Below are 44,970 nucleotides of genomic sequence, written 5' to 3' on the forward strand. Positions count from 1 at the left end.
CCGCCGTACACGGGGGATCGCCGTCAGCAGCGCGATGAGCAGGACCGCGAACACGATCGCCGTCACGAACCCGAACAGCACGTTCCAGCCGGTGATGGGGCCGCCGCTGCGGCGGTTGGCGGCCGCCCAGTAGCCGTAGACCAGTGCCAGCAGGACCGGCACCACGATCCGGCCGACCCGGTGGGTGCGCGTGTCGAAGACGTCGGGCGGACGCTGGGCGATGGCCGGGACCGCGCCGGCGGCGCCGGGTGTGCGGCCGGTGCGGCCGGTGCGGGGCGTGCCGCCGGGTGCGGGTGCCGCATGAGCCATGGGAGCACTCCTCTCTCTCCTCGTCTCTCCTCGCCCCCGCCTTCCAGGGCACACCTGGGGGGTCGGCCCGGCAACTCGGCCGGGGCGGGGGTGCGTGCCCCGATACGGCGCGTGCCCGCCCCCGATGCGGCGCGGGTGCCCGGATGCCCGGATGCGGCGCGTGTGCCCGCGTGTTTCGCTGAGAGGCATGGAGGGCTGCCCGCCGTGACGCAGATGGAGTACCGGCACCGGCGGCAGGTGTTGAGGGTGCGCGGTCACAGCGTGGCCTGGGTCCCGCCGCTCGTGCTGCTCATGGGCATCGTGCTGGTGGACCTCGAGACGGGCGAGGGATTCCGGATCGTCTCCTGGATCGTCCTGGTCCCCGGTATCGCCGCCGCGCTCTGCGGCGTGTGGACGACCACCGGGTTCGCCCTGCTGTCCCTGGTGACCTACGTCGGCGTGGACACCGTCTACCCCGACCAGTACCGGGCCGGCACCACCGACTTCGCCCTGGTCGCGGTCGGCGGTGCGCTGGCCGTGCTGGCCTCCGCCGCGCGCGTGCGTCAGGAGCGGCAGTCCCTGCACATGCAGGACATCGCCGAGACGACCCGCCGTACCGTGCTGCGCCCCCTGCCGCCCGACTGGGCCGGCCTGGAACACGCGGGGGTGTACCTGGCCGCCGACAGCGACGCCCGCGTCGGCGGCGACTTCTATGACATCCAGCCCGGCCCGCACGGCACCCGCGTCCTCGTCGGCGACGTACAGGGCAAGGGCCTGGGCGCGGTGGAGACGGCGGCGGCACTGCTCGGCACCTTCCGGGAGGCCGGATACCACGAGGCAGACCTGGCGACCGTCGCCGAACGGCTGGAGGTACGCATGCACCGGCACCGCGGGCACGTCGCCGCGCTCGGCGGGAACGACAGCGACCGGTTCGCCACCGCCGTGCTGCTCGGCTTCCCCGAGGACGACCCGGACGCCGTCGAGCTGGTCAACTTCGGTCACGAACCCCCGCTCGCCGTCGGCCCCCACGGCGTCCGCGTGCTGCCCTGCGGCGACTGCCTGCCCATCGGGCTCGGCGACCTCACCGAGGGCCGCCCGCCCGTGCACCGGGTGCGCCTGGGCCGCGACGAGACGCTCCTGATGGTGACCGACGGGGTGACCGAGGCCCGCGACCGTGCCGGGGAGTTCTACCCGCTCACCCGCGAGGTGGTCCGCGCTATCGCGGCCGACCCGCGCCGGGCCGACCCCAAGCGGCTGGTGCGCCGCGTCCGCGACGGCGTGGTGCGGCACAGCCAGGGCCACCTCGGGGACGACACCACGGTGTTCGCCGTCCGGCGCCTCTCCGGCAACGCCCCCGTACGGAGGCGTTTGCAGGCCTGAGGCGCCCCTTTGCACCAGCAGCGGCTACGGTGCTGACGTGCAGGCTCGCGCAGGGCCGCAGGGCGACCCACAGGGGAGGGACGATGCCCGGAACCGTGCTGCTGCTCGCGGCCTCGCCACTGGGCCGGGGGCGGCTGGTGGACGCGGCCGGCGTGCTGCCCGTCCTGGCCGCGGTGGCCCCCGCCGTGCTGGCCGGCACCGGCACCGCGAACGTGGTCGAACTCGCCGACCCGCTGGACCCGCAGGCCGTCCTGACCCGGCTGCGCGCCGCCGCGGCGGCGCCCGGACCGCTCACCGTGTACCTCACCGGGCAGCTGCATCTGGACCGCCGCCAGCGCCTGCCCCACCTGGCGCTGGCCCGCACCACACCGGCCACCGTCCGCTACACCGCGCTGCCCTGGCACTGGATCAGGGAGGAGCTGCGGCTCCGCTCGGCCGCGGACACCGCGCTCGTCGTCGACCTGCACGCGGACGCGGAGGCCTGGCGGCACCTGGCCGAGCGACCCCTGGACTCCGGCCGCACGGCGGCCGTCTACGGCCGTGTCGCCCCGCCGCCGTCCGGCCGGCGGGGACCGGCCGAGCCGTCGTACATGAAGGCGGTGGCGACGCTGCTGCGCAGCGGGCACCGGCCGCCGCTCGAGCGGCTGCACGCGCAGGCGCTCGCGCGGATCGCCGATTCCGGTGCCGCCGGCCGGGACATGGTGCTGGCCGGACCCGGCGGCTTCGCGCCCGGGTCCCCGTACCGTCCTGGAGTGCCTCACCAGCAGACTCCCCCGGACGGGCCGGGCGGTGTACGGCCCGACACCGGCATGGATCCCCACGCCGCCATCAGCGCCGCCGTCCGGTCCGGCCGGCACGCCGAGGCCGACGTGCTCGCCGCCCGGTACGAGCAGAGCGTCGTACGGGCGTACGGTCCCGCCTCCGCCGAGGCGCTGCACTGGGCCGAAGTGCGGGCGGACCTGGCGATGTTCGCGGGGGACGCGGCGGGCAGTTGCCGGGCGTGGCTGCGGGTCGCCGGGGTGCGGCTGGCGGCGGGCCAGGCGGTGGACGCGCCTGCCGTGGAGGCGGCCGCGGACCGGGCGCATCACCAGTGGGGCCGTATCGACGACGTGGCGCGGGCCCGTGAACTCGGGCCCGAACTGGCGCAGCTGAGGCTTCGGGTGCCGGGGCGCCGGCAGGGCGCGCTGGAGAACGTCCAGCGGCAGCTGCGGGAGCTGCCGACGGGCTGAGGTCCTCAGCCGGCGTCTTCCGGGCCGCCTCGGCCCTGACGCCGTCTTCCGGACCGCTTCGGCCCTACCAGGTGTACCCCTCCTGGACCTTCATGCAGCCCTCCTCGTCGCCGTGCTGCACCGCCGCGCTCGCCGGGAGCTTGTTCGGGGTCGTGCCCTTCGGGTAGGCGTCTCCGGTGCGCCAGTCGGCGCCGACGGTCAGGGTGATGCCCGAGACGTCGGTCGACTTGTGGACGTGGCCCGGCGGGATGCCGAGCGCCTTGGCCACCGCCTGGGCGTCGCCTTCCAGGTCGGCGCTCGGGAACTGGATGACGGTGTCGGTCTCGGAGGCGGCCGTGCTGTCCCGCAGGGCCTTGGTGAAACCCTTGCCCTGCAGGACCTGGGCGATCGCGTCGCCCCGCTGGGGTGCCGGGGCGCGGGTGGCCGACCCGGTGCCGTTGCGGACCTGCACCGCGATGTCGGCGGCCGGGGCGGCGTCGTCCGTGGACTGCTGCTCGGGCTCGTGCTGGGCGGCGCGACCGTCCATCGGGGTGTCGTCACTGATCATCGAGAGCACCTGGTCGGCATTGCCGGGGGCGGGCATCCGCCGGTTGCGGTCCTGCGGCCACTCCACGACGGGCAGCGTGGTCGTGGTGATCCGCTTGGTGGGCACCTTCTGCATCTCGCCCATGAGGTCGTACAGCTTCTTGATCGTGTCGAGGCCTTCGTCGACCACGAGTGCGCTGGTCGCGGCCTCCGCGAGCTTGCGCATCTCGGCGGGGTTGCCGAGTTGGGCGTTCTTGCGCAGCTCGCGGACCATCGAGTTCATGTACATGTGCTGGGCGTGGGTGCGGCCGATGTCGGTGCCGTCCTCGAAGCCGTAGCGGGTGCGCAGCCACTGCAGGGCCTGTTCGCCCATGACCTTGGTCTTGCCCTTGCGCAGTTTCAGGCCCGAGCCGTGGCGTGACCAGACGTTCTGGTCGACGCAGACCGGAACACCGCCGATGGCGTCGGCCATGTCGACCACGCCGGAGAAGTCGACCATCATGAAGTGGTCGATGTGCACCCGGTGATGGGTCAGTTCCGTCCAGGTGGCGACGGTGCAGCCAGGGCCGCCGCGCTCCAGCGACCGGTTGGCCATGGCCAGGGGGATGGGGTCGTACACGTGCCCGTTCTTCGGGTCGGTGCACTTGGGGATCGGGATCATGGTGTCGCGGGGCAGGCTGACGACGGACATGTTGCTGCGGTCGGCCGAGATGTGCACCAGCATCTGCACGTCCGCGAGGGGCGGTCGGCCCACGTCGTTCCTGGAGCCGCCGAGCTTGAGGTTCCTCGCGGTGTTCCGGCTGTCGGAGCCGATCAGCAGGATGTTCATCGGCGTCTGGCCGGCGGCGTTCGGGGTCGCCTCGGGCGCGGCGGACTCGCCGAGGTTCAGCTTGGCCTTCTTGATGTTGTGGTTGAGGTGCTCGTAGTAGAGGTAGCCCGCGCCGGCGGTGCCGAGGAGGAGCAACGCCAGGCTCGCCGCGGACCAGCGGAGTATTCGGCCCCCGCGTCGCGGCGAGTCACGCCGTGCGTCGCGTTCGCGGCGGCTTGCGTCCTTTCCCGGGCGCCCGTTCCCGGCGGGTGGCGTCGAGTCCGCCTTCGTGTGCACGCTGCTGTCCGTCATCTCCGTGCCCTCCCCCACCCTTGGCCCCCCGGCCCCTGACCCCGCAAGGCATCCCGGCCCGGCGGCCGGGCGGGCACGCCACGGCGCGGGCAGACGGGATGGCTCACCTTAGACACGCTGTTCGCCGTCAAGTCCTGACGGTGAGATATTCCACTCTCGTACAACCGTCGATCGGTCCCGCTTTGCGGAGAACGGTTCCCGGATCTTGGGCCACGTTTTACCCGAGAGTATGCGTGATCTTGAACTGGCCGTGTTTCAGGTGGCGTTGGCGTTGGCGGTGAGGGCGGCCAAGGCGGCCAAGGCGGCCAGGGGGGTCGGCGCGGTCCGCGCGGTCACGTGCCGGCGGTGCCGGCGGGGACCGGTCAGCGCTGGGCGTGCCGGGCCGGCGGCGGGGGCGCGGGGGTGTCCGACGCCCGGGCGGGGCCCGCGGCCGATGCCGCGATCAGGGCCGCTACGGCGATCACGGCGGCGGCGACACCCCGTGCGACGGGGCTCCTGGCGCCGGCGGGAAGCCGCGGCGGGGAAAGGGTGTCGGGGCGTCCGTAGGGCGCGGAAGTACGTCCGAGCACGGCGACCTCGCAATGACAGCGACGTATCAAGCATGCTTAACCCGCCGTTTAACCTAGGGGCTGTGGGGCGCCAACGGCAAGAGGCGCCAAGAGAGTTGGGGGCGGGCGGGGGAATGCGGGAGCGCGACGAACCAGAGGTCATAGGACGGCGTGTGCAGCAGCTGCGCACCCAGCGCGGGCTGACCCAACGGCAGTTGGCGGAGCCCGCCTACAGCCCCGCCTACATCTCCACCCTGGAGGCCGGCCGGGTCAGGGCCTCCGACGAGGCGCTGCGGCACATCGCGGGCCGGCTCGGGGTCGCCTTCGACGAGCTCGCCGTCGGCCGGCCCGCCGGTCTCGCCACCGATCTGCGGCTGCGGCTCACCGAGGCGCGGCGCGCCCTGGCCGACGGCAAGGCGGAGGAGGCCGCCGCGCAGTACGCGGAGCTGCTGGCGGAGGCGGAGAGGCACGAACTCGGCGCCGAGCGGGCCGACGCGCTGCTCGGGCTCGGCGAGAGCGCGCTGGAGACCGGTGAACTCGGCAAGGCGCACGAGTACTTCGAGGGCGCCGAGGAGCAACTGGCGGGTCAGTCCCTGCCGGTCCGGGTGCCCGCCCTGCGCGGGCGGGCCGTCGCCCACTACCTCGGGGGCGAACTCCGGTACGCCGTCTACCTCCTGGAGTCCACGCTCGACGAACTCAACCGCGGTGGCCTGCACGACCCCGACGCCCTGCTGCTCCTGTACGCCAGCGTCATCGGCCCCTACATGGACATGGGCGCCCACGCCCGTGCCGCCCAGGCCGCCGAGTTCGCCCTCGCGCTCGCCCCGCGGGCCGCCGACCCCGTGCTGATCGCCCGCATGCACCGCTCGGTCGCCCGCACCCTGCTCGCCGAGGGCCGTGTCGCCGAGGCCGACGCCTCCCTGGCCAAGGCGGCCGAGCTGTACCGGCAGCTGCAACTGCGCACCGAACTCGCCAACTGCCACTGGATGCGCGGCTACGTCTACGCCCAGAACGGCGAACTGGAGCGTGCCGAAGCCGAGTTGCGGCAGGCCCACACCATGCTCTCGGAGACCCGTGCGGCCCTCTACCGCAGTCAGGCCGCCGTGGAGCTGGCCGACGTCCTGCACCGGCGCGGCAAGTCGGCGGAGGCCGCCACGCTGCTGGACGGCGTCCTCGGTGACTTCTCCTCCGAGCGCGGCGCCGTTCACGCGGCCGCCGCGCACCGCCTCCTCGGCATCATCGCCGAAGACGCCCGCGACACCGAGTCCGCCGAGGAGCACTACGTCCGCGCCCTCAGCCTCCTCGAACGCGCGGGCGCGGCCGGTGACCTGGCCGACCTCTGCCGCCTCCTCGGCGACCTCCTGCGCCGCACCGGCCGCACCGAAGCGGCCCTCGACGCCTACCGGACCGGCCTCGGCCACCGCACGGCCCCGGGCACGACCACCCTGGGCCCGGCCCCGGCCCAGCCACCGCTGTAGGGGCGGGCGGTCAGACCTGCGCCCGCCCCTGCCGGCGTACGTCCGCCAGGCGGAGCGCGCCGATCTGGACCGCGGCCTGGGTCGCGTCGTTCGGCACGTCGCCCAGCCCGCCGTTGGTGAGGGCGAAGGCGTCCTCACCGACGCGGACGGCGGCCACGTCCAGCGTGAGGAAGGCCTCGTCCTCTCCTTCGGTGGAGACGGCCGCGAGGGTGACGCGCAGACCCTGGCGGACGTCCCCGACCTCCGGCAGCGGGGCGTCGGTGACCTGGACGTCCTCGGTCAGTCCGAGTTCCGTCGTGGCCGTGAACCTCGCGCACTTGGCCGGCATCGTCCGCAGCCAGTCGAGCGTGGTGTCCACGTCGGCCGGTCGGCGCGCGCCGATCTGGTAGCGGAGCTGGGCGTCGGTGTCGGCGTCGTCGAGGCCGACGGCGACACGGGAGGGACCGCCGAGGAGTTCGTCGGTGTAGAGGGCGTCGAGGAGCGGCTGGCAGTCCCCGGCCTCGGTGGTCGCCTTCAGCAGCCCGTCCCGCCAGGTGGCCGCCCCGCGCGTCGCCGCCCAGGGGGCGCCGAGGTCGGTCTCGGTGAGGAGCGCGGCCTGGGCCTGCGCGTCGGTGAGCGTGGAGCCGTCGCCCCGCGTCGGCTCCTTCGGCTTCGGCTTCGGCCTGTCGATCGTGGGCAGGGGCTGCGGCGCGGTCGCCGGGGTCTCGAGACCGAGGGTCGCGCAGCCCGTGAGGGTGAGGAGGCCGACGGCGAGGGCGACGGCGCCCCGGGGGCCACGGGTGCGTATGACAGCGGTCATCGGAGGCCTCCTGGGCGGGCCGTCGGGTGGGGTGCCTGCTCCCACGGCATCACCGCCCGCACCCGCTCACCAGCGCTCCGGGCCGTCCGGGTGAGGGACCCCGGGGAAACCGCCGTACGGCGCGACCGGCCCGGCCGTCGTACGCCTCCGGGGAGGCCGGTCGTACGCCTCCGGGACGGCCGGTCGTACGCCTCCGTTCCGGCCGTCGTACGTCTCCGGGACGGCCGGTCGGCGGCGATACCGGGACGGTGCCGCGCATCTGGTCCAGGGCCGGCGGCGAGGAAGGAGCGGAGCGGCTCATTCGGGCAAACGTTCGAAGTGGCTCCGGGAAGGTTCCCTTTCGGGGTGATGTGGACAGATTCTGTAGCGTCGATCCTCCGGCGTCCCGTCCCCTCCGGCGTCCCGTCCGAACGGAGCCCGTATGGCAGACCTCTCGTCCAGGAACCCCGACTGGTGGCGGCAGGCCGTCATCTACCAGGTCTATCCGCGCAGCTTCGCCGACGCCGACGGGGACGGCCTCGGCGACCTCCGGGGCGTCACCGAGCGCCTGAACCACCTGGCCACGCTCGGCGTCGACGCCCTGTGGCTGAGCCCCTTCTACCCCTCGGAACTCGCGGACGGCGGCTACGACGTCGCCGACCACCGGGACGTCGACCCGCGGCTGGGCACCCTGGACGACTTCGACGCCATGGTGGCCGAGGCCCACCGGCTGGGCCTGAAGATCGTCGTCGACATCGTCCCCAACCACACCTCGCACCTGCATCCCTGGTTCCAGGAGGCTCTGCGGGACGGCCCCGGATCAGCCGCCCGCGACCGCTACGTGTTCCGCCTGGGGCGCGGAGCGCACGGCGAACTCCCGCCCACGGACTGGCATTCGGTGTTCGGCGGCAGCGCCTGGCAGCGGGTCCCGGACGGCGAGTGGTACCTGCATCTGTTCGCCCGCGAACAGCCCGACCTCAACTGGGACGCCGAGGAGGTCCGCGCGGACTTCCGCACCACCCTGCGCTTCTGGTCCGACCGGGGCGTCGACGGCTTCCGCGTCGACGTCGCCCACGGACTGTCCAAGGACCTCGCCGAGCCGCTCCGGGACGTGGCAGCCCTCGGCGCCACCGGCGAGGACGCCCTGCTGCTCGTGCCGCCCGGCAGCCACCCCTACTGGGACCGCGACGCGGTCCACGAGATCTACCGCGACTGGCGCACGATCTTCGACGCCTATGACCCGCCCCGCACCGCCGTCGCCGAGGCCTGGGTCCCGGACACCCGCCGGGCCCTGTACGCCCGCCCCGACGAACTCGGCCAGGCCTTCAACTTCGAATACCTGGCGGCCCGCTGGGACGCGGAGGAGCTGCGGCGGGTCATCACCGGCTCCCTCGCCACCGCGCACGCCGCGGGCGCCTCGGCCACCTGGGTCCTCTCCAACCACGACGTCGTGCGCCACGCCTCCCGGCTGGTGATCCCGCCCGGCACCGACTCCGACGCGTGGCTGCTGTCCGGCGGCACCGCGCCGGCGGTCGACCGGGAGAGGGGCCTGCGCCGGGCCAGGGCCGCGACGCTGCTGATGCTGGCGCTGCCCGGGTCCGCGTACCTCTACCAGGGCGAGGAACTGGGCCTGCCCGAGGTCGCCGACCTGCCCGCCGAGGTGCTCCAGGACCCGGTGTGGACGCAGACCGGTCACACCCGCAAGGGCAGGGACGGCTGCCGGGTTCCCCTGCCGTGGACGCCGACGGGACCGTCGTACGGCTTCGGGCCGGGCGGGGCCTGGCTGCCGCAGCCGGAGTCGTTCGCGGCGTACGCCGTCGCGGCGCAGGCCGGTGTCGAGGGCTCGACCCTGGAGCTGTACCGCACCGCGCTGCGGCTGCGCCGCAAGCTGCTCGACGGCGAGGCGCTGACCTGGACGACCGGAGCCCCGGCCGGCGTCCTGGACTTCGGCCGCGGGCCGGGCTGGCGGTGCGTCGCCAACACCGGCGACACGAGTGTGCCGCTCCCGCCGGGTGAGATCCTCGCGTCCAGCGCCCCGCTGAACCCGGCGGGCATCCTCCCGCCGGACACCACCGTCTGGCTCGCCTAGGCCGTGTCCGGAGAGCGTGCCGGCCCGCCGTGCCCGGGAAGCGTGCCGGCTCGCCGTGTCAGGGAGCGGGCTAGCCGACGGTCGGGGGAGCCCCGGCGGCGGGGGCGCCGCTTCCCGCTCCGCCGCCGGTCAGGCCGCTCAGGTCCAGCGGGGTGGACGTGGCGTTCGCCGGAGGCGTGAGCACCACCTCCGGTTGGCCCGGCACCGGGGGCGGCGGGGTCAGGTCCGTGGTGGGCAGCTTCGGCGGGGTGGTCTGCTGGAAGATGGTCTGGTCGAAGTCGACCAGACCGGTCTTCTCCATCACCGTCATGTGGTCGAGCACGGTGTCGTTGGCCTGGTCGGCGAGGGCCCGCACCAGGGAGTTCTTGCTGGTGGAGCGGATCTTCGCGATCGTGTTGAAGATCGAGCCGTGGGTCATGCGCAGGATGTTGGCGAAGTCCGAGTCGAACTTCTTTCCGCTGTCCGACTTCAGGGTGGCCACGAAGCCCTGCTGCTGCGGGCTCGCCAGGTTCGGCAGCGTGATGTTCAGCATCGGCGCGATCTTGCGGCAGGAGGCGTCCAGCGCGGCGTGCCCGTCGATCAGGTGCTTGCTCGCGGTGAGGACACCCTTCGTGGTGCCCTTCTGCAGGCCTATCTGGCCCACCGGGTACTCCCACAGACCGGCGGCCCGTACCTTCACCACGAAGTCGCGGTCCTGCTCGGTGAGAGGGCCCCACTGGGTGTTGGCGACCAGGCGTGTCTGCGAGGCGGACACCGTGTCCAGGCCGAGCATGCCCGGGTAGGCGAGTGCCGCGAGGGTCAGGGCCATCGCACCGCCCACGAAGAGCGTTCCCGTCGCGTTCCGCGAAAAGCGCACCGTACCTCCTGCCACGTGAATCCCGCCCAAGAGCGGTTCGGACGCACAGCAGTACGGATGCGGAGGCGATTCGTATCGACGTTCCGGGTAAAAATTCCGGACGCGTTCCGCAGCCCCCACCCGCGTCACCCCTCGCGGCCCCCTCGCAGCCGCGCCAGCGGCCCCACCTGCTGCCACCGGCCGCGGCCGTCACGGCAGTTGGTGAAAGGTTGACCATTCCTCGGGAGAAGGCAGGGGAAGCACGGTTCTAGATTCGCCGCATGCCCCCACAGCCGCCCCCACAGCCATGGCCCGCGAGGCCCGCCGCACTCCCCGTCCTGCCCTACCGCAAGCCCACCAAGGGCCGCGACTACTGGGTCCTGGACGACGCGCTGCCCGACGTCGACGCCGTACGGGAGCGCTGCCTGGCCAAGGACGACTGGGTCGAGGGGTACCCGTACACCTCCGAGACCTGGCCCGGACTGCGCGCCATGCCCGGACTGGAGCCGGGCGAACTCGGACGCATCGAGCGGTTGGTGAAGAAGGCGACCGGGGCGAAGGAGCTGTGGGTGCAGCGGGCGCCCGGCGGCGGCACTCTCAACCACAACTGCGTCCAGGTGGTCGGCGAGGGCGAGAGCGAGCCGCGCCCGCACACGGACTCGCGCGCGCTGTGCCGGTACGCGGCCGTGCTGTACCTCAACCCGCACGTGCCCAAGGACTGCGGCACCAGCTTCTACCGCCAGTCCCTGCCCGGCGGCCGGCTCGGCGGCAACGTCGTCCAGGCCCCGCACAACAACCTCGTCGAGGCCCTCGGCACCCGCTTCGTCGCCCCCGACGCCTTCGAGGAGGACGTCCGCGTCCCCCACAAGTACAACCGCCTGCTCCTTTACAACGCCAACCTCGTGCACAGCGCGACCGGGTACTTCGGGCAGTCGCTGGCGGAGAAGCGGATGACGGCCGTCTTCTTCTGGATGGCCTGAGCCGCCTGCGCCCGGACGGCCGGGCACCCGGACGCCTGAGCCGCCTGAGCCGCCTGAGCCCGGACGCCTGGACGGCCGGTCTTCCGTGTCGTTCACCCGTTCGGAGTAGTTCCCGTGGTCACCCGGGCGGGTGAGCCGGATCGTCGTACGTACGACCTGCTCGGGGCGACCACGGCGGAGGTGCGGCCATGACCCAGCAGCAGACGCAACCGACGGCCCATGACACATCCCCCATACGGCACGGAGGGTGGGCAGCGGGAGGCACCGTCTTCGCGGGCGTGCTGATGCTGATGGACGGCATCCTCGCGATCCTCCAGGGCATCTCCGCGATCGCGTCCGACGACGTGTACCGCCGCTTCGGCGACTACGTCTACAAGGTGGACCTCACCGGGTGGGGCTGGATCCTCCTCGGCCTCGGCATCGTGGTGACGCTCACCGGTGCGGGCGTCCTGATGGGGATGGCCTGGGCGCGGGTGGTGGGCATCGTGCTCGCCGCGCTGAGCATGATCGCCCACATCATGTTCCTGCCGTACAACCCCATCTGGTCCCTGATCATGGTCGGCATCGACTTCTTCGTGATCTGGTCCCTGGCGTCGTACCACCCGCACATCGGCGCGCCCCACGCCGCCACGAACCAGCCCGGCCCCGCGACGCCGCACTCGGACCCGGGCACGCCCCGGCCGAACCCCGGCACCACGCCTCAGCCCGACCGCCCGGTGACCTGAGTGACCTGAGTGACCTCAGAGCACTCGCCCGGCGCGCCGGCCTCTCCTCCGCCGCTCGCCCGCCGTCCGCCCGGCTCCGGCCGGGCGGGCCGTGGATCCCGCGCGGCATCGTCGCCGACGCCTACCGGTGCACCGTCCCGGGCCGGAAGCTGCCCGTCTCGGTCAACGTGTGGTGGGTGCTCTGGCTGATCGGAGGGGTGACCGGAGGGATCGCCGGGGGAGTCGGACTCGCCCGCGGTGTCACCACCGACCAGGTCATCGCCCGTGCCTACGGGGAGATATGGCCCCTGCTGATGTCCGACGCCGTCGTCATCGGGGCGGCCGTCGCCGGCGCCTGCGTCGTACGGGCCGTGACGGCCGTGCAGATGGAGCGGATCGCCACGGACGCGCGTGCGGACGCGCCGGAAGCGGCGGACACGGCGGCCGAGTTCGTCGGGTAGGGGCCGCGGGTCTCTGACGGAGCGGGTCTCTGACAGTCGGTCCCCTGACGGCGACGGCGGTTACCCCGGACGGCGGTTACCCCGGACGGCGGTTGCCGCCCTGCGGGGTGACCGTTTGTGGGACAAGATGGCGATGTTGGCCGTTTCGCTCCTCTTCAAGGGGGCCCGCATGGCTGTCGAGATCCATCCGCTCGTCAAACCGTCCCGGTTCAAGCACCGGGGCGGTCTGGTGGGCGAGTGCATGGCGGAGTTTCTCGGGACCTTCGTCCTCATCTCCTTCGGGTGCGGCGTGGTCGCGATGGCGGTGGCCGCGCTGCCCAGCTCCGGCCGTGCCGCCACCACCACGACGGTCTTCCTCGCGGCCGGTGACTGGCTGCTGATCGCCTGGGGCTGGGCCTTCGCCGTGGTCTTCGGCATCTACGTGGCCGGCGGCGTCAGCGGCGCCCATCTGAACCCCGCCGTCACCCTGGCCATGGCCGTGCGCCGCGGGTTCCCCTGGATCAAGGTGGTGCCGTTCTGGTGCGCCCAGGTCGCGGGCGCGTTCGTCGGCGCCGCGCTGGTCTACCTCGTCTACCACAACGCGATCGACACCTTCGACGCGGCCGTCAAGGGGCCCAAGGTGGACGGGCACACGCTCTCCACCTTCTCGATCTTCGCCACCTTCCCGGCGGACTACTTCCACGGCGGAATCTGGGGCCCGCTGATCGACCAGATCGTCGGCGCCGCCTTCCTCGTCATGTTCGTGGTGGCAGTCCTCGACCTGCGCAACCAGGCCGTGAAGGCCAACCTCGGCCCGCTGATGGTGGGTTTCGCCGTCGCCGCCATCGGCATGTCCTACGGCGCCAACGCGGGCTACGCCATCAACCCCGCCCGCGACTTCGGCCCGCGCGTGTTCACCTGGGTGGCCGGCTGGGGGAGCCTGGCCTTCCCGGGCAACTCGGCGGGGTACTTCCACGACTTCTGGTGGGTCCCCATCGTCGGTCCCTTCATCGGCGGCATCGTCGGCATCCTGGTCTACGACCTCTTCATCGGCGACGTCCTCCAAGTCCGCGCCGAGCTGGGAGAGTTGCCGGAACCCGGGCGAGGGGCGCGGCCCATGCGGACGGTGGACCCGGACCAGAAGAACGTGTAGCGGCCGATGCGTGCGGCGGTCGGTGCGTGCGTGCGGCGGTTGGTGCGTGCGTGCGCCGGTCGCCGCCCGCTCGCCAGCCGCCCGCTCACCAGCCGGTCAGCAGCAGGTGGTTGAGGAGCAGAGCCAGTACCGCCTGCGCGGTGAGCCAGGCCCGCGGGCGGGGCAGATACGCGCAGGCGGGCAGGAGCCACACGGCGAAGGGGAGCCAGATGCGTTCCGTCTCGGCCTTGCTCATGCCGGACAGGTCGGCGACGAGGAGGGCCAGCAGGGCGGCCGCGACGAGGACGGCGAGCCGCCGGTCGGCGGTCGGCGTCCGGGGGGTCAGGGCGGTGGCGGCGCGGCGGAGTCCGGCAGCGGTGGCCGGTCCGGTGATCAGGACCGCGCAGGCGAGGTTGGCCCAGACCCAGTAGCCGTAGGGGCGGACGCCGCCGACGCCCTGGTAGTAGCGGGTGACCAGGAGGTGGTACGCCGTCCACCAGTCGAACCCGGCGAGTGTGAACGCCACCGGGACGACGGCCAGTCCGGCGAGGAGAGCGGCGAGGAGGGCCGGGCGGACGCCCCTTCTGCCGAGGAGGAGGACCGTCGCGCCGATCAGGGCGATGAGCGTGAGGCCGTAGGAGAGGTAGCAGGTCAGGCCGAAGAGGAGGCCGGAGGCCGCCGCCCGGGCGGGGGAACGGGTGGTGACCGCCAGGGCGAGGAGGGCCAGGGCCCAGGCGGCCGCCGCCGCGAAGTACGCGTCCGCCGAGGTGCCGAGCCAGACCGCGGCCGGGGCCAGGACCAGGAAGGGGGCGGCCCGGCGGGCCAGGGACTCGTCCGTCAGCGCGCGCAGCGCGATCAGTACGGCCGCGCAGGCGGAGGCGCCGAGCACCACGCACCACATCCCGGCCCAGCCGCCGCCCCGCAGCCCGATCCGGTCCAGCAGCACGAAGGTGAGCGTGGCGCCCGGCGGATGGCCCGCGACATGGGCCGGCCAGGGGGACGGCGTGCCGGCGACGATGTGCTGGGTGAAGTCGCGCAGGGCGGCCGGGATGTCGTGGAAGCGGCCGGTCACCCGCAGGTACTCCTCGCGTGTCGTGAGGCGGCCCGCGATGCCCCGGTGCCAGCCGTCGACCAGGGCGAGGGAGACGACCCACGCGGTGGACGCCGCCCACGCCGTCAGGGGCAGAAGACGCCAGGGCAGCCGGTCGGCCAGCCGCGGGCCCCAGACGACCGTGGCCACCGCGAGGAGCACGGCGGCCGGGGTGCCCGGGCCGACGTGCGGGTCCCACTCGGCCAGCACGGGCGGCCAGTGCACGAACAGGGTGTGGCGCGTGTCCTGGATGTGCCGGCCGACCAGCACGGCCGCCGTCACGAGCAGGGCGGCGGCCACGGCGGCGGCCAGGTCGCGGAGCAGGGGCGCGCGGGTGGAGGCGGGCGTGCCGGGGGCGTCCGGCGCACGGTGCGGGTGGGCGGGAGCGGGGTGGCGGGGGGTCACACCGGCACGCTAGGCCGCGCGGGCACGGGAAAGCCTCCGTACGGGGCCGATGTCAGCGTTTCGTCATGGGTCACGTGCTCTTTTCCGAGCCCCCCGCGCCCTACCGTCGGGGCATGCGCGACCAACCTCGGCTTCCCACCTCACCCGCGTTCTGGCGCAGCCCCGTGCGCGGCACCTGGTTCACGTCGGTGCTCGGCCTGGTCCTCCTCGCCGGGATCACCGTGATGTTCGTGACCGGCCTGGTGTCGTACGCCGCCTACAACCCGGACCTGTCCCCGGTGAACGACACCACCCCGGACAAGGGGATCCTCGGCTTCTACCTCTTCGACTGGCCGGCCGGACCGTCGTGGCTGTACCGGCTCAGCCAGGGCGTCCACGTCACCCTCGGCGTCACCCTGGTCCCGGTCCTGCTGGCCAAGCTGTGGTCGGTGGTGCCGAAGCTGTTCGCGCTGCCGCCGGCCCGCTCCCTCGCGCACGCGCTGGAACGCGTCTCGCTGTTGCTCCTGGTCGGCGGCGGACTGTTCGAGTTCACCACCGGGATCTTCAACATCCAGCTGAACTACGTCTTCCCGGGCTCCTTCTACCCGCTGCACTTCTACGGCGCCTGGGTCTTCTTCTCCGCCTTCGTGGCCCACGCCGCGCTGAAGGCACCGGCGGCGGTACGCACCGTGCGGGGGCGCGGGAGAGGGGGTGACGGCGGCGCGGGTGACGGCGGCGAGGGGAACGCGGGCGAAGGCCGTACGGACGAAGGCGGCGAGGGGAACTCGGGCGACGGCCATGCGGGTGACGGCCGTACGGGGAGCGCGGGTGACGGCCGTACGGGGAACGCGGGTGACGGTCGTACGGGGAGTGCGGCCGGGGGTGTCCCGGGACCGGCTTCCGTGAGCTCCGACGACCTGGCCGCTCCCAGCCCCCACCCGCCCACCGTCTCCCGGCGCGGTGCGCTGTGGCTGGTCGGCGGCGGCTCGCTGCTGCTGTTCGTGTCGGTCGTCGGGCAGAGCCTGGGCGGGCCCTTCCGCCGTACCGCCCTGCTCGCGCCGCACGGCGGCCCCGATCCGGACGGCGGACCGAACGGCTTCCAGATCAACAAGACGGCCGCGTACGCCGGGATCACGCACGCCGACACGGATCCCGACGCGTGGCGGCTCGTCGTCACCGGACGCACGGGGACCGTCCGGCTCGGCCGTGCCGAACTGCTCGCCCTGCCGCTGCGCAGCTCCTCCCTCCCCATCGCCTGCGTCGAGGGCTGGTCGACCGCCGACCAGTGGTGGCGCGGGGTGCGGCTGAGCGATCTCGCGGCGCTCGTCGGGTACGACGGCGATCCGCCGGACGTGTTCGTGGAGTCCCTGCAACGGCACGGCGCCTTCCGGCGCGCGGCCCTGCGCGCCAACCAGGTGGCCGACCCGCGTTCCCTGCTCGCCCTGTACGTCAACGGCGAGGAACTGTCCCCCGACCACGGCTATCCCGCCCGGGTCATCGTGCCCGCGGCACCCGGCGTGCTCAACACCAAGTGGGTGGCCCGGCTGACCTTCGGAGACCTGTGATGAGACCGCGTGTTCCGGTCGGCAGCCCCTTGCAACTGCTGCTGCTCGCCGCCTCGTTCGCCCTCGCCGGGTACGCGGGGGTACGGCTGCTGGCCGGTGACTGGCTGGGCGTGCTGGTGTGGTTCGTGGGGGCCGCGCTGCTGCACGACCTCGTGCTGGTGCCGCTGTACTCCGGGCTGGACCGCGCCCTCGTGGGCGGTCTCGGCGCGGCCGGACGGCGGGACCGGGTGCCGTACGTGCGGGTGCCCGTCGTGCTGTCCGGGCTGCTGCTGCTCGTGTGGTTCCCGCTGATCCTGGACCTGGTGGGCCCGCGCTACCGCGCCGCCACCGGTCAGTCGGCCGACGTCTTCCTCGCCCGCTGGCTGCTGATCAGCGCCGTACTCTTCGGCTGCTCGGCGCTGCTGCTGGTGGTGCGGGTGCGCAGGGCGACGAAACGGCGCCCGCCGGCGGCCCACTGAGCGTGCGCGCGCCAGCCGGCACGGTCCGCGAGCCGGAGCAGCGCGGGGGTGCCGACGCGTGCCCAGGGGAAGAGGGAGCCGGGAGCGTCCTGTTGCGCGGGATGCGCGGGATGCTCAAGGTGCGCGTGGTGTTCAGGGTGCTCGGGTTCGGGTGCGGCCGGGCCGTTCCCGGCGCCGTCGACCACCTGCACCCGGGCGCGCTCGTCGACGTCCGGCGCGGCGGTCTCCGCGATCAACAGGCCGCCGGGCGAGAGGAGTTGCGTCATCCGGCGGAGCAGGGCGCCCGGATCGCCGCCGATGCCGATGTTGCCGTCCATGAGCAGCACCGTGCCCCAGCGGCCCTCGCCGGGCAGCGGCTCGAAGACCGAGCGGCGCAGCGCGCGGCCCCCGAGGGCGTGCGTACGGGCGACGGCGGCCTCGCTGATGTCGACGCCGAGGACCGTACGGCCCCGGGCGGCCAGCTCCGCGACCAGCCGGCCCGGTCCGCAGCCGACGTCGAGCACCGTGCCCTCGCAGCGGTCGAGGACCGCACGGTCCACCGCGTCCGCGCCGGCGCACCACCGCTCCACCTCCAGCGGCAGCAGCCAGCCGTCGGCGCGGCGCAGGAACAGCGGGCCCCGGCCGGTGCGCAGGGCGGTGGCGTAGGGGTCGGAGGCGGCCCAGGCGGGCGCGGTCGCCGTGGCGCTCATCGGGCCCCCGTACAGTCCGCGAGCCGCGCGGCGAACGTGCCGTGCGGGACGAGGGCGGCCACGGCACGGGCGTCGGCCGCGGTGTCGACGTCCCGCAGGCGGGGCAGGTCCCGTACCCGCAGTCCGGCGCCCACCAGCCGCCGCCGTTGCAGGGCCCCGGTCTGCGGCGAGGACATCGGGACGCCCCGCAACAGCGCGGGGTCGGGCCGGTTCAGGCCCAGCGCCCAGAAGCCGCCGTCCTCGGCGGGCCCGAACCAGGCGTCGCAGCCGGTGAAGTCCACGGTGAGCAGGTCCGGGGTGACCTGCGGGGTGTCCATGCCGATGAGCAGGGCGGGGCCGGAGCAGCGGGCGAAGGCGTCGGCGAGCCGGACGTCGAGCCCTCCCGCGCACTGCGGTACGACGTCGAAGCCGGGCGGCAGCCAGGGGCCGGGCCGGCCGTCCAGCACGAGCACGCGCCGCTTGGCCGGCGTGGCCGCCACCACCCGCAGCGTGTCGGCGAGCGACGCCTCGGCGAGCGCGGCGGCCTGTTCCGGTGAGAAGGGGGGCGTGAGCCTGGTCTTGACCCGGCCGGGCCGGGGCTCCTTGGCGATGACGAGAAGGGTGGTCATCGTGTCTCCTCCCGCTCCGGACCCTCGTTCAGGACGCGGCTCATGTCCCGTACCGCCTGCCAGGTGCCGCGCCAGGTGCCCGTGACCTTGGAGGCGCCGGTGCGGGGGAGGTAGGGGACGTCGTGCTCGGTGACACGCCAGCCGGTGTCGGCCGCGCGGACCACCATCTGCAGCGGGTAGCCGCTGCGCCGGTCGGTCAGACCGAGGGCGAGCAGCGGCTCGCGGCGGGCGGCGCGCAGGGGGCCGAGGTCGTGCAGGCGCAGTCCGGTGCGGCGGCGCAGCAGCACGGAGAGCGCGATGTTGGCGGCGCGGGCGTGGAGCGGCCAGCTTCCGCCGGGGCGCCGGGACCGGGGGGACCGGGCGGACTCCGGCGGCCGTTGCGGGCGGCGCCTGCCGAGCACCAGGTCGGCCTCGCCGGCGCGGATCTCGCGGACGAAGGGGACCAGTTCACCGGGGTCGAGGGAGGCGTCGCAGTCGCAGAAGCAGACCACGTCGGCGGTCGCCGCGAGCAGCCCCGCGTGGCAGGCCGCGCCGAACCCGCGCCGTTCCTCGGTCACGACGGTCGCGCCGAGGGAACGGGCCAGCTCGGCGGAGCCGTCGGTGGAGCCGTTGTCCACGACGAGGGCACGCCAGCCGGCCGGGATGCGCGCGAGGACCCAGGGCAGCGCCTCGGCCTCGTCGAGGCAGGGAAGCACGACGTCGACGCCGGCGGCGGCGGGGGGTGGGGTGGAAGTCACGGCGTTCACCCTACGAAGCCGAACCATGACAAAGCGGGCTTCGGCTCCTTACGAAACGCGGACGTCGGGCGGGCGCGGGAGCCTCGGCGGCGGCGCGGTGCGAGGGTGGAAGACATGCAGCAGCCGTACGCGTCACCGCAGGCCGGACCGGACCCCGGCGCACCCCCGGGACCGGGATCCCGGGGCCGGATCCTCGTCGTCGACGACGACCCGACCGTCGCCGAGGTCGTCGCCGGCTATCTGGACCGCGCCGGCTTCGCCGTGGACGGGGCCGCCGACGGCCCGGCCGCGCTCGCCCGCGCCGCCGCGCACCGGCCGGACCTGGTGGTGCTGGACCTGATGCTGCCCGGCATGGACGGCCTTCAGGTGTGCCGGCGGCTGCGTGCCGCGCACGGGCCGGTGCCGGTCGTCATGCTCACCGCCCGCGGCGACGAGGAGGACCGCGTCCTCGGCCTGGAGGTGGGCGCCGACGACTACGTGACCAAGCCGTTCAGCCCGCGCGAGCTGGTGCTGCGGGTGGAGTCGGTGCTGCGCCGCGTCCGGCCCCCCGCCACCGCGGGCCCCGACGGCCCCGGCGGCCCCCGTGTCCCCGCGGGGCCGTTCGGCGCGGCCGGCCTCACCGTCGATCCGGCCGCCCGGCGGGCCACCAAAAACGGCAGCGAACTCGCCCTCACGCTCCGCGAGTTCGACCTGCTCGCCTTCTTCCTGCGTCATCCGGGCCGGGCCTTCGGCAGGGAGGAGCTGATGCGGGAGGTGTGGGGCTGGGACTTCGGCGACCTGTCGACCGTGACGGTCCATGTCCGCCGCCTGCGCGGCAAGGTCGAGGACGACCCCGCCCGCCCCCGCTTCATCCAGACCGTATGGGGCGTCGGCTACCGCTTCGACCCGAACACTCCTGACAGTCCACGCAGCCCCGACACGCCCGGGAGCCCTGCGAGTCCCGCGAGCCCTGCGGGGCCGGGTGCACCCGGTGGACCGGTGGGCCCCGGTGAGCCCGCAGGACCGGGCGGACTCGACACGCCTGCGGGTACCGCTACGTCCGCTGGACCCGCCGTTCCCGCCGGCCACGAGGCTTCGGCGGAGCCCGTGGGGACCGGTGAGTCCGCTGGAGCCGCCGGTTCTGCCGGGCCTATCGGCCCCGTTGAGCCCGCTGAATCCGTGGGGCCTGATGCGCCCGCCGGGGTCGCCGGACCCGCCGGAGTCGCCGACCCCACCGACCCCACCGCCCCCCACCCGCCCGCCGGGCCCGAACGGAAGGGGCGGGGGCCACATGCGTGACACCCTTCTCATCGCGCTCTACGCCTTCCTCGGAGCCGCCGCCACCGGGCTCGTGGGGGCCGGGGTGCTGCGGGTGATCCGGCGGCGTTCGCTGACCGCGTCGCTCGCCGTGGTGGCCGCCGTCGGGGTGGTGGCCATGCTCGCCGGGACCATGGCGGTGGCGCAGGCGATGTTCCTGTCCGCGCACGACCTGCGGGTCGTCACCACGGTCGTCGCCATGGCGGCCGCGGTCTCGCTGCTCACGGCGCTCCTGCTCGGCCGCTGGGTCGTCGCGCGCAGCCGCGAACTCACCGACGCCGCCCGGCATTTCGGCGACGGCGGCGCCTTCGCCGCGCCCGCCGTGCCGGCCACCGCCGAACTCGACGCCCTCAGCCGCGAGTTGGCGGCGACAAGCGCCAGACTGGCCGCCTCGCGGGAGCGGGAGCGCGCCCTGGAGGCGTCCCGGCGTGAACTCGTCGCCTGGATCTCGCACGACCTGCGCACCCCGCTCGCCGGCCTGCGCGCCATGTCGGAGGCGCTGGAGGACGGTGTGGCCGCCGACCCCGCCCGCTACCTCAGGCAGATCCGCGCCGAGGTGGAACGCCTCAACGGCATGGTCGGCGATCTCTTCGAACTCTCCCGCATCCACGCCGGAACGCTCCCCCTCAGCCCTGCCCGGATCTCGCTCTACGACCTGGTCGGCGACGTCCTCGCGGGGGTCGGACCACTCGCCCGCGAGCACGGTGTACGGCTGGTCGGGGACGGCGTGGAGCCGGTGCCGGTCGAGGTGGACGGCAAGGAGATGAGCCGGGTCCTGGCCAATCTCCTGGTGAACGCCATCCGCCGTACCCCCGCCGACGGCACGGTCGCCATCGCCGCCGAACGGGCGCCCGACGGCGTCGTGTTGTCGGTGACGGACGGCTGCGGAGGCATCCCCGAGGACGACCTGCCCCGCGTCTTCGACACCGGCTGGCGCGGCACCGACGCCCGGACACCTCCGGCGGGCGCGGGGCTGGGGCTGGCGATCGTACGGGGGATCGTGGAGGCCCACCGGGGCCGGGCGACCGTACGGAACATCCCCGGCGGCTGCCGTTTCGAGGTGACCCTGCCGGCGGCGGAGGCGTAGGGGATCAGGTCCGGGGGCGTGTCCCACACCCGTCCCGAGGAGCCGCCCGCTCACCGAGCCCGCGCGAACTCCCGCATCCCCTCGGCGAACCCGATCTCCGGCTTCCACCCCAGCTCCGCCCGCAGCCGGGAGGAGTCCGCCGTGATGTGCCGGACGTCGCCCAGGCGGTACTCGCCGGTGATCACCGGGTCGGGGCCACCGTAGGCGGCGGACAGGGCGCGGGCCAGGTCGCCCACGGTGTGGGGCTCGCCGCTGCCGGTGTTGTACGCGGTGAGGGTGCCGGGGCGTGCCGGGGACGTCAGCGCGGTCACGTTGGCGGCGGCCACGTCCCGTACGTGGACGAAGTCCCGCCGCTGGGCCCCGTCCTCGAACACGCGCGGCGGCGCACCGCGTTCGAGGGCCGAGCGGAAGAAGGAGGCGACACCGGCGTACGGAGTGTCGCGGGGCATCCGGGGGCCGTACACGTTGTGGTAGCGCAGCGAGACGGCCGTGCCGTGCGTGGCGCGCGCCCAGGCGGCGGCCAGGTGTTCCTGGGCGAGCTTGGTGGCGGCGTACACGTTGCGCGGGTCGGCGGGGGCGTCCTCGGCGACCAGTCCGGGCGCCAACTCCGTTCCGCAGACCGGGCAGAGGGGGTCGAAGCGGCCTGCCCGCAGGTCGGTCTCGGCGCGCGGGCCGGGGCGTACGACACCGTGGGCGGGGCACTCGTAGCGGCCCTCCCCGTAGACCACCATCGACCCGGCCAGCACCAGCCGTGGCACGCCCGCGTCGGCCATCGCGGCGAGCAGGACGGCGGTGCCGAGGTCGTTGCGGGAGACGTACTCGGCCGCGTCGGCGACCCCGTTGCCGAGGCCCACCATGGCCGCCTGATGGCAGACGGCGTCCACACCGGCGAGCGCGCGGGCGACGGCCGCCGGGTCGCGCACGTCGGCGGCCGGGTCGTCCCGGACGTCGTACACGACCGCCTCGTGCCCGCGCGCCCGCAGCGCGTCCACGACATGAGACCCGATGAACCCGGCGCCGCCGGTGACCAGTACACGCATACCGACACGCTAGGCCCGCGAGGGACCGCCCCCCGGTGCGACGGACCGCCGGTCACCACTTCGTAAGGAGTTCGCGCGGTGACGGAAAAGACATGCGGGCAGCACAACCAAAGACAGGTGGAGAGGGTCGTATGGATGTCCGGAGTCCCAACGGCAAAGTTCCTGTTCAGCGGCAGGCGCTGTCGTCCGGCGGCCTGTTCCCCCCTTTCCTCAGGAGCACCATGCGCCTCAAGCAGGTCTCGCTCGTGGCGGCGATATCCGTCGTCACCGGGCTGACCACCGCCACCGTCGGCCTCACCGGCACCGCCTGGGCCGACGGCACCACCACGGCCGCGCTGCCGCTGTCGCACTACGCGCACATGGCGGTCGACACCGCACACCAGCACCTCTTCTTCAGCCAGGGCGCCGGCACGAGCAGCATCGTGGTGACCGACCTGTCCGGCAACCCCGTCACCACCATCGACGGTGAGCAGGGCGCCGACGGCCTGGCGCTGTCCGCCGACGGCCACACGCTCTACGCCGCCCTGACGGACGGTGACGCGGTCGCCGCCATCGACACGGCCACGCTCACCGAGTCCGGCCGGACCGACACCGGCACCGGCAGCGCCCCGGTCTCCGTCGCCGTGGCCGGCGGCAAGGTCTGGTACGGGTACTCGGCCGACGGAAAGGGCGCCATCGGCGCGGTGGACCCCTCCGCCGACGAACCGGCGGCGACACCGCAGCCCCAGATGTCGAACTGGGCGGCCGCCCCTCAGCTCGCCACGGGCGGCGGGGTGCTCGCGGCCGAGGAGTCGCACTCCTCCATGACCCACCTGGCCACCTACGACGTCTCCTCCGGGACCGCGTCCCCCAAGGCCGACACGAACCTCGGCGGCGACGTGACGGGCGGCGTCCAGGTCTCCCGCGACGGCACGAGGATGCTGGTCCCGCAGCCGCACATGGTGGCCGCGTACCGCACGTCGGACCTCGAAGCGGCCAACGACCCCTTCGGGTACTACACCGGCGGCGTGTACTCCGGCCCGGACGCCCTCGCGATCGACACCGACGGGACGATCGCCGCCGGCAGCACGGCGGGCTCGGGCGCGGGCGTCTACGTCTACGCGGGGTCGAACCTCGCCGAGAACCACATCACGATCGCGCCCGAGACGGTGGCCCGGGACGGCCTGGCGTGGGGTGCCGACGGCGTCACGCTCTACGCCGTCACCCGGGACGCGTCGGGTGCCTACACGCTCGACGTGCTCGGCGACGCCAAGCTCACCGACACCGAACTGTCCCTGAAGCAGTCGTCGTACGCGGTTCCCACCCAGCAGTTCACGGTCACCGGATCGCTGAGCACCAAGGGGCTCGTACCGGCCGGCGCCGCGCTCCAGGTCACCCGTGACGGTGCGGCGCTGCCCGACGCCACGGTCGGCGCCGACGGCTCGTTCGCCGTCAGCGACACCCGCCAGGACGAGGGCTCGTACACCTACCAGGTGTCGTACGCCGGTGACGGGGCGCACAAGCCCGCGACGGCCTCGCTGACGGTGGGCGTGGCGAAGCTGTCCACCTCCATCCCGTTCCCGGAGTTCAGCTCCGCGACGCCGCACGACGTGGTCTTCACCGGCTCGCTCACGACAGAGATGAACCTCGGCGGCCTCCCCCAGGGCACCACCGTCCAGGTGTCCAGGACCGACGAGGACACCCAGGAGACCACGCAGCTCGCGCCGGTCACGGTCGACCCGGCCACCACCGAGTTCACCGTCCACGACTTCCCGGACAAGGCAGGCCGGTTCACCTACCACCTGTCGTACGCCGGTGGCGCCACGCGTCGGCCGACGTCCAACGACTACACCGTGCAGATCTCTCCGTACGCCCCGGCCCTCACCCTCAAGGCCCCCGCGACCGCCACCCGCGCCGCCGCCCTGAGCTTCGGCGGCAAGCTGGGCGACGGGCCGTACCGCGCCGGCGAGACGGTCACCGTGACCCGTACGGACGCGGCGCACACGACCACGCCCGCGAAGTGGACCGTGCCCGTCGCCTCCGACGGCACGGTCACCGTCAAGGACACGCCGTCCGTCGGCGGCGCCAACACCTACACGGTCGCCTACGCGGGCGACTCCTCGCACGAGGCGGCCACCGCCTCCGCGATCGTCCAGGTGTCGCGCACCGCGACGACCGTGTCCGTCGCCACCAACGCCTCGACGTACGCGTACGGCGCGACGGCCACCGTCACCGCCCACCTGGGCACGACGTACAACAGCCGTACGGTCTCGATCTACGCCCAGCCGGCCGGCGGCAAGAAGACCCTGGTCAAGTCCGCCACCGTGGACAGCAAGGGCAACGTCTCGGCCACGTACAAGCTCACCCACAACACGACGTTCACCGCGTCCTTCGCGGGTGACTACCGCTACGCCCCGGCGTCGGCCACGCGCACCGTGAGCGACCAGGCGAAGGTCGCGGAGACGCTGGGCGGTTACTACACGAGCACCACGTACAGCGGCACCACCTACCGCGTCTACCACCACACCGCGAAGCCGCTCGTGACCGCCACCGTGTCGCCGAACAAGGCCGGCCAGTGCGCGCACTTCCAGCTCCAGCAGTACTACAGCGGGGCCTGGCACACGCTCACCACCTCGGGCTGCTTCACGCTCGACGCGAAGAGCACCGCCGTCGCGCAGCTGGCCCTCACCAACGCGGTCAACCAGAAGTTCCGGGTGCGCGCGGAGTACGTGCACAGCTCGAAGGACACCACCAACCCCAGCACCTGGGGCGGCTGGCTCCACTTCACCGTCAGGACCTGACCCGTCGGGACCTGACCCGTCGGGACCCGACCCGTCGGGACCCGACCCGGTCCCGCTCGACCCTGCTCGACCCCGCTCGACCACGCCCGGCCCGGACACCGAAGACGGTGTCCGGGCCGGGCGTTTCTCCGTCATCGACACAGAGTCGGATATGGAGGAACTGTGCATACAATGCGATCAAGCAGTGGAAATATTCAGCCAGATGGCGCGTTTTCACCGTTCGTCAGCAAGAAGGGTGTGGACGATGAGCGCCACCGTGTCCGAATTCCACTACGGCGTGATCACGCCGGTAGTCGCCTATCTGATGGCGACTCTGGGCGCGGCCCTGGGCCTGCGCTGCACGACCCGTTCCCTGCGCAACGTCCGTGGTGAACGGGGGCTCGCGTGGCTGACGCTGGGCGCGGTGTCCATCGGCTGCGGCATCTGGACCATGCACTTCATCGCGATGATCGGCTTCAGCGTCCAGGGCGCCCTGGTCGGTTACGACACCTCGATGACGCTCCTGAGCCTCCTGGTCGCCATCGTCGTGGTGGCCGTGGGGGTGTTCCTGGTCGGCTTCCGGGGCACCGGCCCGCTCACCCTGGGTGCCGCGGGCACCTTCACCGGACTGGGCGTCGCCGCGATGCACTACCTCGGCATGGCCGCCCTGCGGACCGGTGGCACCGTGCGCTACGACCTGGCGACCGTCGCCCTCTCCGTCGTCATCGCGATCGTCGCCGCGACGGCCGCCCTCTGGGCCGCCGTGTCGATCAGCGCCGTCTGGGCGACCCTGGGCGCGAGCCTCGTGATGGGTGGCGCGGTGTCCCTCATGCACTACACGGGCATGTCCGCCGTCAGCGTCCAGCTCGTCGCCGGCAGCCCCGCCGTCTCCACGGCGGGGACGAGCCAGCTCTCCCTGCTCCTGATCATGCTCGCCGGCCCGATGACCGTCCTGCTCCTCGCCGGCGTGATCGTCATGTTCGACCCGGAGGTCGTGCTCGGCCAGGGCGACTGGAACGCCGGCTCGCGCACCCGCCGGTCCGTGCCCGGGGCGAACCGGGTGTGAACCACCGGGCCGACCGCTCGGTCCGCCCCGCTCGCCCCACCCCGCTCACCCCGCTCGCCCCGCCCGCTCAGTCCACCCCGGCCGCCGACCGCAGGCGGTCCGCGCGGTCGGTGCGCTCCCAGGTGAAGTCGGGCAGGTCCCGGCCGAAGTGGCCGTAGGCGGCGGTCTGGGCGTAGATCGGGCGCAGGAGGTCCAGGTCGCGGACGATGGCGGCCGGGCGCAGGTCGAAGACCTCGGTCACCGCGTGCTGGATCCGCGCGACGGACACGGTCTCCGTGCCGAAGGTCTCCACGAAGAGGCCGACCGGCGCGGCCTTGCCGATCGCGTAGGCCACCTGCACCTCGGCGCGCCGGGCCAGCCCGGCCGCCACGATGGTCTTGGCGACCCAGCGCATGGCGTACGCGGCGCTGCGGTCGACCTTGGAGGGGTCCTTGCCCGAGAAGGCGCCGCCCCCGTGCCGGGCCATGCCGCCGTACGTGTCGATGATGATCTTGCGCCCGGTGAGTCCCGCGTCGCCCATCGGGCCGCCGATCTCGAAGCGGCCGGTGGGATTGACCAGCAGGCGGTAGCCCTCGGTGTCGATGCCGAGCGCGGCGAGTTCCGGCTCGACCACGTGCGTGCGGATGTCCGGCACCAGGGTGGAGCCGAGGTCGGTGCCGGCGGCGTGCTGCGTGGAGACGACCACGGTGTCGAGGCGGACCGGGCGGTCGCCGTCGTACTCGACGGTGACCTGCGTCTTGCCGTCGGGCCGCAGGTAGGGGAGCGTGCCGTCCTTGCGCACCGCGGAGAGCCGGTGGGCCAGCCGGTGGGCCAGGGTGATCGGCAGGGGCATGAGCTGGGGCGTCTCGTCACAGGCGTACCCGAACATCAGCCCCTGGTCGCCCGCGCCCTGCCGGTCCAGTTCGTCCGCCGGGCCGCCGGCGTCCGTGGCCGTCCGTGACTCGTAGGCGCTGTCCACACCCTGTGCGATGTCGGGCGACTGGGCGCCGATGGACACGGATATCCCGCAGGAGTTGCCGTCGAAGCCCTTGAGCGAGCTGTCGTAGCCGATCTGGAGGATCTTGCTCCGGACCAGGGAGGCGATCGGGGCGTACGCGGTGGTCGTCACCTCTCCGGCGACATGCACCAGTCCGGTGGTGACGAGGGTCTCCACGGCGACCCGCGAGGACGGGTCCTCCTTGAGCAGCGCGTCGAGAACGGTGTCGCTGATCTGGTCGGCGATCTTGTCGGGGTGGCCTTCGGTCACGGACTCCGAAGTGAACAGACGACGGGACACGGGGCTCCTCAGGGGTAGTGGCGCGCTCGTACGGGTCTGGTCTCTGATGCCTGGTCTCTGGTCTCTGGTCTCTTGTCTCTTGTTTCTGATACCTGGTCTCTGATGCGTGATGTCTGATGTCCGGTGCCTGATGTCTGTGACGACCGACGTCCCGGCCCTCGGTGCGGCGTCCTAGGGGGCCACTCCGGCCGGATCCGGCGCGTCCCCCGCCCAGACGTCTCCCCGGACCAGCAACTCCCCGGCCACGGCCCGGTGCACGGCGAGGTAGACCTCCTCGGCCGGCACGTTCAGCAGGGTGCTCAGCTCGTCGCGCAGCATCCGCAGCAGCTGGGCCACCGTCTCCTGGGGGTACGACTCCTTGCAGGTGACGAAGCCGATGGGGGCGCACGGTCCCGAGGGTGCCCGCAGCCACTCCGGGCGGTGTGCCGCGTCGGGGTCGAGCCGCTGCCAGGTCACCCAGCAGTGCTCCTCGGCGATCCGCAGCAGCCCGGTGACCGCCTTGGCGATCCGGGCCAGCGCGGGACGCCCCGGGCTCGGGTCGGGCGACATGAGGGTGATGACGGGCATGGCACAGCACCTCTCTGGGGCGGGGCATGGGTTCTCCACCGGCGTTCCCCGCGGCCGCGCGCGGGGCGGGCGCAGGGGCGCCGGGACGGGACCGGGGGCGCCGGGACGGTGGCGGTCACCCCGGCAGCAGGGTCAGCAGCCGGGCGCGGTCGACCTTGCCGTTGGCGGTGACCGGCAGCCGGTCCACCCGCTGGACGACGTCCGGCACCGCGTGACCGGGCAGCAGCCGGCCGAGCGAACGGCGCAGCAGGACGGAGTCCTCCGTGTCGTCGGCGGTGGAGGTGTAGAAGAGCGCCAGACGGTCGTAGGTGCCCAGTTGGCCGGGGACGGGTACGGCCACGCAGTGCGCGATCCCGGGCAGACCGGCCGCGTGCGCCTCGATCTCCTCGGGCTCGATGCGGTGGCCGCGGATCTTCACCTGGCGGTCGGTGCGCCCGGTGAAGTGCAGGACGCCGTCGGTGTCGCGCAGGCCGTGGTCGCCGGTGCGGTAGACGCGCAGGGAGGCGCCGCCGATCGTCCGCTCCGGGAAGCGGGCGGCGGTCAGCGCGGGGTCGCCGAGGTACTCCCGGGCCAGGCCGCCCCCGCTGACGCACAGTTCACCGACGACGCCGGCCGGACAGGGCCGGCCGTCCGCGTCGAGGACGTGCACCGCGGTCCCCGGCACCTCACGGCCGATGGGCACGCCGTGCTCCGCCTCGCAGTCCCGCGCCGAGACGGGGTGGACGGTGGCGAACACACAACTCTCCACCGGGCCGTACCCGTTGAACAGGCGGGTTCCGGGATGCCGGGCGAGGAAGGAGCCGACGTGCGCGGTCGACAGCTTCTCGCCCCCGGTGTAGAGGCGCTCCAGGCCCTGGAAGCAGTCGGGGTCGATCTCGGTGAAGAGGTGGAAGAGGGAGGCCGTCAGCCACGCCGTGCCGACCCCGTGGTCCTCGATCGCCTGCCGCAGCGTGTCGGGGAGGAGATGGTCCTCCCGGGCCGTGACACAGGTGCCGCCGGTGGTGAGAGCGCCCCACAGTTCGAGGGAGAAGGCGTCCCAGGGCGCCGGGGCCGCCTGCAGCATCACGGTGCCCGGACCGAACGCGAGCGGGCCGTCCGCCGCGAACAGGCGTGTGGTGGCCGCGTGCGGTGACACCACTCCCTTCGGCGCGCCGCTGGTGCCGGAGGTGAAGAAGACGGCGGCGGGCACGTCCGCCGGGCCGTCGTACGCGAGGAAGCCGTCGTCCGTGGGGCGGCTGGCGTCTGCGGAGAAGGCCTCCCCCGCGGGGGAGCCGTCGTCCGAGGCGAAGCCGTCGCCCAAGGTAAGGCCGTCGTACGCCGGGAAGCCGTCGCCCGCGGTACCGCCCTCGCCGCCCGTCGGCCCGCCCGTCGGCCCGGTCGGCGGGCGCCACACCGGCTGCCGCGCGGACGACTCCCGCAGGTCGGTCACCAGCACCGGAGCGTTCAACTGGGCCAGCACTCCGTCGATCCGCTCCGCCGGCCACCGGGGGTCCAGTGCCGCGTAGCCCGCACCGCACTTGAGCACCGCGAGCAGGGCGACGTAGAGCCGGGCGGAACGCGGCAGGAGCACCGGGACCAGCGTGCCCGGGCCGGCCCCGGCGGCCGCCAGTCGCCGCGCCCACGCGTCGGCCGTCGCGTCGAGGTCCGCGTAGTCGAGGCGGATCGCGCCGTCCACCACGGCGAGGGCCCGCGGCGCGGTCCTGGCCCGGTGTGCGACGGCCTGGTGTATGAGCTCCACTCCCATGGAAGGCCCCTCCAGATCTGCCGGGTTGACGAAGACCGGACCACCGGGAATCCACCGCGGTCCGCAGCAGGTATACGGGGCCGTTCCTTCCGGTGTCACGTACCCGGTTCCGGGGACGGGGGGACGCGTTGACGTACCGGGCGACCGGTCGGGAGTCTGACGGGGGCCGTCACCCCGGCCATTTCTCAAGGGGGGTTTGTCCGATGAGGGCCTTCAGACAGGAAGCCGGAGAGGCAGCGCCGGTCCTTCCCCGGCCGCTGCTGGCGGAGGACGCCGGCGGGGTCGAACTGCTCGACTACGACGCCGCGCCCGGGCTTCCCGGAGCCGGCGGAGCACCGGGCAGCATGCTCCTGCTGCACGGGTTCGGCGGGGACAAGGGGCAGTTGCGGCCGGTCGGCGACGCGCTGTGCCCGCAGGACTCGGTCGCCGTCTACCCCTCCCTGCGCGCCCACGGCGACAGCCACCAGCCCGCCTGGGGCTACTCCGTGCTGGACTTCGCCGCCGACCTGCACCGCATCGGCGACATCCTGCCGGGCGACCTGCACCTGGTCGGCTACTCGTACGGCGGGCTCGTGGCGGCCGTCTCCGCGGTCACCTGGGGCGCGTCCCGGGTGCGCAGCCTGGTGGTGATCGACCAGTCCTTCGACGCCCACCCCGACCTGCACGTGGCGGACGAGTGGGCCGAGGGCAGCCTGCTGCGCTGGACCTACGACTTCGGGCACCTCCCGGACCTGCTGGAACGGCTCGGCATCCCGGTCCTGGTCCTGGCCGCCGCCGAGAGCCGGAACATCCTGGCCGACGAGCGGGACCGCCTAGCCCGGCGCGACGACGCGTTCCTGCGGCTGGAACGCATCCAGGGCGCCCACGCCGACTGCCACCGCAACACGGACGAGATCACCGCCGCCATGCGGGCCTTCTACCGGGACCGCTTCGAGAAGGAGACCCCGTGAAAGCCTCCTTCGTCGAGGAAGGACCCGCGCGCACCCTGGTCCTGGGCACACTCGCCAACTCCCTCGGAAACGGTGCGTTCCTGACCTGCTCCGCGCTCTACTTCGTGCGGATCGCGGGCTTTTCGCCGGGGCGCCTCGGCCTCGGGCTCAGCATCGCCGGCGTCGCGGGCCTGTTCGCCGGAGTCCCGCTCGGCCACCTCGCCGACCGCAGGGGACCGCGCGGCACCTCGGCGGCGCTCCTGATCCTGGCCGGCCTCGCCACCGCCGCGTACCTCACGACCGACTCCTACCCCGCGTTCGTCACGATCGCCTTCCTGTACGCCCTGTTCGAGCGGGGCGCGCACGCGGCGCGGCAGGCGCTGATCCCGGGCGTGCTGAGCGGCGAGAGCCTCGTCCGGGTCCGCGCCAAGATCCGCGTGGTCACCAACGCGGGTGTGTCCCTGGGCGCCGCGCTGGGCGGTCTCGCCCTGCTGTGGGACACCAGAGCCGCCTACCAGCTCACCTTCGCCGTGAACGCGCTGAGCTTCGTCGTGTGCGGGCTGCTCTTCCTGCGCCTGCCCGCCGTGCCCCGCTCGCCCGAACGCCGGGCCGGCGAACCACGGCTCGCGGTGCTGCGCGACACCCCGTACGCGGTCCTCGCGCTGATCAACATGGTGATGCTGCTGCACATCCCGATCCTGGAGGTCGTCCTCCCGCTCTGGATCGCGCTGCGCACCGACGCGCCCCACTCGCTCACGGCACTGCTGCTGCTGTGCAACACCCTCGCCGTCGTCGCCCTCCAGGTGCCCGTCACCAAGCGGATCGACGCTCTGGAGCCGGCCGTCCGCGCGTTCCGGCTGGCCGGTGTGGCCCTGCTCGGCTGCTGTGCCGCCTTCGCCCTGTCCTCGGGCCGCGGTCCGGTGACGGCGACGGCCGTGCTGGTGGTCGCCGCGGCCCTGCACGTGTACGGCGAGATGGTGCAGTCGGCCGGCTCCTGGCTGATCGGCTACGAACTGGCTCCCGCCGACCGGCAGGGCCAGTACCAGGGCCTGTTCAACACCGGGATAGCCGCCGTGCAGATGTTCGGCCCGCTCTCGCTGACCCTGCTCCTCATCGACTGGGGCACGCCCGGCTGGCTGGTGCTCGGCGCGGTGTTCCTGGCCGGCGGCCTGTCGATGGCACCGGCCGTCCGCTGGGCACAGAGCCGCCGCGCCGGCGTCGCCCGGACCGGCCCGGCACCGGCCACCACCGCCTGAACGGCCGCCTGAGCGGTCCGCCTGAGCGGTTCGCCCGAACGGTCCGAGGGACCGGCAGTACGACATCACCTGATGGGGGAGACGATGGCAACCCGGGAATCCACCACGGCGCCGACCACCGGCCTCGGCCGCGACGGCGTCGAACTCCAGCTGTGCGACGTGTGGCGCAGGCTGCTCGGCCGCACCGACGTCGGCATCCACGACGACTTCTTCTCGCTCGGCGGGCACTCGCTGCTCGCCATCAAGCTGACCGTGGAGGTGCGCAGGCTCTTCCAGGTCGACCTCACCGCCGCCGACCTGCTGTCCGCCGCCACCGTCGCCGAACTGGCCGAGATCGTCCGCCGCGGCACCGCCGACCACCAGGGCCAGCTGGTCCGCATCCAGGCCGGCTCCGGCGGCAGCCCCGTCTACGCCCTGCCCCCGGTCTCCGGGACCGTGCTGCTGTACCCGCCGATCGCCCGCGCCATGGGCACCGACCAGCCCTTCTGGGGCGTGCAGTCGGTCGGACTGCTACCGGGCGAGGAGCCCCTCACCTCGATCGAGGAGATCTCCGAGACCTTCATCGAGCAGCTGCGCACCGTCCACCCCGAGGGCGCCGAGTGGAACCTGATCGGCTACTCCATGGGCGGCCTGCTGGCCTACGAGACCGCCCGCCGGCTGAAGGAACGCGGCGAGCGCGTCGGCCTCGTCGGACTGCTCGACACCCGCGTCACCGTCGAACCCAGTGCCGACCCGGACTTCGCCCTGCGCGCCCTGCTCTGGCGGGGACTCAGGCTCGACGTCGACATCGACTGGCTGCGCGGCCTGGACCCGCGGACCAGGGCGGCCGAGCTGGTCCGGCGGTCCGTCGCCGCCGGGACCATGCCCGCCGACTTCGACGCCGACCGCCTGCGCCGCATGATCGACATGTACGGCTTCAACCTCGACGCCCTCGCCGCCTACCGGATCAAGCCCTACGACGGCACGGTCACCGTCTTCCGCGTGACCGACCGGTCCATGGAGGACGGCACGCTCCCCGACGACCTCGGATGGGGCGACCTCGCCGCCCACGCGGCCGTCGTCGACGTACCCGGCGACCACTTCACCATGGTCGAACCCGGCCAGGTCGAGGTCCTGGGCCGCCGGCTGCGCGAGCGGCTCGGCCCCGCGCCCGTGCCCACGGCCTGACCCGCCCGCTCCCGTACGGAAGGGAAACGCCCACCATGCCCCCACAGCAGGAGCAGGAGCACGACCGGGAGCCGGAGCACGAGCAGGAGCGCGACCGGGACCGGCAGCCCGGCTCACCTCCCGCCTCGTACACCCTGCGGCCGATCGGTGTCGTCCGCTCGCCCCGCGCGGTGCCGGAGCACGACCACTGGGGCGGGGTCACCGCGCTCATCGAGCTGGACCCCGCTGTGCTGCGCCCCGAGGCCGTGACCGGTCTCGAGCTCTTCTCCCACCTCGAAGTGGTCTTCCACTTCCACCTCGTGCCCGAGTCCGACACCGTCACCGGAGCGGTCCACCCCCGCGGCCGTACCGACCTGCCGCGCCTCGGCATCCTCGCCCAGCGGCTCAAGGAACGCCCCAACCGGCTCGGCGTCTCCCGCTGCGAGCTGGTCGGCGTCGACGGACTCACCCTGCGCGTCCGGGCCCTCGACGCCCTGGACGGCACCCCGGTCCTCGACGTCAAGCCGTACCAGAGGCTCTTCCAGCCGGACCCGGCCGCCGTGCGCGAACCGCCCTGGCTGCACGAGGCGATGTCCGCCTACTACGCCTGACGCCTCTCCCCTTCTGCCCTTTCGTCTCTTCTCTCTCTTCGCTCTCTCTTCCGACCTTTCTTCCGATCTCTCTTCCGACGCTCCAGAACGCTCCCCTCATCCGGCCACAAGCCGGCACGGGTTCCCGTCCACAGCCAAGGAGACCACCATGTCCCTCGCCGCACCCGGCAACGGCGTCACCCCGGTCGACCTCGAGCTCAACCTCGGCCGACTGCTCGACCGCAACCCCCAGCTCCAGATCCCCCGCGACGAGTACAACATCAACGTCACCTCGAACGAGGGCGAGCGGCTCACCGGCGACGAACTCGCCGCGGAGTACGGGGCGTTCCCCGGAGCGGGACACCCGGCGCACCTGTACTTCCACCTCCCGCTGTGCAACTACATCTGTCACTTCTGCAACTACGTCAAACGGCTGGTGCCACGCGGCAAGGAGGACTCGGCGCTGCGCCTGTGGTCCGACCTGCTGATCGAGGAGTCCCGCCGCTACCTGGACCGCTACGAGTGGATACCCCGCTCCCGCGTCGAGTCCTTCTACATCGGCGGCGGCACCGCGGCCCTGCTGCTCAACAGCCCCGAGTTCATCGAGCCGTTGGTGCGGCACGTACGGGAGAACTACGACCTGTCCGACGACATCGAGTTCAACATCGAGGGCAACCCCGAGAACTTCCAGCGCCACCACCTGGAGACCGCGCGGGAGCTGGGCTTCAACCGGTTCAGCCTCGGTGTGCAGTCGCTGCAGGACGAGGTCAACGACTTCACCAAGCGCCGGCACTCCTCCGCCCAGTCACTCGAAGCCGTGCGGAACCTCCTCGCGACCGAGTGCCCCTTCAACGTCGACATGATGTTCGGACTGCCGTACCAGACCCCGGAGTCGGTGCGCCGCGACATGGAGATCCTCACCGACCTCGGTGTCCCCACCATCACCATCTACCGGCTGCGCAACGCGGACCGCGAGGAGATGGGCATCGGCAACCGCGCGGTGTGGAACAACCCCGCCGTACGCGAACGCCTCATCTCCGAGGGCAGGTTCCCGGACCTGGACTCCACGTACGCGATGCGCCAGGAGGCCGTGGAGGTCCTGCTGGAGCAGGGTTACCACCCGAGCCCCTGCGGCTGGTGGAGCCGTCCGGGCACCTACGAGGGCGGGAACATCCCGCAGACCTCGAAGAACAAGTGGGAGCACTACAACACCATGATTGCGTACGGTCCCGGGGCCTACGGCTGGCTCACCGGCGACCAGGAGGAGTTCCTCCAGACGCACAACATCACCGACATCAGCAAGTACGTGTCCTTCATGCAGAACAACGAGGGCCTGCCGCTGAACTTCGGCCGCCGCCTCTCCGGGCACAAGGCCATCGGCACCGCTCTCGGCTTCAACTTCAAGGCCAACCAGCCGATCGTGCTCGACCGTTACCGGGAGCGCTTCGGCGCCGACCTGCTCACCATGGAGCCCTTCGCCTCGGCGTTCGCGGAACTGCTGGAGCGCGGACTGGTGGAGACGGTGGACGACGGCGCCGCGCTGCGGCCGACCCTGGACGGCGAGGCGCTGCACGAGGAGATCATCTTCCACTACTTCCACCAGCGCATCGGCCTGTCCGACGCGCCCGTGTGCCGGCGGTGACCGTGCGAGCGACCCTGCCGACGGCCGACGCGCCGTCCCCCTCGCACGGCGCCGCGCGCCGGGTCGAGGACACCTTCGCCGCCCTGCACGGCGCCGGCTCGGCGCTGCTGGTCCCCGGCCTCGTCGCCGCCACGACGGCCACCCTGCTCGCGCTCACCAACCCGGGCGGCCACATCGTCGCCTCCGACCAGACCTGCGACCCGCTGCGCGCCGTCCTCACCGGGGAACTCACCGGCCTGGGACGGGCGGTCACCTTCGTCGACTGCACCGACGTGGACGCGGTGACGGCGGCCGTACGGCCCGCGACCCAGGTCGTGTACACACCGTCCCTGAGCGACCCGCTGATGCGCCTGTGCCCGCTCAACGACCTCGCCATCCACGCCCAGATGAACGACCTGCTGCTGGTCGTGGACAACACCGCCCTCTCCCCGGCCCAGCTGCGCCCCCTGGAGGCGGGTGCCGTGGTCGTCGTCGAGGACACCTCGCCCTGCCTCGACGGGTGGGGCGAGGCGGGTGCCGCGCTGATCACGGGACTCGACCGGTACCTGCCGCGTATCCACGAACAGTGCGCGCGCTTCGGCGGCGAGGTCGACGACTGGGCGGCACACCTGCTGGAGCGCTCCCTGGCCACCCTGCACCTGCGCGTCGCGGCCCAGCGGGACAGCGCGGAGCGGATCGCCGGGGCGCTGCGCGCGCACCCCGCCGTACGAGCGGTGCACCGGCCGTCCTTCGACGAGGCCCCCTGGGCACTGGAGACCCACCAGGGCTTCGGCGGCCTGCTCTCCTTCGAGGTCCAGCCGTACGTCCGGGACCTCTCCGGGGTACTGGACGCCTGCCGACGCGACGGCACGGCCCTCACCACCACGGCACGCATCCCGGCCCGCACCACCCACGCCCACCTGAGCGAGCGGGTGCGCCGCGAGGCCGGCGTGTCCCGGCAACTGGTGCGTCTGTCGGCGGGCGTCGAGGACCCCGGCGCGCTGCTGCGCCGGCTCCGGCCCGCCCTGGACGCCTGCCTCGCCCAAGGCGAGGGGAACGGAGGAGAGCGATGCTGAACGGCGTCGACCTGCGGGCCAGACAGGCCCTCGCCGAGCAGATCCGTGAGGACTCCTGGGAGGCACAGCTCAGCATCGGCGTGGCCGCTTACCCCGTGCCGGGCGGCCGCTGCCGGGTGGACACCGAGCCGATGCGGCTCGGCTCGACCCGGGTCGCGCGGGCCTTCGGCATCGAGCAGCGCTGCGAGGACACCGCCGGCGGCGACGTCCTCGACCCCGTCGGGTCGCTGCTCGTGGCGCTCGGCGCGTCCGTCGCGGACAGCGTCGTCACGGCGCTGACCGGCGAGGGGTGCGGTCCCTCGGTCGTCGAGGTGCTGCCCTGCGCCTGGTTCCCCGCCGGGCCGCCCGACGGGGAACCAGGCGAGGACGGTCCGGCCCGGCTGTCGTACGAGATCCGGATCGAAGGGGACGTCTCGGCCGGACAGGCCCGGCGGGCGGTAGCGGCGGCGTGCGCGCGCGGCAGCGCCCATCGCACCCTCGCGGAGCCGAACGAGATCCGGGCCGTCGTGCAGACCGCCCGGGACGTGCACCTCACCAGCCGCCCGGTCCCCGCCCCGGCGCAGCCGCGCCCGGCGGTCCGGCGGCGCACGGCCCGGGTGACGTGGGAGGTGGGCACCCATGTGCTCGCCGAGGTGGACGGCGTACGCGCCGAGTCCGACCAGCCCAAGCAGCTCTTCGGCGCCGATCTCGCGCCCAGCGCCCAGGAGTACGTCCTGGCCGCCCTGGCGGCCGAGGCACTGCGGTACTCGGCGGACTCCGGCCCGGCCGCGGACGGACCGCCCGCCTCGGTCCACAGCTCCGGCCGCGTCGACCTGCGCGGCCCCTACACCGCGGGCGACGCCCCGGCCGGACTGCGCAACATCCTCGTCCAGCTGCTGCCCGCCGACCCCGCCGCCACGGGCGACGCCTCCGCCTCCGCCGGGGACGGGGACGGGGACGGGGACGGCGAGGGGGCGACCGGTCCCGTCGCGGCCATGCGCCGCTGGCTCGCCGAGGGCGACGCCCTGCGCCTGGTCAGGGACGCCCACCCGATCGCCGTCTCCCTGGTGCTGGACGGCACCCCCGTCGCACTTCCGGCGGAGGGAACCGGCGAGACGCACCACCCGGACCACGCGAGCGACTCGCACAACTCGCACGACACGTACGACACGCACGACACGAAGGAGCGGCACCGTGCCCCGTGAATGGGACGCCAAGACGTACGACTCGCTTCCCCTGCCCCACCAGCAGTGGGGCAAGCGCACCCTCGGCCGGCTGGACCTCAAGGGCCACGAGACCGTCCTCGACGCCGGCTGCGGCACCGGGCGCGACACGGCCGCGCTGCTCGACCTGGTGCCGGACGGCCGGGTGATCGCCGTCGACGGGTCCAGCCGGATGCTCGAACAGCTCCGGACGAAACTGGCCGACCGCCTCGACCGGCTCGAGGTCCTCGAGGCCGACCTCACCCGGCCGCTGCCGTTCACCGGCCAGGTCGACGCGATCACCAGCGTGGCCACCTTCCACTGGATCACCGACCACGCCGCGCTCTTCACCAACCTCGCCCGGCAGTTGCGGCCGGGCGGCCGGTTCGTCGCCGAATGCGGCGGCCAGGGCAACGTCGCGAGGATCAACGCCGCCGTCGAGGAGGTGCTCGGCGCCCCGCCCGCCCAGAAGGAGAAGGTCTGGTACTTCGCCGGGATCGAGGAGACCACCGAGCGGCTGCGCGCGGCCGGCTTCACCGACATCGAGGTCAGCCTGCTGCCCGACCCGGCACGGCTGGAGCCGGGCGAGCAGCTGTGGAGCTACCTGGCCACCGTCGTCCTCGGCTCCCACCTGGACCGCCTGCCCGAGGCCGTGCACGAGGAGTTCGTGCACGCGGTCGCCGCCCGGCTGCCCGAGCCCGTCGTCGACTACGTCCGGCTGAACATCACCGCCAGCCGGGCCTAGAGCCGAACCGCCCGCCGGGCCTAGCCCGAACCGCCCGCCGGGCCTGGCTGGAACCGCCCGTCCCCTCCCCGAACCACCCGTCCCCTCCCCGAACCGAAGGAGGCTCTCATGGGGCACCCCGCTCCGCCCACGCTCCTGGTCGTCCACGACCAGGGCTCCGCCGGCCCCCTGCGCATCCTGTCGGCGGCTCGGGGACTGTGCCGGATCGTCTTCCTCTGCGAGGCGGAACACCCGCTGCTCGCACCCGAGTTGCGGCAGATCGCGGCACACGCGGACGTCGTGGACATCACCGGCCTCGACGAGGGGGAGGTGGGCGGCCTCGCCGCGCGGCTGGCGCCGGACGGCATCGTCACCTTCAGCGAGCACCGCCTGCGGCTCACCGCCGCGGTGGCCGCCCGCTGCGGGCTGCCCTTCCACTCCGCCGAAACCGCCGCCGCCCTCACCGACAAGTACCGCCAGCGGCAGGCGCTGGCGGCGGGCGGCGTCCAGGACACCGGCTGTGTCCTGGTCCGGCACCCGGACGAGTCCGCCGCCGCCCTCGCCGTCACGGGCACCCCCGCGGTGCTCAAGCCGCGGCACGGCGCGGGCAGCGTGGACACCTGCCTGGTCGGCTCGGCCGCCGAATGCCGCGACCGGCTGGCCGAGTTCACCGAGGCGGAGCCCCGGAAGTCCGTCCAGGAGTCCGCCAGAGAGTCCGCCCCGGAGCCCGTCCGGGAGTTCGTCCTGGAGGAGTACCTGCGCGGGGATCCCGCGCTCGCCGCGTCGGGATGGGGCGACTTCGTCTCCGTGGAGTCCCTGGTCGTCGACGGCGAGCCCCGGACCGTCGCCGTCACCGGCAAGCCCCCGCTCGTCCCGCCGTTCCGGGAGACCGGGCACATCCTGCCCGCGCCCCTGACGTCCGCGACCGCCGCGGACGTCGTACGGCTGGAACAGCGGGCGCTCAGGGCGCTCGGCATCCGGCACGGCGTCACCCACACCGAGGTCAAACTCACCGCCGACGGACCCCGGATCATCGAGGTCAACGGGCGGCTGGGCGGTTTCATCGCCGAGATCGTGCAACGCCGCACGGGATTCGACATGGTGGCGGCCGCGCTGCGCCTGGCGCTCGGACTCCCCGTCACAGCCCCCGAGCCGCCGGCCCCGGGCCCGGCGGCCGGGGCGGTGGCCTTCCAGTACCTGCTGATCCCGCCCGCCGGCCCGGTGCGCCCGGGACCGCTCTCGCTCATCGAGACGCTGGAGGAGATCCCCGGGATCGACCTGGTCGACGTCAGCGCGCCGAAGGAGCCGGGGCGAGGGGACGCCGACGGCAGCTGGCGCCGGGGCACCCTCGGCGCGATCGGCGTCGTATACGGGACCGCCCCCGACCATGCCCAACTCGCCGGACTTCTGCGCCTGTTGGAGGAACGGATGGACCGTTTCTGGTACGGCGCCCCCGACGCGGACCCTGCAGTACGCTCGGGCGCCGCGTGACACACGAACCGCGGAGGCCGGGCGCGGAGCAACCGCACGGTCCTCACTCCACGAATCTCTGCGAAAGGCAGGCACGGCAGATGTCCGAGAACAGCGCCACGGCCGAAGTGATCTCCCGCCCGGTGGGCCACGTGGTCGGTGGCCGGGAAGAGGTCCGCGACGACGACTGGGGACAGGTCTCGGCCGTGATCCGCCTGGACGGCACCCAGTACGAGCCGGACGCGCTGGCCGGCCTGGACTCCTTCTCCCACCTGGAGGTCGTCTACCACTTCGACCGGGTACCCGTGGCGAAGATCGAGTCCGGCGCCCGTCATCCGCGAGGCAACACCGAGTGGCCCCTGGTCGGCATCTTCGCCCAGCGCGGCAAGAACCGCCCCAACCGCATCGGCGTCTCCCGCTGCCGCCTGGTCAAGGTCGAGGGCCTCGACATCCACGTCGAGGGCCTCGACGCCGTCGACGGCACCCCCGTCCTCGACATCAAGCCCTACATGAGCGAGTTCGGCCCCCAGGGCCCCACCACCCAGCCCGACTGGGCCACCGAGATCATGCGCCGCTACTACTGACCGGTCCGCGCGTCTGCCGCAGGCCCACGGAAGCCACCCGCAGGACCACAGAAGGGGAGTCGGTGAACGGCAATCCACGGCGGGCACTGCTCCTGAGTCCCGACGCCGGGGTGCGCGAGGCGGCGGCCACGGCGGGGCTCGACACCTGGTCGGTGACGAGTCCCGCCGCCGTCACGGTCGCCGGGCGGCACACCGGCCGGCGGGTGACCGTGGACCTCGGTGACGCGGACGCGCTGCACCGCGCCCTGGTGGACACGGCCCGCGCGCACGGGATCGGGCACATCGTGTACCTCGGGGACACGGAGGCCCTCCACCTCGCCGTCGAGCGGGCCCTGCGCGAGCTGTCCCCGGGGCGGGCGGAGCCGCTGCGCAGGCTGCGTGACCCCGTGACCGTGCGGCGGATCCTCAACCAGGGCGGCGTGTCCGTCGTACGGGCCGAACCGGCCGCCACCGTGGCGGACGTCCGCGCGCTCGTCGCCCGCTCACCCCTGCCCGTGGCCGTCAGGACCGCCCACGCGCCGAAGCCGACGGTCATACGGAGCGGGGCGGACCTGGAGACCTGGGCGGCCGGTGCCCCCGCCGGCCCCCACCTCGTCGAGCAGTTCCCGACCGGACCGCGGATCAGTGTGGACACGCTGACCCGCGACGGCATGCACGAGGTGACCGGCATGACCACCCGGCTCGCGGGCGGTGCCGGCCTGCTGCGCCCGGCCCCGCTGCCCGAGGCGGACCGGGCCGGGGTCCGCGGAACGGTCCGGGCCCTGCTGGACCTCGCCGGTCTGCAGAGCGGCCCCGCCCACACACAGGTCGTCCTCACCGGGGACGGCCCCCGGATCACCGCGGCCAAGGCCCGCCTCGGAGCCCCCGCGATCCGCCGCCTCGCGCGCGCCTCCACCGGCCGAGCCCCGGAGCACGACGTGCTCTCGGCCCTGGCCGGAGCACCGCGGCCGCCCGCGTGGTCCACGCCGCCCGGCCGCCCCGCGGCCCTCGCCCGCCTGGCCCCGCACCACGGCGGACGGGGCCAGGCCGCGAACCTGGACGCCCTCGCCCGGCTCGGCCACGTCGACGACGTCCGGGTGGTCCCCGCCGCGGCCGGTGCCCCCGCCCACGTGGAGGTCATCGTCCACGGGAGCACGCCCGAGGAGGCGGAGGAACGGCTCGACGCCGTACGCCGAGGGTGGGCGGACCCGGCGCGGTGGGGCCCCGACACCCCGGACGAGAGGACGGGAACGAGACGGGACCGGGACGGTATGCGCCCGGCCGACGCTGAGGACCTCACCACAAGTGACAGACCACAGGTGCCGGACCACACGTGAGACCACACGTGGCCGGCCACCTGTGAGACCACGAGTGACGGAACACGAGTGACAGACCACAAGTGACAGTTCACCAGTGACAGCGGTCGAGAAGGAGAATCATGCGCAGCATGCTGGCCAGGTTCGCAGGGGTCCTCGCGGCGGCGGCCCTGGTGCTCGGCGCGACCGCGGCGGCGGGCTCGTCCGCCGGCGGAGCGCACGGCCACCACGTGAGCGCGGACAACCAGGGTCCCACCGTGGTCAGGGCCTGAGACCACCCTCGCCGGCCGGCGCGGGACAGCCCAGCGAGGCGAGCAGCGCCGTCGCGGCCGACCGGTGTTCCCGGGCCAGTACCGGATCACCGAGCGCCTCCACCGCCCGTGCCATCCCGCGCAACGCCCGTGCCCGCTCCGCCCGGTACCGGATGGCGGTGGCGAGCTCGCAGGCGTGCGTGTGCAGGGACAGGGCCCGCTCGTGGTCCTCGCGCCGCCGGCAGAACTCGCCGAGCAGGTTCTCGACCTTCGCCTGCCGGGTGGGGCTGCCGCTGACACGGGCCAGCTCCAGCGCCCGGGCCGCGAAACCGGTCGCCTCCGACCGGCGCCCCAGGCACTCGGCGACCTCGGCGGACAGGGCCAGGGCCAGGGCGACATCACCCGGCGGGCTCGACGCGTCGCACAGCGCGCGGGCCTCCTCCAGACAGGCGCCGGCGTCCGCGTACGCGCCCAGACCGATGTGGGCGAAGGCCAGATCGGTCAGCGCCATCACATGGTTGTCGCGGTAGTCGAAGCCGCGGTGCAGCTCCAGCGCCCGCCGCGCCGCCGCGGCCGCCTCCGGGTACCTGCCCCACTGCGCGTACAGCGTGCTGAGGTTGGTGAGCGTCTCGGCCTCCGCCCGCGGGACGTCCAGCTCCCGTTCCAGGCCGATGGCCCGCTCCAGGTGCGCGAGCGCCTCCGTGTGCCGGCCGAGCACGGTCAGCAGCAGCCCGATCGTGGACTCGCCGTGCGCCTCGGTGTGCTGGTCCCGCAGACGTACGGCGACGTCCCGCGCCTCCGTGGCCACCGCCAGCCCCTCGTCGAAGTTCCCCAGCTTCCAGCACGCGACACCGAGGTTGGACAGGCTGACACCGAGCAGGGCCACGTCCTGAAGCCGCCGCGCGGCCTCCACCGCGATCCGTCCGACGTCCCTGAACTCCTCGAACTGCCCCCGGGCGTTGAGCCGGAAGATGATGTTGCGGGTGAGGCACACCGTGTGGCGGTCCAGGCCGCGGCGGTGGGCCAGGGAGATCGCCGCGACCAGGTTGTCGTGCTCCCGGTCGAACCACCGCGCCGCCCGCTCCGCGTCCGGGAACGGCGGCTGCTCGCCGACATAGGGAGGTATGCCCGTCGCGCGGCGCCTGCGGCCGCTGAAGAGCAGCTCGCACACCGTCTCGGTGGTCGTGACGTAGTAGCCCAGCAGACGCTCCACGGCAGCGGCGTCGTCCTCGCCCGTGTCCGGACCGCACTGGCCGCGCGCGAAACTGCGCACCAGGTCGTGGAACCGGTACAGGCCGATGGCGGGCTGCTGCAGCAGGTGCACGTCCAGCAGCCGTTCCAGGACGGCCTCCGCCTCGTGCCGGCCCGTACCGAGCAGCGCGGCGGCCGCGTACGCGTCGATGTCGGCACCGGGATACAGCCCCAGGATGCGCAGGGCGACGCGGTGCTCCTCGTCCATGACCTGGTACGACAGCCGCAGGGACGCCGCGACGCTGCGCTCCCCCGCGCTCAGCTCCTCCAGCCGGCGGGTCTCGTCCCGCAGCCGGTCGACCAGGTACTCCACGGTCCACCGCGGCCGGTTGCGCAGCCGGGCGGCCACGATGCGCAGCGCCAGGGGGAGCCGGCCGCACAGATGCACCAGCTCCGCCGTCGCCGCCGGCTCGGCAGCGACGCGCGTAGCGCCGAGGATCTCCTCGATCAGCAGCGTGCTGTCCTCGTGGGACATCGGGCCGATCGAGAACCACTCGGCCCCGTCGAGGTCGACCAGCCGGGCCCGGCTGGTGATCAGGACCAGACAGCCGGGCGCGGCGGGCAGCAGCGGCAGGACCTGTCCGACGTCGATGACGTTGTCGATCAGCAACAGCAGGCGGCGCCGGGCGAGGTGGGAGCGCCACAGCGCCGTCCGGGCCTGGACGCCGTCCGGTATCCGGTCGCCCGGCGTGCCGATCGCCCGGAGCAGGGTGTCCAGCGCGGTCGCCGGGGACACCGGTGACTCACCGGGCGTGAAACCGCGCAGGTCGAGATGGAGCTGCCCGTCCGGGAAGTCCGCGGCCACCTGATGGGCGGCCCGTACGGCGAGCGAGGTCTTGCCGCTGCCTCCCATGCCGTCGATCGCCACGATCCGGCTGGAGCGCTGCCCCTCCTCCCGGCCGCCCCTGACACAGTCGACCAGGGCGTCCAGCTCCCGCTTGCGGCCGGTGAAGTCGCACAGGTCGGACGGCAAGGTACACGGAACGTGGGCGGACTCGGCCCGGGCGACGGCACTCGGGGCGGGGACGGTCAAGGCGGCGGCTGGCGGAGCGGGGGCCGAATCCGCCGTCGTGGGGGCGGCCGTCGAGGGTGCGGCGTCAGTGGGGGCGGCCGGTGTCGCGGGCGGGCCGGCGGACGGCCGGGCCGGGAACGCGGGCGAGGTCAGCTCCGGGGCCTCGCGCAGGATCGCGGCGTACAGCTCGCTCAGCCGGGGACCGGGGTCGATGCCGAGCTCCTCCAGCAGCAGCTCGCGGACCCTCTGGTACTCCTCCAGGGCCTCCGCCTGCCGGCCGCTGCGGTAGAGCGCCAGCATCAGCCGCGCCCGCAGGGTCTCACGCAACGGCTTCTGGGCGATGAGGTCCCGCAGGTCGCCGATCAGCTCCCCGGCCTCACCCAGATCGAGACGCAGTTCGAAGAACCGCTCGGCCGCCGCCAGCCGGCGCTCGTCCAGCGCGGTACCGGCTGCCTGGATCAGGGCGCTTCCCGCGCCCGCCATGACGGGGCCGCGCCACAGCGCGAGCGCGCGGCGCAGCGCCTCAGCGGCCGTACCGGGGCTGCCCTCGGACAGGGCGCGGGACGCCTCGCCCATATAAGAGGTGAACTCGGTCAGGTCCAGTTCGGCGCCGGACACCACCGCGCGGTACCCCGGACCGTCGGTGACGATCACCCGGGCCCCGCCCGGAACCCGTCGGCGCAGATCGGCCA

Annotated in this window: 36 protein-coding genes and 2 pseudogenes (2 of these 38 running past the window's edge); 25 read left to right on the forward strand and 13 right to left on the reverse strand. The window is 73.5% G+C overall.

From position 1 onward, the window contains the following. Positions 1 to 309, reverse strand: partial view of a hypothetical protein gene (locus tag OIB37_RS19620; protein WP_330458909.1) — the 5' portion only. 183 nt of this gene lie to the left of the window's left edge; only the first 309 of its 492 coding nucleotides appear in the window; the start codon lies at positions 307 to 309; its stop codon lies off the left edge, out of view. A 213-nt stretch (positions 310 to 522) separates the two neighbouring features. On the opposite strand from OIB37_RS19620, the gene OIB37_RS19625 reads away from it, so the two are divergent. Further along, entirely contained in the window at positions 523 to 1,668 is a 1,146-nt protein-coding gene (locus tag OIB37_RS19625) for a PP2C family protein-serine/threonine phosphatase (RefSeq protein ID WP_330461897.1), read from the forward strand. Positions 1,669 to 1,751: 83 nt separating this feature from the next. After that, positions 1,752 to 2,897: a hypothetical protein gene (locus OIB37_RS19630; RefSeq protein WP_330458910.1), complete on the forward strand. Its 1,146-nt coding sequence runs from the start codon at positions 1,752 to 1,754 to the stop codon at positions 2,895 to 2,897. Positions 2,898 to 2,961: 64 nt separating this feature from the next. Here the strand turns inward: OIB37_RS19630 and OIB37_RS19635 are convergent, their stop codons facing one another. Beyond that, positions 2,962 to 4,542 carry an LCP family protein gene (locus OIB37_RS19635; RefSeq protein ID WP_330458911.1) on the reverse strand — a complete coding sequence of 527 codons (1,581 nt, stop codon included), beginning with the start codon at positions 4,540 to 4,542 and terminating at the stop codon, positions 2,962 to 2,964. Between the two features lie 682 nt (positions 4,543 to 5,224). Here OIB37_RS19635 and OIB37_RS19640 point away from each other — a divergent pair. Beyond that, positions 5,225 to 6,568 carry a helix-turn-helix domain-containing protein gene (locus OIB37_RS19640; protein WP_330458912.1) on the forward strand — a complete coding sequence of 448 codons (1,344 nt, stop codon included), beginning with the start codon at positions 5,225 to 5,227 and terminating at the stop codon, positions 6,566 to 6,568. Positions 6,569 to 6,578: 10 nt separating this feature from the next. Here OIB37_RS19640 and OIB37_RS19645 read toward each other — a convergent pair whose 3' ends face one another. Continuing rightward, positions 6,579 to 7,367, reverse strand: a complete 789-nt coding sequence (locus OIB37_RS19645; protein WP_330458913.1) for a hypothetical protein — start codon at positions 7,365 to 7,367, stop codon at positions 6,579 to 6,581. 421 nt (positions 7,368 to 7,788) lie between these two features. Here OIB37_RS19645 and OIB37_RS19650 point away from each other — a divergent pair, with 421 nt between their 5' ends. Beyond that, the gene (locus OIB37_RS19650; RefSeq protein ID WP_330458914.1) at positions 7,789 to 9,435 is read left to right on the forward strand and encodes a glycoside hydrolase family 13 protein; all 1,647 of its coding nucleotides are present in this window, start codon (positions 7,789 to 7,791) and stop codon (positions 9,433 to 9,435) included. Between the two features lie 70 nt (positions 9,436 to 9,505). Here the strand turns inward: OIB37_RS19650 and OIB37_RS19655 are convergent, their stop codons facing one another. Further along, entirely contained in the window at positions 9,506 to 10,255 is a 750-nt protein-coding gene (locus tag OIB37_RS19655) for a DUF4142 domain-containing protein (protein WP_330461898.1), read from the reverse strand. 296 nt (positions 10,256 to 10,551) lie between these two features. Between OIB37_RS19655 and OIB37_RS19660 the strand changes: the two genes are divergently transcribed. The 4 genes and pseudogenes from OIB37_RS19660 (at position 10,552) to OIB37_RS19675 (ending at position 13,547) form a co-directional block, all read left to right on the forward strand. After that, a complete protein-coding gene (locus OIB37_RS19660) occupies positions 10,552 to 11,250 on the forward strand; it encodes a DUF6445 family protein (RefSeq protein ID WP_330458915.1) in 699 nt (232 codons plus the stop codon). Between the two features lie 188 nt (positions 11,251 to 11,438). Then, positions 11,439 to 11,855: pseudogene (locus OIB37_RS19665) on the forward strand (DUF7144 family membrane protein); the annotation flags it as partial. Positions 11,856 to 12,151: 296 nt separating this feature from the next. After that, positions 12,152 to 12,415, forward strand: a complete 264-nt coding sequence (locus tag OIB37_RS19670; RefSeq protein WP_330458916.1) for a hypothetical protein — start codon at positions 12,152 to 12,154, stop codon at positions 12,413 to 12,415. A 169-nt stretch (positions 12,416 to 12,584) separates the two neighbouring features. Then, a complete protein-coding gene (locus tag OIB37_RS19675; RefSeq protein WP_330458917.1) occupies positions 12,585 to 13,547 on the forward strand; it encodes an MIP/aquaporin family protein in 963 nt (320 codons plus the stop codon). Between the two features lie 85 nt (positions 13,548 to 13,632). On the opposite strand, the gene OIB37_RS19680 is transcribed toward OIB37_RS19675, so the two are convergent. Beyond that, positions 13,633 to 15,021: a hypothetical protein gene (locus OIB37_RS19680; RefSeq protein WP_443058177.1), complete on the reverse strand. Its 1,389-nt coding sequence runs from the start codon at positions 15,019 to 15,021 to the stop codon at positions 13,633 to 13,635. A gap of 113 nt (positions 15,022 to 15,134) precedes the next feature. Between OIB37_RS19680 and OIB37_RS19685 the strand changes: the two genes are divergently transcribed. Continuing rightward, on the forward strand, positions 15,135 to 16,565 hold the full coding sequence (locus tag OIB37_RS19685; RefSeq protein WP_330458918.1) for a molybdopterin-dependent oxidoreductase: 1,431 nt from the start codon (positions 15,135 to 15,137) through the stop codon (positions 16,563 to 16,565). Between the two features lie 331 nt (positions 16,566 to 16,896). Here the strand turns inward: OIB37_RS19685 and OIB37_RS19690 are convergent, their stop codons facing one another. From OIB37_RS19690 to OIB37_RS19700, 3 genes are read right to left on the reverse strand one after another with little or no spacing between them, the layout of a single operon-like run. Continuing rightward, complete coding sequence (locus OIB37_RS19690) at positions 16,897 to 17,712, reverse strand: class I SAM-dependent methyltransferase (RefSeq protein ID WP_330458919.1); 816 nt, start codon at positions 17,710 to 17,712, stop codon at positions 16,897 to 16,899. Next, on the reverse strand, positions 17,709 to 18,320 hold the full coding sequence (locus tag OIB37_RS19695; protein ID WP_330458920.1) for a TIGR04282 family arsenosugar biosynthesis glycosyltransferase: 612 nt from the start codon (positions 18,318 to 18,320) through the stop codon (positions 17,709 to 17,711). Before OIB37_RS19695 ends, OIB37_RS19690 begins: the two co-directional genes overlap by 4 nt. Then, positions 18,317 to 19,084 carry a glycosyltransferase family 2 protein gene (locus OIB37_RS19700; RefSeq protein WP_330458921.1) on the reverse strand — a complete coding sequence of 256 codons (768 nt, stop codon included), beginning with the start codon at positions 19,082 to 19,084 and terminating at the stop codon, positions 18,317 to 18,319. Before OIB37_RS19700 ends, OIB37_RS19695 begins: the two co-directional genes overlap by 4 nt. Positions 19,085 to 19,171: 87 nt before the next feature. Between OIB37_RS19700 and OIB37_RS19705 the strand changes: the two are divergent. Both OIB37_RS19705 and OIB37_RS19710 read left to right on the forward strand, forming a co-directional pair. Beyond that, positions 19,172 to 19,945: pseudogene (locus OIB37_RS19705) on the forward strand (response regulator transcription factor); the annotation flags it as partial. Between the two features lie 382 nt (positions 19,946 to 20,327). Further along, the gene (locus OIB37_RS19710) at positions 20,328 to 21,440 is read left to right on the forward strand and encodes a sensor histidine kinase (protein WP_330458922.1); all 1,113 of its coding nucleotides are present in this window, start codon (positions 20,328 to 20,330) and stop codon (positions 21,438 to 21,440) included. Between the two features lie 50 nt (positions 21,441 to 21,490). On the opposite strand, the gene OIB37_RS19715 is transcribed toward OIB37_RS19710, so the two are convergent. Continuing rightward, the gene (locus OIB37_RS19715; RefSeq protein WP_330458923.1) at positions 21,491 to 22,480 is read right to left on the reverse strand and encodes an NAD-dependent epimerase/dehydratase family protein; all 990 of its coding nucleotides are present in this window, start codon (positions 22,478 to 22,480) and stop codon (positions 21,491 to 21,493) included. 221 nt (positions 22,481 to 22,701) lie between these two features. Here OIB37_RS19715 and OIB37_RS19720 point away from each other — a divergent pair, with 221 nt between their 5' ends. Together OIB37_RS19720 and OIB37_RS19725 are read left to right on the forward strand one after the other, a co-directional pair. Continuing rightward, the gene (locus OIB37_RS19720) at positions 22,702 to 25,260 is read left to right on the forward strand and encodes a hypothetical protein (RefSeq protein WP_330458924.1); all 2,559 of its coding nucleotides are present in this window, start codon (positions 22,702 to 22,704) and stop codon (positions 25,258 to 25,260) included. A 244-nt stretch (positions 25,261 to 25,504) separates the two neighbouring features. Next, positions 25,505 to 26,305 (forward strand): MHYT domain-containing protein, encoded by an 801-nt coding sequence (locus tag OIB37_RS19725; protein ID WP_330458925.1) that lies wholly within the window; start codon positions 25,505 to 25,507, stop codon positions 26,303 to 26,305. Positions 26,306 to 26,372: 67 nt separating this feature from the next. Here OIB37_RS19725 and metK read toward each other — a convergent pair whose 3' ends face one another. From metK to OIB37_RS19740, 3 genes are all read right to left on the reverse strand, one after another. After that, positions 26,373 to 27,581 (reverse strand): methionine adenosyltransferase, encoded by a 1,209-nt coding sequence (metK, locus tag OIB37_RS19730; RefSeq protein WP_330458926.1) that lies wholly within the window; start codon positions 27,579 to 27,581, stop codon positions 26,373 to 26,375. A 171-nt stretch (positions 27,582 to 27,752) separates the two neighbouring features. Next, positions 27,753 to 28,148, reverse strand: coding sequence for a hypothetical protein (locus OIB37_RS19735; RefSeq protein WP_330458927.1), 396 nt, complete (start codon positions 28,146 to 28,148; stop codon positions 27,753 to 27,755). A 115-nt stretch (positions 28,149 to 28,263) separates the two neighbouring features. Then, the gene (locus tag OIB37_RS19740; RefSeq protein ID WP_330458928.1) at positions 28,264 to 29,892 is read right to left on the reverse strand and encodes an AMP-binding protein; all 1,629 of its coding nucleotides are present in this window, start codon (positions 29,890 to 29,892) and stop codon (positions 28,264 to 28,266) included. A 203-nt stretch (positions 29,893 to 30,095) separates the two neighbouring features. Here OIB37_RS19740 and OIB37_RS19745 point away from each other — a divergent pair, with 203 nt between their 5' ends. From OIB37_RS19745 to OIB37_RS19800, 12 genes are all read left to right on the forward strand, one after another. After that, positions 30,096 to 30,842, forward strand: coding sequence for an alpha/beta fold hydrolase (locus tag OIB37_RS19745; RefSeq protein ID WP_330458929.1), 747 nt, complete (start codon positions 30,096 to 30,098; stop codon positions 30,840 to 30,842). Next, positions 30,839 to 32,077, forward strand: a complete 1,239-nt coding sequence (locus OIB37_RS19750; RefSeq protein WP_330458930.1) for an MFS transporter — start codon at positions 30,839 to 30,841, stop codon at positions 32,075 to 32,077. The genes OIB37_RS19745 and OIB37_RS19750 overlap by 4 nt, the downstream gene beginning before the upstream one ends. Before the next feature lie 84 nt (positions 32,078 to 32,161). Beyond that, entirely contained in the window at positions 32,162 to 33,244 is a 1,083-nt protein-coding gene (locus OIB37_RS19755) for a thioesterase domain-containing protein (protein WP_330458931.1), read from the forward strand. Positions 33,245 to 33,279: 35 nt separating this feature from the next. After that, a complete protein-coding gene (locus OIB37_RS19760) occupies positions 33,280 to 33,834 on the forward strand; it encodes an SAM-dependent methyltransferase (RefSeq protein WP_330458932.1) in 555 nt (184 codons plus the stop codon). Positions 33,835 to 33,982: 148 nt separating this feature from the next. Continuing rightward, positions 33,983 to 35,455: a coproporphyrinogen-III oxidase family protein gene (locus OIB37_RS19765; protein ID WP_330458933.1), complete on the forward strand. Its 1,473-nt coding sequence runs from the start codon at positions 33,983 to 33,985 to the stop codon at positions 35,453 to 35,455. Further along, a complete protein-coding gene (locus OIB37_RS19770; RefSeq protein WP_330458934.1) occupies positions 35,452 to 36,510 on the forward strand; it encodes a PLP-dependent transferase in 1,059 nt (352 codons plus the stop codon). Before OIB37_RS19765 ends, OIB37_RS19770 begins: the two co-directional genes overlap by 4 nt. Continuing rightward, positions 36,504 to 37,694: a hypothetical protein gene (locus OIB37_RS19775; RefSeq protein ID WP_330458935.1), complete on the forward strand. Its 1,191-nt coding sequence runs from the start codon at positions 36,504 to 36,506 to the stop codon at positions 37,692 to 37,694. The genes OIB37_RS19770 and OIB37_RS19775 overlap by 7 nt, the downstream gene beginning before the upstream one ends. Continuing rightward, on the forward strand, positions 37,684 to 38,436 hold the full coding sequence (locus OIB37_RS19780; RefSeq protein WP_330458936.1) for a class I SAM-dependent methyltransferase: 753 nt from the start codon (positions 37,684 to 37,686) through the stop codon (positions 38,434 to 38,436). Before OIB37_RS19775 ends, OIB37_RS19780 begins: the two co-directional genes overlap by 11 nt. A 108-nt stretch (positions 38,437 to 38,544) precedes the next feature. Beyond that, on the forward strand, positions 38,545 to 39,906 hold the full coding sequence (locus OIB37_RS19785; protein ID WP_330458937.1) for an ATP-grasp domain-containing protein: 1,362 nt from the start codon (positions 38,545 to 38,547) through the stop codon (positions 39,904 to 39,906). Between the two features lie 80 nt (positions 39,907 to 39,986). Then, the gene (locus OIB37_RS19790) at positions 39,987 to 40,469 is read left to right on the forward strand and encodes an SAM-dependent methyltransferase (protein ID WP_330458938.1); all 483 of its coding nucleotides are present in this window, start codon (positions 39,987 to 39,989) and stop codon (positions 40,467 to 40,469) included. Positions 40,470 to 40,531: 62 nt separating this feature from the next. Beyond that, on the forward strand, positions 40,532 to 41,785 hold the full coding sequence (locus tag OIB37_RS19795) for an ATP-grasp domain-containing protein (protein WP_330458939.1): 1,254 nt from the start codon (positions 40,532 to 40,534) through the stop codon (positions 41,783 to 41,785). Between the two features lie 101 nt (positions 41,786 to 41,886). Then, positions 41,887 to 42,036: a hypothetical protein gene (locus OIB37_RS19800; RefSeq protein WP_330458940.1), complete on the forward strand. Its 150-nt coding sequence runs from the start codon at positions 41,887 to 41,889 to the stop codon at positions 42,034 to 42,036. On the opposite strand, the gene OIB37_RS19805 is transcribed toward OIB37_RS19800, so the two are convergent. Then, positions 42,026 to 44,970, reverse strand: partial view of an AfsR/SARP family transcriptional regulator gene (locus tag OIB37_RS19805; protein ID WP_330458941.1) — the 3' portion only. Its footprint extends 220 nt past the window's final position; the window shows 2,945 of its 3,165 coding nt (coding positions 221–3,165); its start codon lies off the right edge, out of view; it ends in the stop codon at positions 42,026 to 42,028. The two genes, OIB37_RS19800 and OIB37_RS19805, sit on opposite strands and share 11 nt — an antisense overlap.

This window comes from Streptomyces sp. NBC_00820 (assembly GCF_036347055.1).
Taxonomy (GTDB): domain Bacteria; phylum Actinomycetota; class Actinomycetes; order Streptomycetales; family Streptomycetaceae; genus Streptomyces.

Bases quoted from the DNA above. Each gene is read 5' to 3' on its own strand.
- OIB37_RS19625 (WP_330461897.1), top strand. From the start codon at position 523: ATGGAGTACCGGCACCGGCGGCAGGTGTTGAGGGTGCGCGGTCACAGC.
- OIB37_RS19630 (WP_330458910.1), top strand. From the start codon at position 1,752: ATGCCCGGAACCGTGCTGCTGCTCGCGGCCTCGCCACTGGGCCGGGGG.
- OIB37_RS19635 (WP_330458911.1), bottom strand. From the start codon at position 4,542: ATGACGGACAGCAGCGTGCACACGAAGGCGGACTCGACGCCACCCGCC.
- OIB37_RS19640 (WP_330458912.1), top strand. From the start codon at position 5,225: ATGCGGGAGCGCGACGAACCAGAGGTCATAGGACGGCGTGTGCAGCAG.
- OIB37_RS19645 (WP_330458913.1), bottom strand. From the start codon at position 7,367: ATGACCGCTGTCATACGCACCCGTGGCCCCCGGGGCGCCGTCGCCCTC.
- OIB37_RS19650 (WP_330458914.1), top strand. From the start codon at position 7,789: ATGGCAGACCTCTCGTCCAGGAACCCCGACTGGTGGCGGCAGGCCGTC.
- OIB37_RS19660 (WP_330458915.1), top strand. From the start codon at position 10,552: ATGCCCCCACAGCCGCCCCCACAGCCATGGCCCGCGAGGCCCGCCGCA.
- OIB37_RS19675 (WP_330458917.1), top strand. From the start codon at position 12,585: ATGGCTGTCGAGATCCATCCGCTCGTCAAACCGTCCCGGTTCAAGCAC.
- OIB37_RS19685 (WP_330458918.1), top strand. From the start codon at position 15,135: ATGCGCGACCAACCTCGGCTTCCCACCTCACCCGCGTTCTGGCGCAGC.
- OIB37_RS19690 (WP_330458919.1), bottom strand. From the start codon at position 17,712: ATGAGCGCCACGGCGACCGCGCCCGCCTGGGCCGCCTCCGACCCCTAC.
- OIB37_RS19695 (WP_330458920.1), bottom strand. From the start codon at position 18,320: ATGACCACCCTTCTCGTCATCGCCAAGGAGCCCCGGCCCGGCCGGGTC.
- OIB37_RS19700 (WP_330458921.1), bottom strand. From the start codon at position 19,084: ATGGTTCGGCTTCGTAGGGTGAACGCCGTGACTTCCACCCCACCCCCC.
- OIB37_RS19710 (WP_330458922.1), top strand. From the start codon at position 20,328: ATGCGTGACACCCTTCTCATCGCGCTCTACGCCTTCCTCGGAGCCGCC.
- OIB37_RS19715 (WP_330458923.1), bottom strand. From the start codon at position 22,480: ATGCGTGTACTGGTCACCGGCGGCGCCGGGTTCATCGGGTCTCATGTC.
- OIB37_RS19720 (WP_330458924.1), top strand. From the start codon at position 22,702: ATGCGCCTCAAGCAGGTCTCGCTCGTGGCGGCGATATCCGTCGTCACC.
- OIB37_RS19725 (WP_330458925.1), top strand. From the start codon at position 25,505: ATGAGCGCCACCGTGTCCGAATTCCACTACGGCGTGATCACGCCGGTA.
- OIB37_RS19735 (WP_330458927.1), bottom strand. From the start codon at position 28,148: ATGCCCGTCATCACCCTCATGTCGCCCGACCCGAGCCCGGGGCGTCCC.
- OIB37_RS19740 (WP_330458928.1), bottom strand. From the start codon at position 29,892: ATGGGAGTGGAGCTCATACACCAGGCCGTCGCACACCGGGCCAGGACC.
- OIB37_RS19745 (WP_330458929.1), top strand. From the start codon at position 30,096: ATGAGGGCCTTCAGACAGGAAGCCGGAGAGGCAGCGCCGGTCCTTCCC.
- OIB37_RS19755 (WP_330458931.1), top strand. From the start codon at position 32,162: ATGGCAACCCGGGAATCCACCACGGCGCCGACCACCGGCCTCGGCCGC.
- OIB37_RS19760 (WP_330458932.1), top strand. From the start codon at position 33,280: ATGCCCCCACAGCAGGAGCAGGAGCACGACCGGGAGCCGGAGCACGAG.
- OIB37_RS19765 (WP_330458933.1), top strand. From the start codon at position 33,983: ATGTCCCTCGCCGCACCCGGCAACGGCGTCACCCCGGTCGACCTCGAG.
- OIB37_RS19775 (WP_330458935.1), top strand. From the start codon at position 36,504: ATGCTGAACGGCGTCGACCTGCGGGCCAGACAGGCCCTCGCCGAGCAG.
- OIB37_RS19785 (WP_330458937.1), top strand. From the start codon at position 38,545: ATGGGGCACCCCGCTCCGCCCACGCTCCTGGTCGTCCACGACCAGGGC.
- OIB37_RS19790 (WP_330458938.1), top strand. From the start codon at position 39,987: ATGTCCGAGAACAGCGCCACGGCCGAAGTGATCTCCCGCCCGGTGGGC.
- OIB37_RS19800 (WP_330458940.1), top strand. From the start codon at position 41,887: ATGCGCAGCATGCTGGCCAGGTTCGCAGGGGTCCTCGCGGCGGCGGCC.